The sequence below is a fragment of the Microbispora catharanthi genome, from assembly GCF_006334915.2.
Classification (GTDB): Bacteria; Actinomycetota; Actinomycetes; order Streptosporangiales; family Streptosporangiaceae; genus Microbispora; species Microbispora catharanthi.
Genome location: NZ_VDMA02000011.1, coordinates 1 through 57,671 on the forward strand (window position 1 = coordinate 1; position 57,671 = coordinate 57,671).

At 70.7% G+C, this 57,671-nt stretch carries 50 protein-coding genes, 1 tRNA gene and 1 rRNA gene (1 of these 52 running past the window's edge); 47 read left to right on the top strand and 5 right to left on the bottom strand.

The annotated features are described in order from the left end of the window. From rrf to FH610_RS21000, 21 genes are all read left to right on the top strand, one after another. Positions 1–106: ribosomal RNA gene (gene rrf, locus FH610_RS20900) — 5S ribosomal RNA — on the top strand; the annotation flags it as partial. Positions 107–863: 757 nt separating this feature from the next. Further along, positions 864–2,147 carry a bifunctional folylpolyglutamate synthase/dihydrofolate synthase gene (locus FH610_RS20905; RefSeq protein WP_139576427.1) on the top strand — a complete coding sequence of 428 codons (1,284 nt, stop codon included), beginning with the start codon at positions 864–866 and terminating at the stop codon, positions 2,145–2,147. Further along, entirely contained in the window at positions 2,144–2,494 is a 351-nt protein-coding gene (locus tag FH610_RS20910) for a DUF4233 domain-containing protein (RefSeq protein ID WP_240809098.1), read from the top strand. The genes FH610_RS20905 and FH610_RS20910 overlap by 4 nt, the downstream gene beginning before the upstream one ends. An 11-nt stretch (positions 2,495–2,505) precedes the next feature. Further along, positions 2,506–4,029 (top strand): hypothetical protein, encoded by a 1,524-nt coding sequence (locus FH610_RS20915; protein ID WP_139576224.1) that lies wholly within the window; start codon positions 2,506–2,508, stop codon positions 4,027–4,029. A gap of 275 nt (positions 4,030–4,304) precedes the next feature. Further along, positions 4,305–4,715, top strand: a complete 411-nt coding sequence (ndk, locus tag FH610_RS20920) for a nucleoside-diphosphate kinase (protein ID WP_030505860.1) — start codon at positions 4,305–4,307, stop codon at positions 4,713–4,715. A 219-nt stretch (positions 4,716–4,934) separates the two neighbouring features. After that, positions 4,935–5,966, top strand: coding sequence for a rod shape-determining protein (locus FH610_RS20925; protein ID WP_139576225.1), 1,032 nt, complete (start codon positions 4,935–4,937; stop codon positions 5,964–5,966). Positions 5,967–5,974: 8 nt separating this feature from the next. After that, entirely contained in the window at positions 5,975–7,246 is a 1,272-nt protein-coding gene (gene mreC, locus FH610_RS45265) for a rod shape-determining protein MreC (protein WP_139576226.1), read from the top strand. Positions 7,247–7,249: 3 nt separating this feature from the next. After that, complete coding sequence (mreD, locus tag FH610_RS20935; RefSeq protein ID WP_139576227.1) at positions 7,250–7,768, top strand: rod shape-determining protein MreD; 519 nt, start codon at positions 7,250–7,252, stop codon at positions 7,766–7,768. Beyond that, complete coding sequence (gene mrdA / locus FH610_RS20940) at positions 7,765–9,819, top strand: penicillin-binding protein 2 (RefSeq protein WP_139576228.1); 2,055 nt, start codon at positions 7,765–7,767, stop codon at positions 9,817–9,819. The genes mreD and mrdA overlap by 4 nt, the downstream gene beginning before the upstream one ends. A 12-nt stretch (positions 9,820–9,831) precedes the next feature. Further along, positions 9,832–11,004 carry a rod shape-determining protein RodA gene (rodA, locus tag FH610_RS20945; protein ID WP_139576229.1) on the top strand — a complete coding sequence of 391 codons (1,173 nt, stop codon included), beginning with the start codon at positions 9,832–9,834 and terminating at the stop codon, positions 11,002–11,004. A gap of 128 nt (positions 11,005–11,132) precedes the next feature. Beyond that, entirely contained in the window at positions 11,133–11,381 is a 249-nt protein-coding gene (locus FH610_RS20950; RefSeq protein ID WP_139576230.1) for a hypothetical protein, read from the top strand. A 54-nt stretch (positions 11,382–11,435) separates the two neighbouring features. After that, positions 11,436–12,896, top strand: coding sequence for an NsdA family TPR-like regulatory protein (locus FH610_RS20955; protein ID WP_139576231.1), 1,461 nt, complete (start codon positions 11,436–11,438; stop codon positions 12,894–12,896). 76 nt (positions 12,897–12,972) lie between these two features. Then, on the top strand, positions 12,973–13,854 hold the full coding sequence (locus tag FH610_RS20960) for a phosphotransferase enzyme family protein (RefSeq protein WP_161628041.1): 882 nt from the start codon (positions 12,973–12,975) through the stop codon (positions 13,852–13,854). A 49-nt stretch (positions 13,855–13,903) separates the two neighbouring features. Continuing rightward, positions 13,904–15,826, top strand: a complete 1,923-nt coding sequence (locus FH610_RS20965) for a TIGR03960 family B12-binding radical SAM protein (protein ID WP_139576233.1) — start codon at positions 13,904–13,906, stop codon at positions 15,824–15,826. Between the two features lie 109 nt (positions 15,827–15,935). Beyond that, complete coding sequence (locus tag FH610_RS20970) at positions 15,936–16,652, top strand: TIGR03936 family radical SAM-associated protein (RefSeq protein ID WP_205825934.1); 717 nt, start codon at positions 15,936–15,938, stop codon at positions 16,650–16,652. A 133-nt stretch (positions 16,653–16,785) separates the two neighbouring features. Next, positions 16,786–19,680 (top strand): Rne/Rng family ribonuclease, encoded by a 2,895-nt coding sequence (locus tag FH610_RS20975; protein WP_240809099.1) that lies wholly within the window; start codon positions 16,786–16,788, stop codon positions 19,678–19,680. 187 nt (positions 19,681–19,867) lie between these two features. After that, the gene (gene rplU, locus FH610_RS20980; RefSeq protein WP_030505848.1) at positions 19,868–20,182 is read left to right on the top strand and encodes a 50S ribosomal protein L21; all 315 of its coding nucleotides are present in this window, start codon (positions 19,868–19,870) and stop codon (positions 20,180–20,182) included. 45 nt (positions 20,183–20,227) lie between these two features. Next, on the top strand, positions 20,228–20,485 hold the full coding sequence (gene rpmA, locus FH610_RS20985) for a 50S ribosomal protein L27 (RefSeq protein WP_030505847.1): 258 nt from the start codon (positions 20,228–20,230) through the stop codon (positions 20,483–20,485). 96 nt (positions 20,486–20,581) lie between these two features. Then, the gene (gene obgE / locus FH610_RS20990; protein ID WP_139576236.1) at positions 20,582–21,931 is read left to right on the top strand and encodes a GTPase ObgE; all 1,350 of its coding nucleotides are present in this window, start codon (positions 20,582–20,584) and stop codon (positions 21,929–21,931) included. A gap of 25 nt (positions 21,932–21,956) precedes the next feature. Next, on the top strand, positions 21,957–23,087 hold the full coding sequence (gene proB, locus FH610_RS20995; RefSeq protein WP_240809100.1) for a glutamate 5-kinase: 1,131 nt from the start codon (positions 21,957–21,959) through the stop codon (positions 23,085–23,087). Positions 23,088–23,101: 14 nt separating this feature from the next. Then, on the top strand, positions 23,102–24,358 hold the full coding sequence (locus FH610_RS21000; RefSeq protein WP_139576237.1) for a glutamate-5-semialdehyde dehydrogenase: 1,257 nt from the start codon (positions 23,102–23,104) through the stop codon (positions 24,356–24,358). Positions 24,359–24,361: 3 nt separating this feature from the next. On the opposite strand, the gene FH610_RS21005 is transcribed toward FH610_RS21000, so the two are convergent. Further along, positions 24,362–25,036, bottom strand: coding sequence for a LuxR C-terminal-related transcriptional regulator (locus tag FH610_RS21005; protein WP_161628042.1), 675 nt, complete (start codon positions 25,034–25,036; stop codon positions 24,362–24,364). A 165-nt stretch (positions 25,037–25,201) separates the two neighbouring features. Between FH610_RS21005 and FH610_RS21010 the strand changes: the two genes are divergently transcribed. After that, entirely contained in the window at positions 25,202–26,788 is a 1,587-nt protein-coding gene (locus tag FH610_RS21010) for a serine/threonine-protein kinase (protein WP_139576239.1), read from the top strand. Between the two features lie 64 nt (positions 26,789–26,852). On the opposite strand, the gene FH610_RS21015 is transcribed toward FH610_RS21010, so the two are convergent. Then, entirely contained in the window at positions 26,853–27,863 is a 1,011-nt protein-coding gene (locus FH610_RS21015; RefSeq protein ID WP_396781339.1) for a M48 family metallopeptidase, read from the bottom strand. Between the two features lie 113 nt (positions 27,864–27,976). On the opposite strand from FH610_RS21015, the gene nadD reads away from it, so the two are divergent. After that, entirely contained in the window at positions 27,977–28,588 is a 612-nt protein-coding gene (gene nadD, locus FH610_RS21020) for a nicotinate-nucleotide adenylyltransferase (RefSeq protein ID WP_139576241.1), read from the top strand. Here the strand turns inward: nadD and FH610_RS21025 are convergent. Further along, positions 28,551–29,747 carry an MFS transporter gene (locus tag FH610_RS21025; protein WP_139576242.1) on the bottom strand — a complete coding sequence of 399 codons (1,197 nt, stop codon included), beginning with the start codon at positions 29,745–29,747 and terminating at the stop codon, positions 28,551–28,553. The two genes, nadD and FH610_RS21025, sit on opposite strands and share 38 nt — an antisense overlap. A gap of 70 nt (positions 29,748–29,817) precedes the next feature. Here FH610_RS21025 and FH610_RS21030 point away from each other — a divergent pair, with 70 nt between their 5' ends. The 5 genes from FH610_RS21030 (at position 29,818) to FH610_RS21050 (ending at position 32,009) form a co-directional block, all read left to right on the top strand. Next, positions 29,818–30,339 (top strand): ArsR/SmtB family transcription factor, encoded by a 522-nt coding sequence (locus FH610_RS21030; protein ID WP_139576243.1) that lies wholly within the window; start codon positions 29,818–29,820, stop codon positions 30,337–30,339. Between the two features lie 131 nt (positions 30,340–30,470). Further along, positions 30,471–30,875 (top strand): ribosome silencing factor, encoded by a 405-nt coding sequence (gene rsfS, locus FH610_RS21035; protein WP_139576244.1) that lies wholly within the window; start codon positions 30,471–30,473, stop codon positions 30,873–30,875. A 25-nt stretch (positions 30,876–30,900) separates the two neighbouring features. Beyond that, entirely contained in the window at positions 30,901–31,536 is a 636-nt protein-coding gene (locus FH610_RS21040) for a histidine phosphatase family protein (protein WP_139576245.1), read from the top strand. 91 nt (positions 31,537–31,627) lie between these two features. Next, positions 31,628–31,700, top strand: a tRNA-Ala gene (locus tag FH610_RS21045). Between the two features lie 72 nt (positions 31,701–31,772). Next, positions 31,773–32,009 (top strand): hypothetical protein, encoded by a 237-nt coding sequence (locus FH610_RS21050; protein ID WP_139576246.1) that lies wholly within the window; start codon positions 31,773–31,775, stop codon positions 32,007–32,009. 16 nt (positions 32,010–32,025) lie between these two features. Here the strand turns inward: FH610_RS21050 and FH610_RS21055 are convergent, their stop codons facing one another. After that, entirely contained in the window at positions 32,026–33,411 is a 1,386-nt protein-coding gene (locus FH610_RS21055) for a Dyp-type peroxidase (protein WP_139576247.1), read from the bottom strand. Between the two features lie 145 nt (positions 33,412–33,556). Here FH610_RS21055 and FH610_RS21060 point away from each other — a divergent pair, with 145 nt between their 5' ends. From FH610_RS21060 to FH610_RS21095, 8 genes are all read left to right on the top strand, one after another. Beyond that, on the top strand, positions 33,557–34,651 hold the full coding sequence (locus tag FH610_RS21060) for a carboxylate-amine ligase (protein WP_139576248.1): 1,095 nt from the start codon (positions 33,557–33,559) through the stop codon (positions 34,649–34,651). A 75-nt stretch (positions 34,652–34,726) separates the two neighbouring features. Further along, positions 34,727–35,080 carry a hypothetical protein gene (locus FH610_RS21065; protein ID WP_139576249.1) on the top strand — a complete coding sequence of 118 codons (354 nt, stop codon included), beginning with the start codon at positions 34,727–34,729 and terminating at the stop codon, positions 35,078–35,080. Continuing rightward, positions 35,077–35,463 carry a hypothetical protein gene (locus tag FH610_RS21070; RefSeq protein ID WP_139576250.1) on the top strand — a complete coding sequence of 129 codons (387 nt, stop codon included), beginning with the start codon at positions 35,077–35,079 and terminating at the stop codon, positions 35,461–35,463. Before FH610_RS21065 ends, FH610_RS21070 begins: the two co-directional genes overlap by 4 nt. A 155-nt stretch (positions 35,464–35,618) precedes the next feature. Next, positions 35,619–36,980 carry a CynX/NimT family MFS transporter gene (locus tag FH610_RS21075; RefSeq protein WP_240809101.1) on the top strand — a complete coding sequence of 454 codons (1,362 nt, stop codon included), beginning with the start codon at positions 35,619–35,621 and terminating at the stop codon, positions 36,978–36,980. Positions 36,981–37,053: 73 nt separating this feature from the next. After that, entirely contained in the window at positions 37,054–37,716 is a 663-nt protein-coding gene (locus FH610_RS21080) for an SRPBCC family protein (RefSeq protein WP_139576251.1), read from the top strand. Positions 37,717–37,876: 160 nt separating this feature from the next. Further along, positions 37,877–38,668 carry a dienelactone hydrolase family protein gene (locus FH610_RS21085; RefSeq protein WP_240809102.1) on the top strand — a complete coding sequence of 264 codons (792 nt, stop codon included), beginning with the start codon at positions 37,877–37,879 and terminating at the stop codon, positions 38,666–38,668. A gap of 220 nt (positions 38,669–38,888) precedes the next feature. Next, positions 38,889–39,749 carry a DMT family transporter gene (locus FH610_RS21090; RefSeq protein WP_139576253.1) on the top strand — a complete coding sequence of 287 codons (861 nt, stop codon included), beginning with the start codon at positions 38,889–38,891 and terminating at the stop codon, positions 39,747–39,749. Positions 39,750–39,910: 161 nt separating this feature from the next. Next, on the top strand, positions 39,911–40,963 hold the full coding sequence (locus FH610_RS21095; protein ID WP_420813731.1) for a LacI family DNA-binding transcriptional regulator: 1,053 nt from the start codon (positions 39,911–39,913) through the stop codon (positions 40,961–40,963). Between the two features lie 237 nt (positions 40,964–41,200). Here the strand turns inward: FH610_RS21095 and FH610_RS21100 are convergent, their stop codons facing one another. After that, on the bottom strand, positions 41,201–44,986 hold the full coding sequence (locus tag FH610_RS21100) for an alpha-L-arabinofuranosidase C-terminal domain-containing protein (RefSeq protein ID WP_161628043.1): 3,786 nt from the start codon (positions 44,984–44,986) through the stop codon (positions 41,201–41,203). Positions 44,987–45,240: 254 nt separating this feature from the next. Between FH610_RS21100 and FH610_RS21105 the strand changes: the two genes are divergently transcribed. The 11 genes from FH610_RS21105 to araA all read left to right on the top strand — a co-directional run. Beyond that, positions 45,241–46,227 (top strand): LacI family DNA-binding transcriptional regulator, encoded by a 987-nt coding sequence (locus tag FH610_RS21105; protein WP_139576432.1) that lies wholly within the window; start codon positions 45,241–45,243, stop codon positions 46,225–46,227. Positions 46,228–46,301: 74 nt separating this feature from the next. Next, complete coding sequence (locus FH610_RS21110; RefSeq protein WP_205825935.1) at positions 46,302–47,297, top strand: ABC transporter substrate-binding protein; 996 nt, start codon at positions 46,302–46,304, stop codon at positions 47,295–47,297. Between the two features lie 75 nt (positions 47,298–47,372). Beyond that, on the top strand, positions 47,373–48,881 hold the full coding sequence (locus FH610_RS21115) for a sugar ABC transporter ATP-binding protein (RefSeq protein ID WP_139576255.1): 1,509 nt from the start codon (positions 47,373–47,375) through the stop codon (positions 48,879–48,881). Further along, a complete protein-coding gene (locus tag FH610_RS21120; protein ID WP_139576256.1) occupies positions 48,878–49,924 on the top strand; it encodes an ABC transporter permease in 1,047 nt (348 codons plus the stop codon). The genes FH610_RS21115 and FH610_RS21120 overlap by 4 nt, the downstream gene beginning before the upstream one ends. Then, a complete protein-coding gene (gene yjfF, locus FH610_RS21125; protein WP_139576257.1) occupies positions 49,921–50,922 on the top strand; it encodes a galactofuranose ABC transporter, permease protein YjfF in 1,002 nt (333 codons plus the stop codon). Before FH610_RS21120 ends, yjfF begins: the two co-directional genes overlap by 4 nt. Before the next feature lie 72 nt (positions 50,923–50,994). Next, positions 50,995–52,113 (top strand): multiple monosaccharide ABC transporter substrate-binding protein, encoded by a 1,119-nt coding sequence (gene chvE / locus FH610_RS21130; RefSeq protein WP_139576258.1) that lies wholly within the window; start codon positions 50,995–50,997, stop codon positions 52,111–52,113. 50 nt (positions 52,114–52,163) lie between these two features. Next, positions 52,164–53,693, top strand: coding sequence for a multiple monosaccharide ABC transporter ATP-binding protein (gene mmsA, locus FH610_RS21135; RefSeq protein ID WP_139576259.1), 1,530 nt, complete (start codon positions 52,164–52,166; stop codon positions 53,691–53,693). Positions 53,694–53,698: 5 nt separating this feature from the next. After that, positions 53,699–54,958 carry a multiple monosaccharide ABC transporter permease gene (gene mmsB, locus FH610_RS21140; RefSeq protein ID WP_205825937.1) on the top strand — a complete coding sequence of 420 codons (1,260 nt, stop codon included), beginning with the start codon at positions 53,699–53,701 and terminating at the stop codon, positions 54,956–54,958. 106 nt (positions 54,959–55,064) lie between these two features. Further along, complete coding sequence (gene araB, locus FH610_RS21145) at positions 55,065–56,714, top strand: ribulokinase (RefSeq protein ID WP_139576260.1); 1,650 nt, start codon at positions 55,065–55,067, stop codon at positions 56,712–56,714. Continuing rightward, complete coding sequence (locus FH610_RS21150) at positions 56,711–57,370, top strand: L-ribulose-5-phosphate 4-epimerase (protein ID WP_139576261.1); 660 nt, start codon at positions 56,711–56,713, stop codon at positions 57,368–57,370. The genes araB and FH610_RS21150 overlap by 4 nt, the downstream gene beginning before the upstream one ends. After that, on the top strand, positions 57,367–57,671 hold the start of the coding sequence (gene araA / locus FH610_RS21155) for an L-arabinose isomerase (RefSeq protein ID WP_139576262.1). It continues 1,177 nt past the right edge of the window; the window shows 305 of its 1,482 coding nt (coding positions 1–305); its start codon is at positions 57,367–57,369; its stop codon lies beyond the right edge, outside the window. The genes FH610_RS21150 and araA overlap by 4 nt, the downstream gene beginning before the upstream one ends.

Sequence of the window (57,671 nt, forward strand, 5' to 3'; positions counted from 1 at the left end):
TAGCGGCAGGGAAACACCCGGTTACATTCCGAACCCGGAAGTTAAGCCTGTCAGCGCCGATGGTACTGCACCGGGGACGGTGTGGGAGAGTAGGACACCGCCGGACAATCTTTGTGGAGGGCCACCCCTGTTGGGGTGGCCCTTCCGCATTTCCCGGGGGTTTCCCCCTGGGCGCCGGCGTGGAAGCGTCGGCTTGTGCGGGTGCCACGGACGGCATGCGCGTGGTGTGATGGTGGTCTGGTGGGGTGCCCCGGTTGTGGTTGGCCGGGGTTTTCGCATGTCCAGGGGTTGCCAGCCGGCACCGATCCGGAACGCCGTCGGGAACGCCGTGGGGAATCCCCTGGGGATTGTGGTGCGGGGGCCGTACTCCAGTGGCGCGAACAACCCGGGGGAGCCGACTTGGCCGGGGGCGCAAGCAGCGGCCCGGGAGGAGCGGAGCGGGCGGGAGGGAGGACCGCAGCGAAGGCCCAGCGGAGCGGGCTTCGCGAGGACCGGACCTCCCGACCGGCGCAGTGACGTCCCAACCCCACCCCACCCGACCCCAACCTCACCGCCCCAACTTCACCGATGCCAACTTCACCGATGCCAACTTCACCGACTCAACCCACCCGGCCACCACGCCCCACCACTCCCGCCGCGAGCGCGCGACGTCCCAACCCGCCCGGTCAAGGCCCTCACGCCCGGAGACTTCTCGTCCCACCGCAATCACGCCGCACACAATCACGCCCCACCGCGACACGTCGTCTGCCCGTGCGACCACCACGTGCTCGTATCACCCGCACCGCGTACCACCTCGTGAAGGGTTGGCCAGGAGTTCCCGTACGCTGAGGGTCGTGGAATATCGAGCCGTCGAGCAAGCGATCATGGCACGGGGAGTGGAGTGGGATTTCAGCCCCACTCTTGACCGGATCACCGCGCTGATGGAGATCCTCGGCGACCCCCAGCACTCGTACAAGGTCGTTCATATCGCGGGCACCAACGGGAAGACGAGCACCGCGCGCATGGTCGAGGCTCTGCTGCGCGAGCGTAACCTGCGGGTGGGCCGTTACACGAGCCCTCATCTGCAGTCGATGCGCGAGCGCATCTCGATCGACGGCGAGCCCCTGTCGGAGGAGCGGTTCGTCGAGGTGTACCAGGACATCGCCCCCTACCTCGAGATGATCGACGCGAGGGTGGGCAAGCTGAGTTTCTTCGAGGTGCTGACGGCGATGGCGTTCGCCGCGTTCGCGGACGCTCCGGTGGACGTCGCCGTGGTCGAGACCGGCATGGGCGGCACCTGGGACGCGACGAACGTCGCCGACGGAACGGTCGCCGTCATCACGCCCATTGCGCTCGATCACACGGACTATCTCGGTCCGGACATCGCGACGATCGCCGGTGAGAAGGCCGGCATCATCAAGCCGAAGGCGACGGCCATGCTGGCACAGCAGGCGCTGCCGGCCGCCGAGGTGCTGATGCGGCGCGCGGCCGAGGTCGGTGCGGTGGTCGCCCGCGAAGGGCTGGAGTTCGGGGTGCTGCATCGCGAGCTCGCCATGGGCGGCCAGATGCTGCAGCTCAGGGGCTTGAAAGGCGTATACGAGGACGTGTTCCTGCCGTTGTACGGCGCGCACCAGGCGGGCAACGCCGCGGGCGCCCTGGCCGCCGTGGAGGCGCTGACGGCCGGCGACGACCCGCTGGGTGACGAGGTCGTACGGCAGGCCTTCGCCCAGGTGAGCAGCCCCGGGCGGCTGGAGATCGTACGGCGGGGCCCGACCGTCCTGATCGACGCGGCGCACAATCCCGCGGGCATGGAGGCCACGGTCGAGGCCCTGACCGAGGCGTTCGGGTTCACCCGGCTCGTCGCCGTGATGGCCGTGATGGCGGACAAGGACGTGGACACGATTTTGGACCTGCTGGAACCGGTGGCCGAGGAGATCGTGGTCACCCGCAACTCCTCTCCCCGCTCGCTGAGCCCGGACGACCTCGCGGCCCGGGCGGAGGCCGTCTTCGGCCAGGATCGCGTCCACATCGAGGACCGGCTCGACGACGCCATCGACAGGGGCATCGCGCTGGCCGACCAGGGCGACGAGCTCGGCTCCGGCGTCCTCATCACCGGTTCGGTTGTGACCGCGGGCGACGCGCGCATCCTCTTCAAGGCCGCCAAGTGAACAGCGTCGTGTTCGAGGTGACCCCCGGCATGCGCCGGCTCTGCGCGACCGTCCTCGGGATGCAGGCGATCGTCGTCGCGCTCATCAGCCCGGTCGCGATCACCATCAACCACGTGTCCACACCGCTCGCGCTGACCGTCGGACTCGGGCTGGCCGTCCTGTGCGTGATCGTCGCCGGCATGCTGAAGCGCCCGTATGCGTACATTGCGGGCACTTTGCTTGAAATCCTGACAATCGCCACAGGATTCCTGGTCCCGCTCATGTTCTTCCTCGGGGTGATCTTCGCCGCCCTGTGGATAACGGCCATCTTCGTCGCTCGCCGTGTCGAAGGGACGACGAAGCGCTAAAGTCGGCAACCATGGCCGTCCCTCCCGTACCGCAGGCACGGACCGCCGTGCCGGTCCGTGCCGTGCGCGTCCCTCTGCTGGTCGACGTCGTCATCGGGCTGCTCACCCTGGTGGCCCTTCCTCTCGCGCTCGTCGCCATCCCGAACACGATCTCCGTCGTGGCGGCGCTGCTGCCGCCGGGCGTGTCGCAGGTCGACATGATCCGCGCGCACGGCCTGGCGCTGCCCGCCATGCTGGTGACTGTGCCGCTCGCCGCGGTCGCGGTGCGCAGGTTCCGCGCGGCGCCGATCCTCGTGGCGGGGCTCACGCTGCTCGCCCTCGCCGACGTCGCCGGGGGGTACACCGACACCGTCGCGCTCGTCGGCGTGCTGCGGGTGCTCCACGGGATCGGCGCGGGCATGCTCGTGCCGGCCACTCTGGTCGCGGTCGCCGAGCGTCCCCGGCACCGGGTGCTGCTGCCGATCTGGGCGGGCGCGCTCGCCGCCTCGCTGCTGTCGGCCCAGGCCCTCGCCCTGTGGGCGATCCGCGACGTGTCCTCCTGGAAGGTGACCCTCCAGCCGTACCCGCTGCTCACCGGGGTGGCGCTGGCCCTCGCCGCGGCATACCTGGTGCTTTGGATGATCTCCGGCGACGGCGCGACGCGGGCCGAGGGGGAGATCCTGCCCGCGGGCCGGCCGACGTCGGTGGAGCGCGGGCGGCTCGCGCTGGCCATCGTGCCCGCCGCGGCCATCGCGGTGCTGGGCGTCGGGATCACCTTCGACTGGCCGCCGCGCCTGGTCGTCGTCGCCGCGGCGGTCGTGGTGGTGGCGATGCTGGCCCTCGCGGCGCTCGGCACGTTCGAGGGGCCCGGCGGCCGTACGCTCGCCTTCGTCAACGTCGCGGTGGGGCTGGTGGTGCTGCCGACCGCCGCGCAGATGACCTACATCGAGCTCGGCGGCCCTCTGGGCGGTCCCGGCCTCAAGGGCCTGTGGGTGCCGTTCCTGGTGGCCGCGGTGACCGCGCTCGTGGGCGCCGTCCTCACGGGGCGGGCACCCGAGGCGCTCGCGGCCCGGATGACGGTCCTCGGTCTCGCGGCCGTCGTCGCGGGGCTGGCCGCGATCAGGCTGCTGGTCCCGGCGCCGTCGGGCACGCCGCTGGTGGTGCCGTTCGTCCTGCTGGCCGCCGGGTCGGCGGTGGCGTTGGTCGGCGCCTTCCGCACGGCGGGCCTCGGATCGGCGATGCTGGGGCTGTCGCTGTGCTTCCCGGCCGTGCTCGCGGGCTTCCTGCTCGGCACCGGCATCCAGGTGAACCGGCTGCGCGACGCCGCGGAGACCGCGCAGGGCGATGGGAACGCCCTGGTCGACGGGTTCATCGACGCGCTGCACATATGGGCGCTCGTCGGTGGGTTCGTCGTGGTCGGAGTGATCGTGCTTTCCTCCGTCCTGACCCGCCGGGCCGCCGCCGCGTCGGCGGACGGTGAGGTGGTGATCCCCGCGCCGACCCCCTCGCCGGAGGAGGACGACAGCGTCCCCAGGGACGCCGGCCCCACACACTGACACCGCGCCGCACATCGACACCGCCGCGCACACCGCCGTGCACAGGGACGCCGTCCCGGACGCTCCGCTCCGGCAGCCACAGATCCGCCGCCACAGACCCGGCGCCACAGACCCGGCGACAACCGGACTCGTCCGATCGGAGCGGCGTTCCCGGACCGGTAAGCTGCCGTTGCGTCGGAGCTTCCCAGCCGAAGCTCCCCAGGCGCTGACGAGTGGGCCCGCGATCCGCCGGGCCACCGTGTACGGCGAGTCAAACGACCTTAGGAGAAAAGACCGTGTCCGAGCGTACGCTTGTCCTGATCAAGCCCGACGGGGTCCGTCGCGGCCTCATCGGGGACGTCATCGGCCGCATCGAGCGCAAGGGCCTCAAGATCGTGGCGATGGACCTGCGCACGCTCGACGCCGAGACGGCCAAGGCCCACTACGCCGAGCACTCCGAGCGTCCGTTCTTCGGCGAGCTGGTGGAGTTCATCACCGGCGGCCCGCTGGTCGCGATGGTGCTCGAGGGCCCCCGGGCCGTCGAGGCGTTCCGCGCCCTGGCCGGCCTGACCGACCCGGTGAAGTCCGCACCCGGCACCATCCGTGGCGACCACGCCCTGGAGATCGGTGAGAACGTCGTCCACGGCTCCGATTCGCCGGAGTCCGCCGCCCGGGAAATCAAGATTTTCTTTCCGGACCGTTTCTAGTCCTTGCCACACGAGAGGCCCCGGTTTAAACCGGGGCCTCTCGTGTTTTTCCAGGTGGTGACCGAGCTTAGGTCGGGGGACAGCGGTTTTTCCGGGGGCTTGAGAGCTCGATGTGCCCAGTCATGAGCACGTGCCGTTACGATTCGAATGCGATGCGTCATCCCGCACTCCCGCTGAACCCGGTAACCGCTAACCACCTGAAGGAAGGCTTCCTTCCGCATGGGCAGCAAGCTGACATTCCTGGGCCGTGACATGGCTGTCGACCTTGGCACGGCGAACACTCTCGTCTACGTCCGAGGGCGCGGCATCGTCCTGAACGAGCCGTCCGTCGTCGCCATCAACGTCACGACAGGAAAGATCGTGGCAGTTGGGATAGAAGCGAAGCGGATGATCGGGCGGACGCCCGGAAACATCGTCGCGATCCGTCCCCTGAGGGACGGTGTCATCGCGGATTTCGATGTGACCGAGCGAATGCTGCGGTATTTCATCCAGAAGATCCACAAACGGCGGCACTTCGTGCGCCCGCGCATCATCGTGGCCGTGCCGAGTGGCATCACCGCTGTGGAGCAACGCGCTGTGAAGGAAGCGGGCTACCAGGCCGGGGCCCGCCGCGTGTACATCATCGAGGAACCGATGGCGGCCGCGATCGGAGCCGGCCTGCCGGTCCACGAGCCGACCGGGAACATGGTCGTCGACATCGGCGGCGGCACCACCGAGGTGGCCATCATCTCGATGGGCGGCATTGTGACCAGCCAGTCGATCCGCGTCGGGGGCGACGAACTCGACCAGGCGGTCATCGCCTTCACCAAGAAGGAGTACTCGCTGATGCTGGGCGAGCGCACGGCGGAGGAGGTCAAGATCGCCGTCGGGTCCGCCTGCGTCACGGGCGAGGACTTCCACGCCGAGGTGCGCGGCCGCGACCTGGTCAGCGGCCTGCCGAAAACGGTCGTCATCAGCGCCGAGGAGATCCGCCGGTCGATCGCCGAGCCGGTCAACGCGATCGTCGACGCGGTGAAGTCGACGCTGGACAAGTGCCCGCCGGAGCTCTCCGGTGACCTCATGGACCGGGGGATCGCCGTGACCGGTGGCGGCGCCCTGTTGCGCGGCATGGTCGACCGATTGCGCGAGGAGACCGGCATGCCGGTCCACCTGGCCGAGAACGCGCTCGACTCGGTCGCGCTCGGCTCCGGGCGATGCGTGGAGGACTTTGAAGCCCTCCAGCAGGTGCTCGTGCCGGAGCCCCGCAACTAAGGAGCGTCATGAGAGACACCCGCCGCGCCCGTCTCATGCTCGGACTCCTCCTCGCCGTGGCGCTGATCCTCATCACGGTGGATCACCGGGCCGGGAACAACCACGTCCTCGGCCCGGTGCGCGACTTCGCGGGCGCCGTGTTCGGGAAAGTCGAGCGCGTCGGCGCCGCCGTCACGCGGCCGATCACCGGATTCGTCGGCATGCTGCGCGACGCGCCCTCCGCGCAGCGCGCCATCGCCGACCTGCGCAAGGAGAACGCGCGGCTACGGGACGAGGTGTCGGCGCAGCGGCTCGACAAGGGGCGGGCCGAGAAGCTGGACCGCATGCTCGGGCTGGCGGGGCTCGGCCGCTACCGCATCGTGCCGGCCCAGGTCGTCGCGCGGCGTACGGTGGCAGGTTTCGAGGACACGATCGAGATCGACGCCGGCACCGGCGACGGGATCCGGCCCGACATGACGGTGCTCAGCGATGCCGGGCTGGTCGGCCGCGTCGTCCAGACAGGCCCGGCCGGCTCGACGGTGGCCCTGCTGACCGACCCGGCTCTATCGGCCGGGGCCAGGCTGGAGGGTGGCAACGAGCTGGGTGTCGTGAGCGGCCTCGGCGAGGCGGGCGGCGGCGGCAACCTCGTCAGGTTCCGCCTGCTCGACTCCACCGTGCCGATCGGCGTGGGCCGCCGGATCGTCTCGTTCGGTTCTCAGCAGAGCAAGCCGTACGTGCCGGGAGTGCCGATCGGCGTGGTCGAGCGGGTGGACAACACGCCGGGTGATGTGACCAGGACGGCCTACGCGCGGCCCTTCACCGACTTCTCCTCGCTGGATGTCGTCGGCGTGGTGGTCGCGGCGCCGAAGCGTGATCCGCGCGACGCGGTGCTGCCGCCGAAGCCGCCGCCGCCGAAGCCGCCGCGCGAGGACCAGCGGCGCGGCGACGACGGCCGCGGACAGGGGCGCGCCTCGCTGGAGGCCGAGTGGGGGCTCGGCGACCGGGGCCGCGCCGCGGGCGACGAGTCGCGGGCCACGACCGAGCGGCAGACGCGCGAGGCCCGGCCCGAGGCCGCGCGGGAGCGGCGCGGCCGGCACGGCACGCAGGCCGTGGACGGGGAGCAGTACACCCAAGACCAGTACACCCAAGCCCAAGACCAGTACACCCGGGAGCAGCACGCCCAGGAGCAGCACGCCCAGGAGCCGCCCGCCGCCCGTGAACGGCCCGCCGCCGACGAGCCGCGCAACGCGCCTCGGCAGCACGACGGCGCCGCGGACGACGGCCGCGGTGGGAGGAACTGACCGATGGCCCGCAACCTCCTCGCCGCGTTGCTGCTCTTCGTTGCTCTGGTGCTCCAGGTCAGCGTGGTCAACCGGCTGTTGTTCTCCTGGGCGCCCGACCTGGTGCTGTTGACGGTCGCCGCGCTCGCCACCAGGCGCGGGCCCGTGCCGGGTGCGGTGATCGGCTTCTGCGGAGGGCTCGCCTACGACCTGCTGCCCCCCTCCAACCACACGCTGGGCCAGTACGCGCTGGTGCTGTGCGCCCTCGGCTACGCGGCCGGGCGTGTGGGAGAGCGGGTGCCGCTGCCCGCGGTGGCGGCGTGCGCCGTGGTCGCGCCCGGCATGCTGGCGGGTCTGGGCGCGCTGATCGGCGCCCCGGGGGTCACCTGGCCGGTGCTGGCCACGGCATGGCCCCGGGCCGCGATCTGCAATCTCGTGGCCGCTCCGCTGGTGCTCTGGGCGGTCAAGGTCACGCACGGCGGCCACCGCAGGCGCGCCGGTGGTGGCGAGCTCGTGCCGAGTTGGAGACGGGGGACGGCATGACACGTTTGCGCGGACGCCTGCTCGTCCTGCAGGTGCTGGTCATCGCCATGATCGTGGTGCTCGTCGTCCGGCTGTGGCAGGTCCAGGTGGTGCAGGGGTCGCGGTTCGTCACCGTCGCGACGGAGACGCGCACCCGAGAGGTGCGGGTCCCCGCCCTGCGGGGGGCGATCCTCGACTCCTCCGGGCGCCCGCTCGTGCGCAACCGCACGACGCTGGTGGTCTCCGTGGACCGCGGCCGGCTGGAGCGGATGCCGGACGGCGGCGACGCCGTACTGCGCCGGCTGTCCACTGTGCTGAAGGTGCCGCTGTCGAAGCTGAAGCAGGAGATCCGGGCGTGCGGCCCCGGCATCAGCCGCCCGTGCTGGCCCGGCTCGCCGTACACGCCGATCCCGGTCGCCAACAACGTCAACCCGCGGGCGGCGCTGCAGATCCTCGAACGCCAGGAGGACTTCCCCGGCGTCACGGCCGACATCCAGGCGATCCGCGACTATCCCAACGGCAAGGACGCCGCCCAGCTCCTCGGCTACCTGCAGCCGGTGACGCAGAGCGAGCTGGAAAAGCGCGAGGGTCTCAAGGCCAACTACTCGGGCGTCGACCTCACCGGCCGCGACGGACTGGAGCGCACCTACGACTCCGCCCTGCGCGGCACGCCCGGCCTGCGCAACGTCCAGGTCGACCGGATGGGCAAGGTCATCGCGGTCAACCAGCAGTCCGACGCGGCCCCCGGCGACATCCTGGTGACCAGCATCGACGCCAACGTGCAGCGCGTCGTCGAGAAGTCGCTCGACCAGGCCATGCGGGAGGTGCCGAACTCGGACGGCGCCGCCGGCGTGGTGCTCGACGTCAAGACCGGCCGCGTGATCGCGATGGCCAGCCGGCCGACGTACGACCCCAGGGTCTGGACCGGCGGCATCGCGGAGAAGGACTATCGGCGACTGCTGTCGGACAAGTCGGGCAAGCCGCTGGTGTCGCGGGCGATCGCCGGCGAGTACGCCCCGGGTTCGACCTTCAAGATCAGCTCGGCGTCGGCGATGGTCGCCGACGGAGAGCCCCTGCACGGGACCTACCAGTGCCCGAGTTCCTACAACGTCGAGGGCCGGTCCTACCCGAACGCGGGCGGCATGAGCCTGGGCGCGATCTCGCTGCACGAGGCGCTGGTCAAGTCGTGCGACACCGTGTTCTACAAGGCCGGCTACGAAGAGTGGCTGCGCGACGGCGGCAAGACGCCCAAGGCCAAGGTCAAGGAGCCGATGCCGACCATGGCCAAGGCCTACGGCTTCGGCAAGCGCACCGGCATCGACCTGCCCGGCGAGTCCGCGGGCCGCATTCCGACCCGGGCGTGGAAGCTCGACCTGTACAACTCCACCAAGTCGGAGATGTGCAAGCGGGCCAAGATCGGCTACCCGGATATGAAGGACCAGAGCCGGGCCGCGTTCGCCAAGCGCCTGGCCAACGAGAACTGCCTGGAGGGCATGATCTTCCACGCCTACGAGGCGGTCAACCTCTCGATCGGCCAGGGCGACGTCCTGGTCACCCCCCTCCAGCTCGCTCGGGCGTACGCGGCGCTGCTGGGCGACGGCAACGTGCGCAGCCCGCGTGTCGGCTGGGCGCTGATGCGTCCGGACGGCACCCTTAAGCAGGAGATCCCGGTCCCGATCGTGGGGCACCTGCCGGTCAACGACGAGACCCGCACCTACATCCGCAAGGCGCTCAGCGAGGTGCCCTCGGACGGCACGGCCGCGGGCGCGTTCCGCGGGTTCCCGATGAACATCGTCAAGGTCGGCGGCAAGACCGGTACGGCGGAGGTCTACGGCAAGGAGGACACGTCGTGGTTCGCGTCCTTCGCGCCCGCGGGCAATCCGCGGCTGGTCACCGTGGTCATGGTGGCGCAGGGCGGCTTCGGCGCCTCGACCGCCGCGCCCGCCGTGCGGCGCATCTGGGAGGGGATCTTCGGCCTCGGCAAGGGGGACGACGGCAAGCCGCTCAAGCCGGCGCTTCCGGACGGCAAACCGGTGACGCGGCTGCCGGCCATCAGCCGCGAAACGCAGTGAGGCGGACCTGCCATGACTGAAGCCATCGGGGTACGGCGGAGGTCGTTCGCGAGCCGCGTGGTCGGCCGGGGATCGGTCGTCTGGCGGATGGACTGGCTGCTGTTCGGCGCGGTGGTCGCGCTCAGCGCGGTCGGCACGCTGCTGGTGTGGTCGGCCACCCGGACGTGGTCGTCGATCGAGCCGACGGGCATGGCCAAGAAGCACGTGCTCAACCTGCTCATCGGCCTGGCCCTCTACAGCGCGGTCGCGGTCACCGACTACCGCTGGCTGCGCACGTACGCGCCGGTCCTGTACGGCATCGCCGTCATCGGGCTGATCCTGGTCATCAGCCCGATGGGATCGACGATCAACGGCCACCACTCGTGGATCCTGCTGGGCGGGGGCTTCGCCCTGCAGCCGGCCGAGCTGATGAAGCCGGCGCTGGTGGTGATGCTGGCGCGGCTGCTGGCCCCGACGTCCGAGAAGGGGAAGAAGAAGGACCGGCCGAGGGCCTCCGGTCTCGCGCTGTCCGTCGCGGCGGCGGGCGCGGCGGCGGCGCTGGTCATGCTGCAGCCCGACCTCGGCACCACGATGGTGCTGATGGCGACGACCGGCGCGATGATCGTCTTCGCCGGGATACGCAAGCGCTGGGTGGGGGCCGGGGTGCTGCTCGCGGCCCTCGCGGCGATGGCGGTGTGGTCGCTGGGGCTGCTCAAGCCTTATCAGGTGGCGCGGTTCACCGCGCTCATCGATCCGTCGAGCGACCCGCGCGGCGTGGGCTACAACAGCACGCAGGCGCTGGTGGCGATCGGGTCGGGAGAGGTGTTCGGCAAGGGCCTGTTCCACGGCGGCCAGACCACAGGACGCTTCGTGCCCGAGCAGCACACCGACTTCATCTTCACCGTCGCGGGCGAGGAGCTCGGCTTCGTCGGGTCGGTCACCGTGGTCGCCCTGCTCGGCGTGGTGCTGCTGCGCGGCGTGCGGATCGCCCGGATGTGCGGCGACCGGTTCAGCGCGCTCGTCTCCGGCGGCATCATCGCGTGGCTGGCCTTCCAGACGCTCGTCAACGTCGGCATGACCATCGGCATCATGCCGATCACCGGCGTGCCGCTGCCGTTCGTCTCCTACGGCGGCACGGCGACGTTCGCGAACATGACGGCGGTGGCCATCCTGCAGGCGATCCATCTCAGGTCGCGGCCCGTGTGACCTGTGCCGCCCCATGAGAGCCGTCCGCAGGGTGGCGGACCCCGGCTCTCACTGGTGTCCGCTCCTCGCGGCGAACATCATGGGAACAGAACAGGTTCGGGGGTTGAACGAACCATTACGGAGGAACCGTGACTCCGGACGACGAGGTGCGGGAGCGTGAGCGCGCCCTTGACCTGCTGCGCAGGGCCTTCCCCGACTACCGGATCGTGTACGGCGGCGGACGATGGGCCGCCGCGGCCGCGGGCGACCCGCCGACGGTGTGGTTCGCCCAGACGCCGGCCAGCCTGTGCGGTCAGCTGTTCACAGCCCAGTTGCGCCGCGGCGGGACGGTCGTTCCTCTCCGGCTGGAGGAGAGCGACTCGCAGTGCGCGAGGTGACCGGTTCGTGACATGTAGGGCGTTAGCGTGCGGGTGTCACCACTGGGAGAGCCGATGACGACACCCTCACGCGGCGGGGACCGGTCCGCCATCCAGATCGCCGGCGGCATCCGCGAGCGCACCCTCGCCGCTCTCGGAGAGCCGCCGACGACCGCGGTCTTCCACCAGATCGCCGACGAGATCCACCTCTGCTGCCCGCAGCTGACCCGTTTCAAATGCCTGCGTCTGGCGTACGGGTGGACGGTCGAGGAGGCGATCGAACGCTTCCACGCGATGTGCGACCGCGAGCAGATCAAGCGCAGGGGCCTGAGCGAGCGGTCCTGGCGGGAGTGGGAGGCCGGGGCCCGACCCGACCGCGACTACACCGACCTGCTGTGCCGCCTGTTCGAGACGGGCCCGGTGCAGCTCGGGTTCGCCCGGGACTACACGCCCCCGGAGATGCGCCGCCCCGCGGCGTGGCGGCGCCCCGCCGCGCCCGACCTGATCAGCGCCGCCGCGCAGGAGGCGAGCGAGCACGCCGAGCGGGTCGAGACGAGCGAGATCGGCGACAGCACGCTGGAACGGCTGCGCACGCAGGTGATCTGGCTGTCCCGGCGGTACGTCTGGGAGGCGCCGCTGCCGCTGTTCGTGGAGATGCGGGCGCTGCAGGAGCAGACCCGCCGGGCCCTGGAGCGGCACGTCCACCCGGGCCAGGCCGGTGAGCTGTACTTCCTGGCGGGGACGCTGTGCGGGCTGATGGCCAACGCGAGCATGGACATGGGCCGGCGCGTGCCCGCCGACACCCTCGCCCGCGCGGCGTGGACGTACGGCAGGATCGCCGGCCACCGCTCGCTCATGGGCTGGGCCCGCGGAATGCAGGCGTCGGTCGCGCTGTGGGACCGGCGGTATGAGGACGCGGCGGGCTACGCCGAGGACGGCCTCACCCAGCTGCCGCGGGGTCAGGGCGGCGCGCGGCTGCACATGCTGCGCGCGCGGGCGGGGGCGATGCTGGGCTGGACCCGTGAGGCCGAAGACGACCTGCTCAAGGCGGCGGACGCCCGCGAGTCGGGCGCCGGGGACGAACTGCACGACGGGTTCGCCGGGGAGTTCTCCTTCCGGCCCGCCAAGCACGCCTACTACACGGCGGTCACGCACCTGCACCTCGGCCAGCCCGCCCGGGCGATCGAGCAGGCCCGCACCGCGCTCGACCTGTACGAGCGGGAGGACCGGCAGAACAGGTCGTACGGCTGTGAGGCGATGGCCGGGGCCCACCTCGCGGTCGCGCACCTGATGGAGGACGACCCAGGCGGGGCCGAGCAGGCCCTGACCCCGCTGCTGGCCCTGCCGCCCGAGCGCAGGATCGACAGTCTCGCCGAGACCCTGCAATCCACCCGGACGATGGTGCGCGGCGCTCTCGCCGAGCGGCTGGAGTCGTTCTGCGCGACCGGCCTGCCGCAGTCGGCCGCCCGGGCGCTGCCCGAGGCACTGTCCGAAGCAGTGCCCGAGGCACCGCGCGGTGAGGGGGACATGCGATGAGCGAGCGGAGCGAGCGAATCAATAGACACAGCGCCTTTCGCGCATGCGACTCCGAGCCGCTGGGCGAGGAGGTGGCATGAGCATTTCCACCGTCGCCGGCACTCCCCCCGCGCTCGCCGAGGCGTGCCGCCAGGCGGGGCTCAGCGCCGACGGCGCCCGGCTGCTGCGCAGTTTCGCCAACACGGTGTACCACCTGCCGGGGGAGAGGGTCGTCGTCCGCCTCGCGGAGGCCGGCACCCCCGGCAAGTACGACCGCCTGGTCACCTCGCTCAAGGTCACCCGCTGGCTGCACGAGCAGGGCTTCCCCGTCACGCTGCCGCTCGACGTGCGCCAGCCGCTGGCCGTCGAGGGCTGCCTGGCGACCTTCTGGCACTACGAGGACGGCGCGGACGACGGCGATCCGGTTCCGCTCGGCCTGTTGCTGCGGTGGCTGCACTCCCTGCCGCCGGTCCCGTTCGCGCTGCCGACCTACGACCCCTTCGGCCGCGTGCGGCGGGCCGTACGGGCCAGTCTCGTGCTGGACGGCGAGGAGCGGGAGTGGCTGCTGGGCCGGTGCGCGGCGCTGGAGGAGGCGTACTACGAGCGGGTCGAGTTCGTCCTGCCGTACGGGCTGGTCCACGGGGACGCGCACCGGGGCAACCTGATCCGCACCGCGGACCGGATCCTGCTGTGCGACTGGGACTCGGCCAGCGCGGGGCCGCGCGAGATCGACCTGGTGCCCACCCTGCAGGGCGCCAGGTTCGGGCTGTCGGACGCGCAGCGCGACGGCTTCGCCCACGCGTACGGGTGCGACATCAGGGACTGGCCGGGCTATCCGGTGCTCCGCGACATCAGGGAGCTGCAGACGCTGACGGCCGTGCTGCGTATCGGGCACCGGGACGCCGCGGCGCACGCCGAACTGCGCCACCGCCTGGCCTCGCTGCGCGCGGGCGACGACCGGATCTGGCACCCCTTCTGAGGACGGAAGATCCGCAGGGGCCACTCCCCGGAGCCGATACCCTGGATGCATGTCTGTCGAGTCGTTGTTTCCCCGCCTGGAGCCGCTGCTGCCCAAGGTGCAGAAGCCGATCCAGTACGTCGGGGGCGAGCTGAACTCGACGGTCAAGGACTGGGACGAGGCGACCGTCCGGTGGGCCCTGATGTACCCGGACGCCTACGAGGTCGGCCTGCCCAACCAGGGGGTGCAGATCCTCTACGAGATCCTCAACGAGCTGCCCGAAACGCTGGCGGAGCGCACCTACGCGGTGTGGCCCGACCTCGAGGCGCTCATGCGATCCGAGGGCGTCCCGCAGTTCACCGTGGACGGGCACCGGCCGGTTCGCGCGTTCGACGTCCTCGGGGTGTCGTTCGCCACCGAACTCGGCTACACGAACCTCCTCACCGCGCTCGATCTGGCGGGGATCCCGCTGGAGGCGGCGGACCGCACCGACGAGGATCCGATCGTGCTGGCGGGCGGCCACGCCGCGTTCAACCCGGAGCCGATCGCCGACTTCCTCGACGCGGCCGTGCTCGGCGACGGCGAGCAGATCGCCATCGCGATCTCCGAGGTGCTGCGCGAGTGGAAGGCCGAGGGCTCGCCCGGCGGCCGCGACGAGCTGCTGATGCGCCTCGCCTCCACGGGCGGGGTGTACGTCCCGAAGTTCTATGACGTCGAGTACCACCCGGACGGCCGCATCATGCGCGTCGTCCCCAACCGCGACGGCGTGCCGACGCGCGTGTTCAAGCACACGGTCATGGACCTCGACGAATGGCCGTACCCGAAGAAACCGCTGGTCCCGCTCGCCGAGACCGTGCACGAGCGGTTCAGCGTCGAGATCTTCCGGGGTTGCACCCGGGGCTGCCGCTTCTGCCAGGCGGGGATGATCACCCGTCCGGTCCGGGAGCGGTCGATCACCACGATCGGCGACATGGTCGAGGCGGGGATCAGGGAGTCCGGCTTCAGCGAGGTCGGGCTGCTGTCGCTGTCCAGCGCGGACCACTCCGAGATCGCCGAAGTCACGAGGGGTCTCGCGGACCGCTACGAGGGCAGCCAGGTCGGTCTGTCCCTGCCGTCCACCAGGGTCGACGCGTTCAACATCGACCTGGCGAACGAGCTGTCCCGGAACGGCCGCCGTTCCGGTCTCACGTTCGCGCCGGAGGGCGGATCCGAGCGGATGCGCAAGGTGATCAACAAGATGGTCACCGAGGAGGACCTCATCCGCACGGTCACCACCGCCTACTCCAACGGCTGGCGGCAGGTGAAGCTCTACTTCATGTGCGGGCTCCCGACCGAGGAGGACGAGGACGTCCTCGGCATCGCCGACCTGGCCAAGAAGGTCATCAAGGCGGGCCGCGAGGTGACGGGCTCGCGCGACATCCGCTGCACCGTCTCCATCGGCGGGTTCGTGCCCAAGCCGCACACCCCGTTCCAGTGGGCCGCCCAGTGCGACCACGAGACGGTGGACCGCCGGCTGCGCACGCTGCGCGACGCCCTGCGCTCCGACAAGGAGTACGGCAGGGCCATCGGCTACCGCTACCACGACGGCAAGCCGTCGATCGTGGAGGGGCTGCTGTCGCGGGGCGACCGCCGGGTGGGCAGGGTCATCCGGGCCGTCTGGGAGGACGGCGGCCGTTTCGACGGCTGGAGCGAGCACTTCTCGTTCGAACGGTGGATGGCCGCGGCCGAGCGTGCCTTCGCCGACGAGCCGGTCGACGTGGACTGGTACACGACGCGCGATCGGGACGAGCACGAGGTGCTTCCCTGGGACCACCTCGACGCCGGCCTCGACCGCGAGTGGCTGTGGCAGGACTGGCAGGACGCGCTCAACACGGTCGAGGTCGAGGACTGCCGCTGGACGCCCTGCTACGACTGCGGCGTCTGCCCCACGATGGGGACGGAGATCCAGATCGGCCCGACGGGCAGGAAACTGCTGCCACTCACCGTGATCTGACGCTCACGGCCTATTCTGAAAGACGATCGACCGAAAGCGGAAGGACGACGGAACTCTGAAACCCGTTCCCGACGGGCCCGCGCCCGAACCCACCGTGCAGCGCCTTCGCGTGCGCTATGCCAAGCGGGGCCGCCTGCGCTTCACCAGCCACCGCGACATCTCCCGCGCCGTCGAAAGGGCGGTGCGGCGAGCCGGTATTCCGGTGGCCTACAGCGCCGGCTTCAGCCCCCACCCGAAGATCTCCTACGCCGGCGCCGCCCCCACCGGAGTGGCGAGCGAGGCCGAGTACCTCGAGATCGGGGTGAACCGGCCGTGCGACCCGCGGCGGGTTCGCGACGACCTCGACGCCTCGCTGCCGCCGGGGCTGGACGTGCTCGATGTGGTGGAGGCGCGGGACGGGAATCTCGCCGACCGGCTGGAGGGCTCGATGTGGGAGCTGCGGCTCCCCGGGGCCGATCCGGCCGAGGCCGAGCGGGCGGTGAAGGAGTTCCTCGCGGCCGACCTGGTGGAGGTCGAACGTCTGACCAAGAAGGGAATGCGGCGGTTCGACGCCCGCCAGGCGGTGCGTTCGCTGGCCGTCGTGGAGGGGCCGGGAATTACGGCAGGTCAGGAGACCGTTCAACCGTGTGTCATACTTCGTATGGTTGTTCGGCACGAAACACCTGCCGTCCGGCCCGATGACGCGCTCATGGGTCTGCGTCTCGTGGCAGGCTTCGCGCCGCCGTCACCCGCAGCGGTGACCAGGCTGGCGCAGGGGCCGCTCGACGCGATGACCGGTGAGCCCGCCGACCCGTTCGCCTTCGACCGGGCAGGCGGAGACCGATAAGACTTGCCGCCGAGGCGCCGACAGGAAGCCCGGCGGACCGCGAGAGACGAGAGCCTCCGCGCGGCGCGGCAACGTGCCCGGAGGCTGACGGGAGAGCGCCCGCATGCTCGACAACGAGCCCACTGACGGGGCTATGAGCCTTGACGGTGACACGACAACAGAAGAACGCGGCCAGGCCGGGGAAGACATGGTCTCCTCCGGTCCGTCCGGCGTGTCCACGACCCCGCGCCGCCGGTCGGCGAGCCGCCCGGCCGGGCCCCCGCCCGAGCCGGACGACCTGCCGCCGCCGGTGACCACGGTGGCCGCGGCCAACAAGCCGAAGGCCGCGGAGAGCACTGAGCCGAAGGCCCCGGAGAGCACTGAGCCGAAGGCCGCGGAAAGCGCTGCGCCGGAAGCGGCCGAGCCGACCGCGGTGACCCCCGCGCAGGAGGAGCCTGTCGCGAAGGAGCGGCCCAAGCGCGTCACCCGCCGCCGCACGAAGACCGCCGAGGAGCCGGTTGCCGAGGAGCCGCCGGCCGCCGGGGAGCCGGTGCCGGTTGCGGCGGAGACGGTGACGACCACAGCGGAGCCGGTGCCGGCCGCGGACGACGAGCCGGCCGCGCCCACGCGGCGTCGCCGGACCCGCAAGAGGACCGACGAGACCGAGCCGTCCCCGCAGCCGGAGCAGGCCGAGGAGACGGTGCAGGCCGTGCAGGCCGAGGAGCCCGCCGCGCCGAAGCGCCGCCGCCGCGCCCGCGCCGGAGAGCCGGAGCAGGAACGATCCAGGGCGATGAGCGCCGCCGAGGCGGAGGTCGCCGCCGCGCTGCGGCTCAACCTCCCCGACGAGGAGCCGCTGGACGACGAGCCGCTCGACATCGAGGACGTCGACATCGAAGACGTCGAGGTCGAGGAGGACGGCGGGCGGCCGGACGTGGTGGCCGACCCCTTCGGTCTGTCCACACGGCAGCCTTCCGTGCCCTCGGTGACCTTCCAGGCGCCGTCGGCGCTGTTCCAGCCGCTCTTCCAGGCCCCCGACCCGTTCGCGGTGCCCGTGCAGAGGCCCGCGTCGCCCGCGGCCGAGCCGGCGCCGGCGGAGGACGAGGAGGCGGAGGAGCCGGAGGAGACGGCCGAATCCGGCGAGGACGAGTCCGAGGGCGAGGGCGGCGCCCGCAGGCGCCGCCGCCGCCGGGGCGGACGCGGACGCGGTGCCCGCGCCAGGGACGCCGAGGACGGCGAGGAGCAGGACGGCGAGGGCGAGGAGCCGCAGGCCGCGTCGGCCGAGGAGGACGACCGCGAGCAGGCCGACGACGACTCCGAGGGCCAGGCCGGCACCCGGCGCCGTCGCCGTCGTCGCCGCCGGGGCACCGAGGAGGCCGAGCTGGCCCCCGACGACCCGCCGAACACCGTCGTCCGCATCCGGGCGCCCCGCGCCACCAGGTCCACCTCGGTGGACGAGGTCCAGGGCGTACGGGGATCGACCCGGCTGGAGGCCAAGAAGCAGCGCCGCCGTGAGGGCCGCGAGCTGGGCCGCCGCCGACCCCCGATCATCACCGAGTCGGAGTTCCTGGCCCGGCGCGAGTCGGTCGAGCGGATCATGGTCGTGCGCCGCCAGGGCGGCCGCACCCAGATCGCGGTGCTCGAGGACGGCATCCTCGTCGAGCACTACGTCGACCGGGAGTCCAGCCAGTCGTACGTCGGCAACGTCTACCTCGGCAAGGTCCAGAACGTGCTGCCCTCGATGGAGGCGGCGTTCGTGGACATCGGCAAGGGCCGCAACGCCGTGCTGTACGCCGGCGAGGTGAACTTCGACACCGCGGGGCTGGAGGGCCAGCCCAAGCGGATCGAGGCGGCGCTGAAGTCCGGGCAGTCGGTGCTCGTCCAGGTCACCAAGGACCCGATCGGCCACAAGGGCGCCCGGCTGACCTCCCAGATCAGCCTCCCCGGCCGCTACCTGGTCTACGTGCCGGACGGCTCGATGACCGGGATCAGCCGCAAGCTGCCCGACAAGGAGCGGACCCGGCTCAAGCAGATCCTGCGCAAGGTCATGCCGGAGAACGCGGGCGTCATCGTGCGCACCGCCGCGGAGGGCGCCTCGGAGGAGGAGCTCAGCCGCGACGTCGCCCGGCTGTCGGCCCAGTGGGAGAACATCCAGCGCAAGGCCAAGTCGGCCAGCCCGCCGGAACTGCTGTCCGGCGAGCCCGACCTGACCATCCGGGTGGTCCGCGACGTCTTCAACGAGGACTTCAGCTCTCTGGTCGTCGAGGGCGACGAGGCGTGGACGACGGTGGACGAGTACGTCCGCTACGTCGCCCCGCACCTGGCCGAGCGGCTGTCGAAGTGGGATGAGGAGACCGACGCGTTCTCCGCCTACCGCATCGACGAGCAGATCGCCAAGGCGATGGAGCGCAAGGTGTGGCTGCCGTCCGGCGGCTCGCTGGTGATCGACAGGACCGAGGCGATGACGGTCGTCGACGTCAACACCGGTAAGTTCACCGGGCAGGGCGGCAACCTCGAGGAGACCGTCACCCGCAACAACCTGGAGGCGGCCGAGGAGATCGTCCGCCAGCTCAGGCTGCGGGACATCGGCGGCATCATCGTGATCGACTTCATCGACATGGTCTTGGAGAGCAACCGCGACCTGGTGCTCCGGCGGCTGCTGGAGTGCCTGGCGCGCGACCGGACCAAGCACCAGGTGGCCGAGGTCACCTCGCTGGGCCTGGTGCAGATGACGCGCAAGCGGGTCGGTCAGGGCCTGCTGGAGGCGTTCTCCACGCCGTGCGACTGCTGCCACGGGCGCGGGATCATCGTGTCGACCGAACCGGTCGAGGCGAAGCCCGAGCCGCGCGGCACGCAGGGCAAGATGGCCATCGAGAAGGCGGTGGCCGAGAAGATGGCGGCGGGCGAGGGCTCCGTCGCCGCGGCGGCGGGCTCGGTGCGCGAGAGCGTCACCGACGCCATCGACGCCGATTCCACAGACTCAGACGAGGGCGACGGCTCCGCGTCGTCTTCCCGGGGACGGCGACGTTCCCGCAGGAAGACGGCGGAGTAACGACTTCGTCACCCGGCGGTCCGCTCGGTTCGACCTGGGTGCCGGATATCCGGTACCCTGGTCATCCGGTGCGCCTGGTGTCGGCGTGCCTGGCTTCGCGCGCCTGCCCGGATCGCCGGTCGTGTATCGACAGCAGCTGGATGCGGGGCGCGGCATCTCAGCATTTAGCCAGTAGAAGGGTTCCGCGGTGTACGCGATCGTTCGTTGCGGCGGCAGGCAGCAGAAGGTCTCCGTCGGGGACGTCCTCGAGGTGGACAAGGTCGCCGGTGAGGTTGGCTCCTCGGTGTCGCTGCCGGCGGTGCTCGTCGTCAACGACGGCGATGTCACCACCGACGCTGCCACGCTTTCCCGGTTCCAGGTGACCGCCGAGATCCTCGGCGAGACCAAGGGACCGAAGATCCGGATTCTGAAGTACAAGAACAAGACCGGATACAAGAAGCGCCAGGGTCACCGCCAGCGGTACACCCAGGTCAAGGTCACCGGCATCAACCCCGGACAGTAGTCTCCCGGGGGACGACCCCCGCTTACCCCCGAAAGGGAGTGAATCATGGCACACAAGAAGGGCGCCTCGTCCACCCGGAACGGCCGTGACTCGAACGCTCAGCGCCTTGGTGTGAAGCGTTTCGGCGGTCAGCTGGTGAACGCGGGCGAGATCATCGTCCGCCAGCGCGGCACGCACTTCCACCCCGGCGACAACGTCGGCCGTGGTGGCGACGACACGCTGTTCGCCCTGGCCACGGGCCGGGTGCAGTTCGGCACCAAGCGCGGTCGCCGCGCGGTGAGCATCGTCCCGGCCGCGGAGTAGATCCGCCCCGGACACCGACAAGCAGCGCGATGAGGCGGATCGAGCATTCGGTCCGCCTCATTCGTTTTTCCGTACAGCAGTTAGGGGGAGCGGCTGATGGCCGACTTCGTGGACCACGTCGTCCTGCACATCAAGGCGGGTGACGGGGGCAACGGCTGCGCCTCCATCCACCGGGAGAAGTTCAAGCCGCTCGGCGGGCCCGACGGCGGCAACGGCGGACGCGGCGGCGACGTCATCCTGGAGGTGGATCCCAACACCGCCACCCTGCTGGAGTACCACCACCGGCCGCACCGCCGCGCGGGCAACGGCAAGCAGGGCATGGGCTCCAATCGGGACGGCGCCAACGGCGAGGACATCGTCCTGCCGGTGCCCAACGGCACGGTCGTGAAGGACGCCACGACCGGCGAGGTGCTGGTCGACCTGGTCGGCGCCGGGACCCGCTACGTCGCCGCGCAGGGCGGCTTCGGCGGCCTCGGCAACGCCGCGCTGGCCAACGCCAAGCGCAAGGCCCCCGGTTTCGCGCTGCTCGGCGAGCCGGGTGACGAGGCCGAGATCGTGCTCGAACTCAAGACCGTCGCCGACGTAGCGCTGGTCGGGTTCCCCAACGCGGGCAAGTCGTCCCTGATCGCGGCGCTCTCCGCGGCCCGCCCCAAGATCGCCGACTATCCGTTCACGACGCTCATCCCCAACCTCGGCGTGGTGACGGCGGGCGAGACGGTCTTCACGGTCGCCGACGTGCCGGGGCTCATCCCGGGGGCGTCCGAGGGCCGGGGCCTCGGTCACGAGTTCCTGCGGCACGTCGAGCGCTGCTCGACGATCGTGCACGTGCTCGACTGCGCGACGATCGAGCCGGGGCGCGACCCGGTCACCGACTTCGAGGTGATCGAGGCCGAGCTGGCGGCGTACGGCTCGCTGCAGGACCGGCCGCGGCTGGTCGCGCTGAACAAGGTGGACGTCCCCGACGGCCGGGACCTGGCCGACATCGTCACGCCCATGCTGGAGGAGCGGGGACTGCGCGTCTTCGAGATCTCCGCGGCCAGCCACGAGGGCCTGCGGCCCCTGGCGTACGCGGTGGGGGAGATGGTGGCGGCGGCGCGGGCGCAGGCCCCGGTGGAGGAGCCCACGCGGCTGGTCATCCGGCCCAGGCAGCTCGGCGAGACCGGGTTCGCCGTACGCCGGATCGACGAGAACCGCTTCCAGGTGAACGGCGAGAAGCCCGAGCGGTGGATCCGCCAGACCGACTTCTCCAACGACGAGGCCGTCGGCTACCTGGCCGACCGGCTCGAACGGCTCGGCGTCGAGGAGGCGCTGATCAAGGCCGGCGCGACGGCCGGCGCCGAGGTGATCATCGGTCCGATGGAGGGCGGCTACGTCTTCGACTGGCAGCCGTCGCAGGCTACGGAGGCGACGATGGGCCCGCGTGGCACCGACGCGAGGCTCGGCTGATCGGGGGGCCGGAGTGGGAGATGGCGTGACAGGCAGGGAGCGGATCCGCGAGGCCGCGCGGCTGGTGGTCAAGGTGGGGTCGTCGTCGCTGACGACGTCCCGGGGCACGATCGACGTCGACCGGGTGGACGCGCTGGTCGACGTGCTGGCGGCCCGGCGCACGGCCGGCACGCAGATCGTGCTCGTGTCGTCCGGCGCGATCGCCGCCGGACTCGGGCCGTTAGGGCTGCGCGACCGGCCCAAGGACCTGGCCACCCAGCAGGCGGCCGCCTCGGTCGGGCAGGGCGTGCTGGTCGCCCGCTACACCTCGTCCTTCGCCAGGTATGGCCTGCGCGTGGGGCAGGTGCTGCTGACGGCCGACGACATGATGCGCCGCTCGCACCACCGCAACGCCCAGCGGACGCTGGCCCGGCTGCTCGAGCTCGGCATCGTCCCCGTGGTCAACGAGAACGACACGGTGGCCACCGACGAGATCCGGTTCGGCGACAACGACCGGCTCGCGGCGCTGGTGGCCCACCTCACGCACGCCGACGGCATGGTGCTGCTGTCGGACGTCGACGCCTTGTACGACGGCGACCCGCGCAAGGACGGCGCCCAGCGGATCGCCGAGGTCCGGGGGCCTGAGGACCTGGAGGGCGTCGAGCTGGGCAGCTCCGGCCGGGTCGGCACCGGCGGCATGATCACCAAGGTGGAGGCGGCCCGCATCGCCACCGGGGCGGGCGTCCCGGTCGTGCTCACGGCGGCGGCGCACGCGGCGCAGGCGCTCGCCGGTGCCGACATCGGCACCTGCTTCCACCCGGGAGGCCGCCACCCCGGCACCCGGCTGCTGTGGCTGGCCCACGCGACGACCGGCCGGGGCCGCCTGCACCTGGACACGGGCGCGGTCGAGGCCGTGGTCGATCGGCGCAAGTCGCTGCTGCCCGCGGGCGTCGTGAAGGTCGAGGGCGACTTCGCCGCGGGCGACCCGGTCGACCTGTGTGCGCCGTCGGGCGCCGTCGTCGCCCGCGGTCTGGTCAACTACGACGCGGGGGAGGTCCCCGACCTGCTCGGCCGCTCCACCCGGGAGCTGGCCAGCACACTCGGCCCGGAGTACGAGCGCGAGCTGATCCACCGGGACGACATCGTGATATTGGAGCCTGTCCACCACCACAAGTGACGGAGCGCGAGGCAATGTCTGAGGCAGAGGAATTTCTGAAGGTCGCGCGGGCGGCGAGGGACGCCGCGACGGTGCTCGCGCCGATGCCGCGCGCGCCGAAGGACGCGGCGCTGCGCGCCGTGGCCGACGCCCTGGAGGCGGCCACGGACGAGATCGTCGCGGCCAACGCCGCGGACGTGGACCGGGCCAGGGAGAACGGCACCTCCGAAGCGATGATCGACCGGCTGCGGCTCGACGCGGGCCGGATCGCCAAGATCGCGGCGGCCGTCCGCCAGGTGGCCGACCTGCCCGACCCGGTCGGCGAGGTCGTGCGCGGCGGCACGCTGCCCAACGGCCTGGAGCTGCGTCAGGTGCGGGTGCCCCTCGGCGTCATCGGCATCATCTACGAGGGCCGGCCCAACGTGACCGTGGACGCGGCCGCGCTCTGCCTCAAGAGCGGCAACGGCGTGCTGCTGCGGGGGTCGTCCAGCGCGTACTCCTCCAACGCCGCGCTGGTGCGGGTCATGCAGGAGGCGCTGGCGGCGACCGAGGTGCCGGCGGACGCCGTGCAGCTCGTGCCGGGCCAGACCCGCGAGTCGGTCAAGCACCTGATGCGCGCCCGCGGGCTGGTGGACGTGCTGATCCCGCGCGGCGGCGCCTCGCTGATCAACAGCGTGGTCGAGGAGTCGACCGTGCCGGTGATCGAGACAGGGGTGGGCAACTGCCACGTGTACGTGGACGCCGACGCCGACATCGACACCGCCCTGAAGATCCTGGTGAACGCCAAGGCACAGCGGCCCTCGGTGTGCAACGCGGCCGAGACGCTCCTCGTGCACGCCGCCGTCGCCGACGAGTTCGTCCCCAAGGCGCTGACGGCGCTGAAGGACGCGGGGGTGACCGTCCACGGGGACGAGCGCGTGCGGGCCTACGGCGCCGACGTCGTGGCCGCCACCGAGGAGGACTTCACCACGGAGTACCTCTCGCTCGACATCGCCGCCGCCGTCGTCGACTCGCTGGACGACGCGGTCGCGCACATCCGCAGGTATGGCTCGGCCCACACCGACGCCATCGTGACCCGCTCCCAGCAGGCCGCCCGCAGGTTCGTGGCGACCGTGGACTCGGCGGCGGTCGCGGTGAACGCCTCGACCCGGTTCACCGACGGCGGGGAGTTCGGCTTCGGGGCGGAGATCGGCATCTCCACCCAGAAGCTGCACGCCCGGGGCCCCATGGGGCTGCCGGAGCTCACCTCCACCAAGTGGATCTACACCGGCGAGGGCCACGTACGGGTGTGACCGTCAGACGCGGGTGAGCACGGGACGCGAGCCGAGGCCCGCGTCCCTGGCCCGCAGGGCCGCGTCCACCCGGCTGGGCGCGGCCAGCTTCGTCAGCACGTTGCTCACGTGGTTGCGCACGGTCTTGGTGGCCAGGCACAGCTCGCGGGCGATCTCGGCGTTGGACCTGCCGTCGGCCAGCCGCTCCAGGATCTCGTGCTCCCGCTGGGTGAGGCCGGGGAACGGGCTGCGGGCCTGCGGCGTGGTGAGACGGTCGAGGAGCCGGGGCGCCAGCCCGCCGCCGAAGACCACCTGCCCGAGCGCCACGGACCGGACCGCCGCCGCGATCTCCGCGGGCCCCGATCCCTTCAGCAGGTAGCCGTGCGCGCCGGCGCGCAGCGCGCTCGTGAAGCCCGTCTCGCCGTCGTCGGCGCCCAGCGCGAGCATCCGTACGGCGGGGCAGCGGCGGCGCAGGGAGCCGAGCGCGCCCAGCATCGCCAGGTCGGCCAGCAGCACCTGCGGCGACAGCCGTACGCACAGGCGCAGGGCGTCGAGGTCGTCGCAGGCGGTGCCGACGACGGAGATGCCGGCCGCCTGTGCGGCTTCCTGCTTCAGGGCAGACCGGATCCCCTCGACGTACAGTGGGTGATCGTCGGCGACCACGACGGTGATCGCGCCGGAGGAGTCAGTCATCGTCATCTGTCTTCGTCTCGCCGGTGTCAGCGCGGGCCGGCGGTCCGGCCGCATTGTCGATGAACAGACTGCCCTGGTGTGCTTGTGGGCCGGTTGGCATCGGCTTATGTGCGATTGGAACGGCGCGCCTCCGCCTATTCGGGCTGCCGGGCCGCTATGGTTGGCGCTCCTATGGCTGGACGTCTCGGGCGGGTCGGCCCCTACGCGCTGCTGGAGCGGCTGGGCCGGGGTGGCATGGGTGAGGTGTACCTCGCCGTCGGCCGCCGGGGCGACCGCGTCGCGGTGAAGATGCTCCGCGACCCCATCGAGAACGATCCCGACGCCCGATTAAGGCTCGAACGCGAGGTGCGGGCGCTGCGCCGGGTCGAGAGCCCGTACGTCGCCCAGGTGCTCGACGCCGACCTGTCCGGCGACCGGCCGTACCTCGTCATGGAGTACATCGAGGGGGAGAACCTCCTCGACGGCGTACGGCGTGGCGGGCCGCTGCCGGAGTCCCGGCTCATCACGCTGGCGCAGGGCCTCGCGGCGGCTCTGGCGATCATCCACGCGGGCGGGGTCGTGCATCGCGACGTCAAGCCGGCCAACGTCCTGCTGGGCGAGGACGGGCCGGTGCTGATCGACTTCGGCATCGCCCAGGTGCTCGACGCGACGCGGGTCACGGTGACCGGTACGTTCCTCGGCACGCCCGGCTACTGCGCTCCCGAGGTCTTCGCGGACGAGACCGTGGGGGAGCCCGCCGACATCCACGGCTGGGCCGCCACGGTGGCGTTCGCCGCCACCGGACGGCCGACCTTCGGCCGGGGCACCGCCGAGTCCCAGATGTACGCGGTGCTGAACGGCAAGGCCGACCTGGTGGGGGTGCCGGCCGCCCTGCTGCCGCTCGTCCGCGCCGCCCTGCATCGCGACCCCGCCCGCCGCCCGACCGCCGCGTTGCTGGCCGACCGCCTGTCCCGGCTCGCGCGGGCCGCCGGGGAGGCGTCCGTCGCCGAGACCGCCACGCGTACGCCCGCGGAGGCGGCCCGGGCGCGTGCCGCGGCCGACGCGAAGCCGGTGACCAGGAAGGCCGTCAAGACGGAGGACAAGCCGGTCAGGAAGGGCGCCGAGACGACGACGCGGGAACCGGCGACGGCGGCCGAGCGGGCCGCCCGGCGCGGCGGCCCCGGCTCCGCCGCTCGCCCCCGGCGGGTGAGGGCGGCCACGGCCCTCACCACCGCACCGGAGGGGGCGGAAGGGGCGCTCGGCATCCCGACCGGGAACGCGGCCCTGGTCCTGGTCGCGCTGCTCGCCGTTCCGTGCGTGGTGGCGTCGGTGGTCTACCCGCTCGCCACCTTCGCGATCACGGCGGCCCTCGCGGTGGTGATCAGAGCCGTGTGGACCAGCCACTGGCTCGTGCGGAGCCGCAAACCCGGCCGTGCCCGCGCCTGCCTGCGCGCGCTGGCGTTCCCGCTCACGCTGGCCGGTTCGCTGCTGTCTGCCGTCGCGTGGCCGGGGCTGCCCGCCGCCGCGGCGGCGTTCGCGGCGCTGTGGGTGGGCTCCGGGGGACGCCTGGAGCCCGAGTGGTGGTCTCAGCCGGTGCCCGTCACGATCGCCGGCGTGGCGTTCGGCGTCGTCAGTGGCGCGATCAACGGGCGGGAGATCGAGCGCGCGGGAGCGGCCATCCCCGGCCTGCGGCGGGAGGGCCTGCGCGCGCTCGCCGTCCTGGGCGGCTTCGTCGCGCTCTGCGCCGCAGCCGTCCGCGCCGTGGCCTTCTTCTTCTAGCGCTGCCGGGCTGACCCGGTGCTCAATCCTGCCGGCTCAATTCTGGCGGCCCAGTTCTGGCGGCTCAGTTCTCGCGCCGGGCGAAACGGTTGAAGATGCGCTCGCCGGCGTTGACCGCGCCCTCGGCGACGTCGCGCAGCACGCCGATGAAGGGGTCCTGCGACTGCGCCCACGACTCGCGGTAGGAGTTGGCCGCCGCCTTGATCTCTTCGGTGATGCTGGCGTTCGCGTCGTCCTCGCGGCGCGGGTAGGTGCCGCCGATGATCCGGTCGTACTCTCCGCTGCGACGCCAGCGGTCGAGTTCGGCGACGCGGGTCACCGCGAACGGGTGGGTCGTGCCGAGCATGTTGAGGACCTTGAGCAGGCCGTCGCGCACGTCGCCCGCGGTGTCGTACTCCCTGGCCTGGTCGAGGAACGCCTCGATGTTCATCTCGTGCAGGCGGGAGCCGCCGGCGAGCTTCATGAGCGCCCGCAGCGCGGCGTCGGGGTCCTGTCCGGCGAGCAGGCCGCCGCGGTCGGCGGACATCTCCGCCTTGCGCTGCCATTCCTCCAGGGCGGCGACGATGACCCGCAGACCGATGTAGCCGAGCGGAATCCAGGCCACCCGGGTGGCCAGGCGGGTCAGGATCGCGAGCATCGTGCCGTAGACGGCGTGGCCCGACAGGATGTGCGAGGTCTCGTGGCCGATGACGAAGCGCAGCTCCTCGTCGTCCATGAGGTCGAGCAGCCCCGTCGAGACGATGATGAACGGCTCGTCGAAACCGATCGCCATCGCGTACGCCTTCGGGTCCTGCTGCACGTAGATCTCGGGGATGCGGTGCAGGTCGAGGATGTAGGCGCTGTCGCGGCCCATGTCGTGCAGGGCGCGGAACTGGGTGTCGGTCGTGCGCACCGCGGAGGCCAGGAACATCAGGCGGAGCCGGCGCTCGCTGAACAGGCCGGACGTGCGCTTGAGCACCGCGTCGAATCCGGAGAGCGAACGCATCGCGACGAGCGCGGAACGGTCGGCGGGGTGTTCGTAGGCTCGCGAGCTGATGCCGGGCAGCTGCACGCGATTGCGATCGGGAGTGGTCATGTTCCGCATGCTATGTCTCACGGGCCGGACGCGCGCGGACGTCGGGGGAGCCCTGGCCGTCACGGGAGGGCCGGTTTCCGGTGTGGTCCGATAGGCGCGTTATCGTCCGTTTCATGCGTAACGGGACGGCGATCCGGCGACTGGGCGTGATGGGCGGGACCTTCGACCCGATCCACCACGGCCACCTGGTGGCGGCCAGCGAGGTGGCCCACCACTTCAACCTGGACGAGGTGGTGTTCGTCCCGACCGGCCGGCCATGGCAGAAGGCCGAGCAGAACGTGTCCTCGTCCGAGGACCGCTACCTGATGACGGTGATCGCCACCGCGTCGAACCCCCGCTTCTCGGTCAGCCGGGTGGACATCGACCGGCCCGGCCCCACATACACGATCGACACGCTTCGTGACATCGCCGCCGCGTACGGCCCGGACGTGGAGCTGTACTTCATCACCGGCGCCGACGCGCTCGCGCAGATCCTGGGCTGGCGCGACGTCGACGAGCTTTTCACCATCGCGCACTTCGTCGGCTGCACGCGGCCCGGCCACACGCTCCAGGACCCCGGCCTGCCCGCGGGCAAGGTCAGCCTGATCGAGATCCCGGCCCTGGCGATCTCCTCCTCCGAGTGCCGCGACCGGGTGGCCGCCGGGGAGCCCATCTGGTATCTGGTCCCCGACGGCATCGTGCAGTACATCAACAAGCGCGGCCTCTACCACGACCCGGAAAGCTGACCCCCACGCCCGCGGCGAGCACGCCGGCGAGCGCCGCCGCGTACAGCACCGGACGGTAGGAGGCCAGGGCGAGGAGCCCGGCGCCGAGCGCCATCCCCACTGCGGTCGGGACGAACAGCACGGTGTTGGCGGTCGCGGACACGGTGGCCAGCAGGTCGTGCGGCACGATCCGCTGTACGGCGGTGAAGGCGGCGACCAGCACCCAGGGCAGCCCCAGCCCCGACAGCAGGCTCGCCGCCGTCACGACGGGCTCCCAGGGGACGGCGCGCAGTGCCACCGAGGCGGCGAAGAGGAGCCCTCCGGCGGTGGACAGCCGCGCCTCGCCGGTCCGGCGCAGCAGCGGCCCCGCGATCAGGCCGCCGAGGACCGTGCCGCCGCCCTGGACCGCGGACAGCACGCCGGTGAAGCCCGGCTCCCGGTGCAGACCGTGGTCGACCACGGCGAAGACGACCGCGCCGTTGACGCCGGAGACCAGCATCAGCGCCGCCCCGGACAGCGTGAGGCGGCGCAGGAGCGGGTCGCGGAGCAGGAAGCGCGCCCCCTCCGCCGTCCGGGCCGCCCAGCCGCGCGCCACGCGGGCGGGCCGTGCGGAGCCGGCCGGGAGGCGCAGCGTGCCGAGCAGCCAGGCGCCGGCCGCGAAGGTGGCCGCGTCGAGCGCGACCACCGCGTCGCCGCCCGCGGCGGCGAACAGCCCGGCGCCCAGCAGGGGCGCGGCGAGGCGGGTGCCCTCCGACGCGCTCATGCGCAGCCCGTTGACCTCGGCCAGCATCGCCTCCGGCACGGCGGCGGGCAGGACGGCCGCCTCCGCCGCGTCGAGCACGACGAAGCTCACGCCGTACAGCAGGAGCACCGCGAACAGCAGCCAGACCTGCGCGGGGGAGCGGACCAGGAAGAGCAGGCAGAGCGCCGCCCCCATCACGACGTTGGTCCAGACGAGCACGGGCCGGGCGCCGAGGACGTCGACCGCCGCGCCGAGCGCGGGCCCGGCCGCCGTCGGCGCCCAGAAGCAGAACGCGGTGAGGCCGGCGAGGCTGTCGGAGCCGGTCAGCGACTTCACCCAGATGCCCGCGACCAGGGACATGGCCGTGGTGCCGAAACCGGAGACCGCGACGGCGCTCAGGTAACGGCGGGCGTTGCGGTCGGCGAGGGCGGCTCTCATGCCGGGGATCTTTGCGGCAGCCAACCCCCAAGTCAATGCTTGGGGGTTGTGATGGTGTTAACTTTCCGCCATGGCGGAGGCGGATCCCAGGCTCAGGGCACTCGCGCATCCGGTGCGGCTGCGCATGCTCTCGCTGATGTGGGGCGCGCCCATGTCGGCGGCCGAGTTGTCCCGCGAACTGGGCATCTCACACGCCCTCGCCAGCCATCACCTGCGCTGCCTGGACGACGCCGGGCTGGCCGAGCTGGCCGACGTACGAGTCAGGCGCGGCGGCCGGGAGCGCCGCTACCGGGCGGCGGGGGGCACGCCGCTGACCGAGCAGCGGGACGGCTTCCCGCTGCTGGCCGAGGCGCTGGCGCGGTCGCTGCGCGAGCGGGCCGGGCGGCGGCGCGCGGGCGAGGAGGGGGTGACGGCCGACGCCGAGCTGTGGGTCGAGCCCGAGCTGTGGCACGACGTCCGCAGCAGGATTTTCGCCGCGATCGTCGACCTGCACGAGGGCGCCGCGACCCCCCGTACGCCAGGGACGATCCCGGTCGGCGCCACTGTCGCCGCCTTTCCCCTGACGGAATCCACGGGCTCTGAAGGACGTTGAACTCCTGATCCCGGGCATAACACCGGAATCGACAGGGTGTGCCGGTAGGGTCTCCCCGGGAAAGCCGGTTGTACGGGACACGCGGACTGTGCACCCTGGAAGAACCCGTCAACGGAGGACAGAACCGAATCGTGACAGCATCCGAGAGATCGATCCAGCTCGTGCGGGTGGCGGCCGAGGCCGCCGCCGAGAAGCTGGCCGACGACATCATCGCCTATGACGTGAGCGACCAGCTCGTCATCACCGACGCCTTCCTTCTCTGCTCCGCGTCCAACGACCGGCAGGTCCGCGCGGTCGTCGACGAGATCGAGGAGCGCATGCGCGTGGAGGCCGACGCCAAGCCCGTACGCCGTGAGGGCGAGCGGGAGGGCCGCTGGGTCCTGCTCGACTACCTCGACATCGTGGTGCACGTGCAGCACGAGGAGGACCGCAACTTCTACGCGCTGGAGCGCCTGTGGAAGGACTGCCCGTCCATCGAGCTGCCGGAGAGCGTCAAGCGGGTCGCCGAGCAGCGCGGGCACGGAGCGGCCCGGTGACGAACGCCATCATCGGGGCGGCGCGATGAGCCGTCGCGTCGTCTGCCTGCGGCACGGGCAGACGCTCTGGAACGTCGAGAAGCGCTTCCAGGGGCACACCGACATCGCATTGGACGAGACCGGCATCGCGCAGGCGGCCCGGGCGGCCTCTCTGCTCGCGGCCCTGCGGCCGACCATGCTCGTCTCCTCGGACCTGCGGCGCGCGTACGACACGGCCTCGGCCCTCGGCCGGCTCACCAGCCTCGACGTGGCCGTGGACAAGGACCTGCGCGAGCGCGGCGGCGGCGAGTGGGAGGGCCTGACCCGCGACGAGATCAGGGCGGGCTGGCCGGTCGAGTACGAGGCGTGGGAGGCCCCGGGCGGCGAGGACGTGGCGCACGTCGCCGACCGCGTGGCCGACGCCGTCGGGCGCTGGGCGTCCCGCCTCGACGAGGACGGCCTGCTGGTGGTCGCCTCGCACGGGGCCGCGCTGCGGCTCGGCATCTGTCGTCTGCTCGGGCTGCCGCAGGAGCTGTGGTCGGCGCTCGGCAGCCTGGGCAACTGCTCGTGGTCGGTGCTGGAGGAGGGCCGCCGCGGCTGGCGCCTGCTGGAGCACAACGCGGGGACGCTCCCCGAGCCGATCAGCAGCGACGACAGCCCCGCCGCCACCGCCGACGGCTGAGACGCGTGAGGCCGGTGACGATTAGGTAAACGGATGGGCATACCTATATGCTCTCCGAGCGCCGCGCCGGGAACACCCGGGGCGGTGGCAAGGGGCTATAGCGCAGCTGGTAGCGCACCTCCATGGCATGGAGGGGGTCTGGGGTTCGAGTCCCCATAGCTCCACCCACACGGCTGGAACCTTCACGCGCGTCTCTCGCATGACCTACGGCCCCGCTCAGGGCCGCGGCGCGGACGTTGACCGCCACCAGGATCACCTGGGACAGGGCATCAGCACCGCGAACCCGCACCCGGCGATCCACTACCACTCGGGCGCCCAAGGGCGACTTCCAGGCGCCGTCGGCCCGGGGGACCTGGCCGGCCTTCTGGCTGACCGGGGTCGACCAGATGGAGGGCTCGTCCGGCTCTCCGGGCCCGAGCGCGAGCACCTACTACCGGGCCCGGAACGTCTACGTCGGCCGCTCCCGTGCCTGACGCGGGCGTCGGAGGATCACAGGCTCTTGAGGTAGGCGAGCGACGGCATGAAGAAGTACTCGCCGCCCTTCATCGTCACGGTCTGGGGGACCTGGCGCTGGGGGGCGCTGAGCTTCGCGCTGCCCCACGCCGTCGGGTAGCGCACCTTGACGTCCCGCTTGCCCTGGCCGATCACGGGGTCGTGGCCGGTGTCCCCGGCCGGGAAATCGGCGTTGTCGGCCCAGGTCTGCTGGGTGAACTCGAACTGGCCCTGCAGGCTGGAGTTGAACGCCATGAACAGCAGGCCCACCCCGCCGGTCGGCCGGGTCGTCGCGGGCGCGTCGTCCCACGGCTTGTCGGTGCGCCTGCCGTACGTCTGGCCGCGCCGGGCCATCATCACGCCGAGTGCGCGCTCCAGGCCGCCGTCCCGCGAGTCGCGGGGGTTGGCCTTGCGGATGTGCGCGCTGACCGGGCACTTGGCCCCGGGGTCGTCGCGGTAGCTGAAGTCGTTCTGCACCGGGTGGCCCTCGGAGCTCGGCTTGCCGTGCAGCCGCAGCGGGGTGCCGTTGCGGAACCGGCCCACCAGCATCGCGCCCGCGAGCGGCCGGTCGTCCCCCTTCAGGCCGAGCGCGTCGGCGAGAGTCTCCTCGGCCTCGCGGAACGCGCGGACGTTCTGCTCCAGCTTGCGCAGGACGAGATAGCTGCCGAAGTGCCGGCTCGGGTGGGGAGCGAGGGGGTCGGGGACGAGCACGTGGCTCAGCGGGAAGAACGGGTTCCAGTTGGTGCCGGACTCGGCGGCCACCTGGTCGGCGAGGAACAGCGGCTGGCTGCGGCCGTCCACGTAGCCGAAGTGCTCGATGCCCCGGCCCTGGGCGTCGCGCAGGCCCTCGCCCTTCTCCTCGCCGACGATCTTCGCGGTCTTCGGCAGCAGCGCGAGGACGCGCTCGCGGGTGGCGGCAACCGGTTCGGGCGTGGCGTCGCCGATCAGCACGATCGCGTGGATCTCCTCCTGGTAGTGCTTCTCCCAGGCGCCGACCGCCGGATCGCTCAACGTGTCCTTGCGCCGTTTCATCCCCGACTTGAACGCGTTGTCGGTGAATTTGCTGGTGGAGTCACCCAGTTTCAGATAGCCGATTTTGCTGATTCCGACGCCCACGTACGGCGTGCCGGGTTTCTTGGCGCGGTTGAAGTCGCGGACCTCCTCCAGGTGCTTCCTGGCCGATTTCATGAGCGGCACGAGGGAGCGCAGGAAGCGTCTGCCGTCCGGGCCGTCGCCGAAGTGCACGAGCAGCAGGGACATGTTTTCCCGTACGTGCGCCTGCAGGATGTTCGGCTGCAGGTTGTCGAGCATCGCCTTGGTGTCGGCGTCGAGTTTCGCCGAGTCCCATGCGAGCGGTTTGCCGTTGGACAGGTCGACTGGCATGTCGAATCCTTCCCCGTAGTGGAAATGTCGGACCCCCACCGATATGAGTCATCATCCACGGAAAAGGTTCGGGGCGCTCCGACTTTGCCCGGACGAGAACGGACCAGGTCAGGCCTATTCCGCACCATCGGGGTAGTGACCGGTCATGACGAAGAGACGGCCTGTCGGCGTTGAAGAGGAGTTCCTTGTCGTCGATCTCGAGACCCGGCGGCTGACGCCGCTGGCGGAGTCGATGCTGGAGCGGCTGCCGGACGAGGGGTTCGCGGCCGAACTGCAGCGTTCGGTGGTGGAGACCAACAGCACCCCTATGGAGGACCTGGGCGACGTGCGGGCCGAGATCGTGCGGCTGCGCCAGGCGCTCGTGTCGGCCGGTGAGCCGCTGGGGGTGGGCGTGATCGCCTCCGGCACGACCCCGATCACCGGCATCGAGGGCTACACGTTCACCCCGGGGGAGCGCTACGAGTACCTGTCGGAGTCCTACCGGTTCCTCGCCCAGGAGCAGCTCATCTGCGGGGCGCAGGTGCACGTGGAGATCGACGACAGGGACGTGGCCGTGCTCGCCGCCCAGCGCGTGGAGGCGTGGCTCCCCCCGCTTCTCGCGCTCAGCGCCAGCTCGCCCTACTGGATGGACGAGGACAGCGGGTATGCCAGCAGCCGGGCGCTGACCTGGCAGCGCTGGCCGACGGCGGGTCCGCTCGGCCCGTTCGCCGACGCCGCCGAGTATGACAGGACGGCCGAGGACCTGGTCGCCTCCGGCGTCATCGAGGACCGGGGCATGGTCTACTTCGACCTGCGGTTGAGCGCCCACGTGCCGACGGTGGAGATGCGCATCTGCGACTCCTGCCCGCTCGCGGACGACGTGGTGCTGCTCGCCGGTCTCTTCCGCGCCCTCATGACGAGGGAGACGGAGGCCGTGGAGCGGGGCGAGCCGCCGGTCGGCGAGCAGCGCCTGGCGCTGCTGCGGGCCGCCAACTGGCGGGCCGCCCGCGACGGGCTCGAGGGCGACCTGCTGTCACCGGTGACGAGCAGGCCCGAGCCGGCCCCGCGGCTCATCACCGGGATGCTCGAGGAACTGCGGCCGACCCTGGAGGAGCTGGGCGACTGGGAGATCGTCTCGGAGCTCGCCGACGCGGCGCTGCGCCGGGGCAGCTCCGCCTCGCGCCAGCGGGGGGCGTACGCGGTCAACGGGAAGCCGGAGGACGCGGTCGACCTGCTGCTCGCGGAGACCCGGCAGCGTTAGGAGGCCGTGCGGCAGGGCGGGCGTGCGGGCCGATACCCTACTGGCCATGTCTGCGATCCCCGCCCTGAGCGCGGCATGAACGGCGCCTATTCGGGCTGGCTGATCGGCGCCGCCCTGCTGCTGGCGCTTGTCGGCGTCGTCACCGCCGTACGGGATCGGCCGATGGGGCCGGTGCTGCTGGTCGGGCTGGGACTGTTGGAGCTCGCCGTGCTCGCGCAGGCGGGCTTCGCGCTGGCCGGGCTCGGCCACGTGGTGGACAAGGCGACCTTCATCGGCTACCTGGCGGGCACCGTGGTGATCCCGCCCGCCGCCATGTGGTGGGGCCGGGCGGAGCGTACGCGCTGGGGCCCGGGGGTCATCGCCGTGGCCGCCTTCACCGTGGCCGTCATGACCGGGCGGCTGCTGCAGATCTGGAACGCCGGCGCATGAGTGCCCCTTCCGGCACAGGGCCGGGACGCGTGCTCGTGGCCGTGTACGGGATCTTCGCGCTGGCCGCGACCTCCCGCGCCGCCGTGCAGATCGCCACGAGGTTCGCCGAGGCGCCGCTGGCGTACGTGCTGTCGGCGTTCGCCGGAGTGGTCTACATCGTGCTCACGGTGGCGCTGGCCCGGGGCGCACGGCGCGTCGCGGTCGCCGCCTGCCTGGTCGAGCTGGCCGGGGTGCTGGTCGTCGGCACGCTGAGCCTGGCGGACCCCGCCGCGTTTCCGCAGGCCACCGTGTGGTCGGGGTATGGCAGCGGGTATGGGTACGTGCCGCTCGCGCTGCCCGTGATCGGCCTCCTGTGGCTGCTTCGCGGCGTCCGGCGTTCGTAACGAGTTCTCCGAAGCTGGAACAAATGAGAGCGATGAGGGCTTTGGTATGGTGTCAATCGTAGGATGACCCGATGAGGGGAGATGTTGCGGCGATGAGTGCCGTCGTGACGCGGAGGGGCGTGCTCCGAGCACCATGGAGAGCACAAGGCGGATCGATGGCGTGGTTGATCGCCGGGGGCATCGCCCTCGCCGCGCTGAACCTGCGCACCGCGGTGACCAGCGTGGGGACCGTCCTCGACCAGGTGAGCGCGGGATTGGGCCTGTCGGGGGCGATGACGGGGCTCCTCACCACGCTGCCGGTGATGAGCTTCGCTCTGTTCGGCGCCCTGACGCCGGCCATGTCCCGCAGGATGGGGGAGCACCGGCTGCTGCTGGCCGCGATCGTCCTGCTCGCGGCGGGGCAGGCCGCGCGCTCCCTCGTCGACTCGGCCGTGCCGTTCATGGCCGCGAGCGCGGTCGCGCTGGCAGGCGGCGCGGTCGGCAACGTCGTCATCCCCGCGCTGATCAAGAGGCACTTCCCCCGGCGGGCGGGTGCGATGACCACCGTCTACTCGACGGCGCTCGCGGCCGGGACGATGGTCGCCGCCGCCGCGACCGTTCCCGTGCAGCAGGCGGCGGGAGGCAACTGGCATGTGGCACTCGGGGTGTGGGCGGCCCTGGCCGCCGTGGCCGCGATTCCGTGGCTCGCGCTCAGGCGCGGTGAGCCGGAGCGGCGCGACACATCCGCGAGGGCCGGAGCCGACGGCCTCCTGCGCAGCAGGCTCGCCTGGGCCGTGGCCGGATACTTCGGCTCGCAGTCGCTCATCGCGTACGTGATGTTCGGCTGGCTGCCGCTGCTGCTGCGGGACAACGGCTACACCGCCGGGCAGGCCGGCCTGGTCCTCGCCGTGTTCACCGGGCTCGGGATCCCCGTCTCCATGGCGGTGCCCGCCCTGGCGGCCCGGCTGTCCGGACAGCGCCCGCTGGTGATCGCCTTCGCCGTCCTCTACGCGGCCGGCTTCGCGGGCCTGCTCACCGGGCAGGCGCTGTGGGCGTGGTCGATCCTCGTGGCCGTCGGCGGGGGCACGTTCCCGCTCGCGCTGGCGCTGCTCGCCATGCGGACCCGCACGGCGACGGGCACCGCCGCGCTGTCGGCCTTCGGGCAGAGCGCCGGGTATCTCATCGCGGGCGCCGGACCGATCACGTTCGGCCTGCTCCACCAGGTGAGCGGTGGGTGGGTGCTGCCGTTCGGGCTGCTGTTCGCCGCGCTCGCCGTACAGGTGGTGACCGGCTGGTACGCGGCGGCCGACCGCACCCTGGAAGACGAGACGTCGTCCGTGCCCACTGGGCGGCGGGACGACCACGTCTCGCGGGGCGTGCGCGACCTCGTCGCGGGACGGGCGCGCCGGTCGGCCGAGAAGGCGCGGCACGCGCGGTCGGGCGACGGGGGCAAGGCGGCCCGGCCGCGCCTGACCCGCCCGGCCGGACGGCACGGTGCGGGCCGGGGAGACGAGCGCCGCAGGTCGGCCACCCGCTGAGGCCGCGCACCCGGGTTTACCTCCTCCTCTCAGGGCAGGCGTAGTGCAGTAGCCCACGAGAGAAGGAGGAGGCATGAGCTCGATCGAACAGTCCGTCGACGTGAATGTCCCGATCCGCACCGCGTACAACCAGTGGACGCAGTTCGAGAGCTTCCCGGAGTTCATGGAGGGCGTGGAGTCGGTCAAGCAGATCGGCGACACGCGCACCGACTGGGTCGTCGAGATCGCGGGCGTCCGCCGTGAGTTCGAGGCGGAGATCACCGAGCAGCACCCCGACGAGCGGGTGGCCTGGCGCTCGGTGGACACGCCGCGGCAGGCCGGCGTCGTCACCTTCCACCGCATCGACGACACCACGACCCGGGTCACGCTGCAGATGGAGTACGACCCCGAGGGCTTCCTGGAGAAGGCGGCGGACGCCCTGCAGATCGTCCGCATGCGCGTCAAGGGCGACCTGGAGCGTTTCAAGACGTTCATCGAGTCGCGCGGCGGCGAGACCGGCGGCTGGCGCGGTGAGGTCCCCGGTCCGCACCAGCAGGGCGGCACGGGCACCGGCGGCTTCGGCACGGGTTACGACATCGGCGAGCCGATGCCGCCCCGGACCGTGAACCCCGAGTATCCGCGCGAGACGCCGCTGCCGCCGCCCGGCACCGGCCCGATCCCGCCCGCTCCCGGCACGGGTCCCGTCCCCGGCACCGGCCCGGTGCCGCCGCGCGACACGCCCGGTCCGGTGATCTGATCAGGCACCACGCGAATAGGCCCGTCTCTCGTAAATCGAGAGACGGGCCTATTCGTTATATGTGAGTGATCGGAAATTTATTTAGCCCTGATATGATGGAAAAACCTTGTTATAGCCTCTCGGGCGTATCTCATCGCATCAACCGAAAGGGATGTCGCCCGTGTGCTACGAGCCCGACGCCGTGCCGCCCGTCCACGGTTCTCCGATCACGACCGTCACGTCCGAACGCCTTGTGCTGACCTCGGCCGACGGCGCGAACTTCGCGGCTCATCTGGCCCGCCCCGGCCGCGCGTCCGGTCCTGCGGTGCTCGTCCTGCCGGACAACCGGGGCTTGTCGGGATTCTATGAACGCCTCACTGAACGGCTCGCCGAGCAGGGGCACATCGCGCTCGCCATCGACTATTTCGGGCGTACGGCCGGGACCGACCCGCGGACCGAGGATTTCCCCTTCATGGAGCACCTGGGCAAGGCGCACAAGGACGGGCTGTTCGCCGACATCGCCGCCGGCGCCGCACACCTGCGGGCCGAAAGCGACGAGGAAATCGTCTCCCTCGGCTTCTGTTTCGGCGGCAGGCTCGCGTTCATGACGGCCCGGCCGGCCTTCGGGCTCGCCGGCACCATCGGCCTGTACGGATATCCGGACGTGCTGTTCGGCAACCCCGGCCCCACCCAGATGGCGGGCGAGCTGCGCGGACCGATCCTGGGATTGTTCGGCGGCGCGGACGAGGGTATCTCCCCCGAGGTGGTGAGCGCGTTCGGCGAGGCGCTGGAAGGCGCGGGGGTGGCGCACGAGTTCGTCACCTATCCGGGAGCGCCGCACAGCTTCTTCGAGCTGGGCCGCCCGGAGTTGGCCGAGACCTGCGCCGACGCCTGGTCGCGCATCCTCGGCTTCCTGAAGCGGACAGCCCGAGGCGACCTGACCTCGCCTCGGGCTGCCACGATGCAAGACTAAGCCTTCCGGCTCCCGCCGCGCGCACCGGCACCCCCGAAAGTGCCTAAATGGTGATGCGGCCGAACGCGCGGGCACGTTACGGTGCCCGCGTGACATTGATCGTCTCTCCGCCGCCCGCTCGCTAGCGGGCGGCGCCATCCGGTGAGCCGGGCCTGGGCGGCCCGGCCGGTGGCCCCTGCCCGCCTGCGGCAATCGGGCCCACCTCACTGGAGAGACATCGATGAACCATGCTCCAGCCCTGTCCGTACGGCAGGGTCTCGTCTACGTGTCCACCGCCGCGGTCGCCTGGGGAACCGGGGGAGCGGCGGGGGCGCTGCTGCACGGCGCGGGACAGTTGAGTCCCGTCGCCGTGTCGTTCTGGCGCTTCGCCTGCGGCGCGGCGCTCCTGCTCGCCGTCGCGCGCAGCCGCCCCTCCTGGCGGGCGGTGCTGCTCGTCGGCCCGGCGATGGCGGTGTGCCAGGCGGCCTACTTCGCGGCCATCGCCGAGGCCGGGGTCGCGGTCGCCACGATGATCACGATGGGCGCCGCTCCGCTCCTGGTGGCGGTCGGTGGCCGGGTCTTCCTGGGCGAGCCGCTGGGCCGTACCGGCCTCGGATGCGCGGCGCTCGCCGTCGCCGGTCTGGCCATGCTCACGGGAGGCGCGCAGACGGTCACCCCGGCGGGCGCCGGCTACTCGCTGCTGTCGGCGGCGGCCTACTCCCTCGTCACCCTCACGACCCGCCGGATGCCCGCCGACGGCGTGGCCGTATGGGGGTTCGCCGGGGGCGCGGCCTGCCTGCTCCCACTCGCCGCCGCCGGAGGGCTGCTGCCCGCCGGGCACACCGTGACCAACGTGCTGCTGCTCGGCTACCTGGCGGCCGTGCCGACGGCGCTCGCGTACGGGCTGTTCTTCGCGGGGCTGCGCGTCGTCGGCGGCACCACGGCGGCGGTCCTCTCCCTGCTCGAACCGCTGGTCGCCGCCGTCATCGGCGTCGTGCTGCTGGGGGAGCGCCTGTCCGCCGTACAGGTGGGCGGGGCGATCGTGCTTCTGTGCGCCCTCGCCTGGCTCGCCAGGGGGGAACTTCGCGGCGTCCCGCGCTAACTCAGGGGCCGGAAGGCCTGTTAGCGATACCATGAGCTGGGGGCAGTGCGCGTACGCGGTCACCAGGCGAAACGTTCCTCACAGGGCTCGTGACGCGACAGTGGTCACCACGGTATTGACACGGCTTGCTGTTATCGCAAACACTCGGGAACCTGATCAGAATGAGCGGGGCGCGGCGGATGACGAAGGTCCGGCCTGGAGAGAGCCCGACCGAACGCCCGAAGGCGGCGGTCATGGAGGACGTCGCGGAGCTGGCAGGAGTGTCGGCGATGACGGTGTCGAGAGTGCTGAACGCTCCGGAGAAGGTGCGCCCGGAGACCCGGGCGCGCGTTCTCGCGGCGGTCCGCGAGCTCGACTACCGGCCCAATTCGGCGGCGCGGGTCCTGGTGACCGGCCGCTCGGGGGTGCTGGGGGTCGTCTGCTTCGACACCACCCTGTACGGCCCGGCCTCCACGTTGTTCGGCATCGAGCAGGCGGCCAGGGACAGCGACTACCTGGTCAGCATCGCCAGCCTGCCCGCGCTCAACCGCACCTGGATCACCAGGGGAATCGACCGCCTGCGGTCCCAGTCGGTGGACGGCGTCATCGTCGTCGCGCCGCACGAGTCGGCCGCCGAGGGGCTCCGGCACCTTCCCCCGGGCCTCCCGGCGGTCGACGTCGGCGGAGGAACCGATCTGCCGGTGCCGGTGGCGGCGGTGGACCAGTACGCCGGCGCCGCCCGTGCCACCCGCCACCTGCTCAGTCTCGGTCACCGCACCGTCTGGCACCTGTCGGGCCCGCCCAACTGGATCGACGCGAGCGGCCGGGTGGCCGGCTGGCGGTCGGTGCTGGAGGCGGAGGGCAGGGAGGTTCCCGAGCCGCTGGTCGGCGACTGGACCGCTCACTCCGGCTACGAGATCGGCAAGCGGCTCGCCCGCGAGCCCGACGTGACGGCGATCTTCGTGGCCAACGACCACATGGCGATGGGCGTGCTGCGAGCCCTGCGGGAGGCTGGCCGGCGGGTCCCCGAGGACGTGAGCGTCGTCGGGTTCGACGACGTCCCCGAGGCGGCCTACTTCTGGCCGCCCCTGACCACCGTACGGCAGAACTTCGGCGAGGTCGGCCGGCAGGCGTTCCAGCTCCTGCTCGACCGCATCTTCGGGGTGGACGGCGAGGCCAGGCGCATGGTGGAGCCCGAACTCGTGGTGAGGGAGAGCACCGGCGTCAGCCCCTGAAAAGCTTCCGCCCCGCTCGCGAGCGAGCCGGGCGGAAGACCGCGTCCCGCCGGTCTAGGCCCCCGGCGGGACGCGTGGAACAACCGTCCCCGTGCGGACCGTCCCATGGGCGGCCTGTCGGCTGCGCTGCCCGCTTCGGTGATCGGACACAGGTGAGAGCGGCGGCAGGCGTGTCCACGCCTGCCGCCGCTCGCGAGGAGCCGCCCGGGGCGATGGCGCACCCCGGACGGCCGTTTGCTACGGCTTCACCTCCAGCGTCACCATGGTGGCCGACGGCCGGAAGCGGGCGTCGCCGGAGTAGGAGACGGTGAGCTCGTGTGTGCCGGCCGGCAGGTCGAGGCCGAGCTCGGTCTTGCCCTGGCCGCCGGGGTTGAGCGTCCCGTCGCCGAGGATCGTCGCGCCCTCGGACACGGTCACCTCACCGGTCGCGCCCTCCGGGTCCACGCTGTAGTGGACCTGGACCTTCTTGCCCTGCTTCACCTGCTCGGGCGACGCGTGGGCGGTGACGGTGGTGCCGGCCCGGGTGTCCTTGCCGAGGCGGATGAACGTCACCGAGTGGGCCGGGAAGTCGTAGGTGAAGGCGGAGGAGAATCCGCTCACCTCCCGCTCGACCGGAGAGATCTTCGTGGGCTCGGCGAGCGAGTTCACGGCGGCCGGGTCGCCGGTCAGCGAGGTGACGATGGCCTTCGGCGCGATCGCGGCGGTGCCGAGGTCGACCGTGCTGCGCACGGCGGTGTCCTGGACGTTGACGGCCTTGATCACCACGTCGCCGCTGTCGCTGTCCTTCGAGACCACCTGGTAGAGCGGTTCGACGGCGGCGTTGTCGGTGAAGTCGTTGATCTTCTGGCCGTCCAGCCAGGTGGTGATGTGGCGACCGGAGACCTGGATCTTGATTGTGTAGTCGCGACCGGTCTGGACCGTGGTGCTCGACGTCGCGATCGACGACTTGGAGCCGTTCGTCGCCTTCTCGACGGCCGACTGGGTGTTGTTCCAGCCGCCGATGTTCCACCAGTAGAAGTTGCCGGTGTCCTTCGCGCCGAACATCACCAGGAAGCCCTCGGCTCCGCCGGTCTTGCGTGCCGTGACCTCCAGCGTGTAGTCGGACCAGTCCGTCGAGCCGGCCGTGGAGCGGGCGTCGGCCACGTTGGCCGTCTGGACGTACGCGCCGTCCTGCGCCGCCCACGTTCCCTGGCCGGGAGTCCACTTGCCCGTGCCGTTCGAGAAGTCGTCGTCGAACAGGACCGTGCCGTCGGCCCCGGTGACCTTGACGTCGTCGTAGCGGACCTGGGTGTTCCAGGAGCCGAGGCCGATGGCGCCCTTGATGTCGTCGGCCGGCAGCGGGCTCGCCTTGTACGTGCTCGGCAGCACGGTGTCGCCCACGTTGCGGGAGAACAGGCGCTGCACGTAGTAGCTGGGGGAGCCGTACACCTGGTCGTTGTCGAACCAGATGAGGTCCGGCGTCCAGTTGACGTAGTCGACGTTGGACAGCAGCGGCGCGTACGACGCCAGCTCGACGACGTCGGAGTTGCGCTCGATGCCGGTCAGGTACGACGCCTCGGTCAGCGCGTTCCAGTACGTGCTGCCCTTCGAGGCGTACTCGCCGACGAACACGTGCGGGCCGCTGCGGTCGTAGGTGTCGTAGCGGTGGTTGTTGGCCAGGAACCAGCTCGGGTCGTTGTAGTAGTGCTCGTCGACCAGGTCGGCCTTCTGGTCACGCGCGAACTGCCACATGCGATCGAACCAGCTGCCCTGGGACGTCTGGCCGGCGTTCGAGAGGATCTTGATGTTCGGGTACTCGGCCCGGATCGCGCTCGCGAACTTGGGGAAGTTCGTGAAGAACTCGGTGTAGATCTCCTCGTTGCCGAGGCCGATGTACTTCAGGTCGAACGGCTTGGGGTGGCCCATGGCGGCCCGCTTGGCACCCCAGGTGGAGTCGGCGGGACCGTTGGCGAACTCGATGAGGTCGAGCGTGTCCTGGACCCACCGCTGGAGCTTGGCCTCGTCGGTCAGCGGCCGGTTCTCGTTGCAGCCGTTGACGCCCACCGACAGCACCGGCAGCGGCTCGGCGCCGATGTCCTCGGCGAACTGGAAGTACTCGTAGTAGCCGATGCCGTACGTCTGGTTGTAGCCCCAGAAGTTGAAGTTGGTCGGCCGCTCCTCGACCGGGCCGAGCGTCTCCTTCCACTGGTAGATGCGGCGCCGGTCCTGGTTGAGCGAGTACGGGTCGTAGGTGCCGACGTTGGTCACGCAGCCGCCGGGGAAGCGCAGGAAGCGCGGCTTGAGCGCGGCGATCGTCTCGGCGATGTCCTTGCGCATGCCGTTCTGACGGCCCTTGAAGGTGTCCTCGGGGAACAGCGAGATCATGTCGAGGTCGGCCCGGCCGCTGCCGCCGGCCAGCACGACCAGGCGCCCCGCGTCGGTGGTCTCGCTCGCGGTGATCGTCGCGGTGTACTTCTTCCAGTCGGCCGACTGGGCGTCGATCGTGGCCGTGCCGTACACCTTGGAGCCGTCGGCGCTCTCGATGGACGCGGTGATCGGGCCGCCGCTGGTGCGCCGGGCGAACAGCGACAGGTCGTAGGTCTTGCCGGCCTGGACCGCGACGCCCTTGTTGAAGCCGGCGTTGCTCACGCCGAAACCGGTGCCCGGGCTGGTGATGTCCAGCCGCAGGAAGTTGCGGTTGTCACTGTTCAGCGGCCGGTCGCCGGACACCGCGGCCGTGCCGGCCGCGCCGCCGCGCTCGACCTTGGTCCACGCGGTCAGGCCGTTGTAGTTCCGGTTGTCCACCGAGTTGAACTCGAAGGACCGGTTCTGCACGAGCTCGGCGTACAGGCCGCCGTCGGCCGCGTGGTTGATGTCCTCGTAGAAGATGCCGTACAGGTTGGGGCTGACCTTGGTGCCGGCGGCGGTGGTGTCCACCTTGAGCTCGCCGACGTCCTTGGCGTACCCCTCGACCTGGAACTTCGTCCCCTGTGTTGTTGTCGTCTGGGTTGTTGTGGTCTGGCTCGTGGCGACGAGTCTGCCGTCGCTGACCGCGACTCGCCTGTCCCCGGCCGACAGGTACACCTTGCCTCCGCCGGCGTCGCGGAGCTGGAACGCTCCAGCCGTCGAGCCGAGGCGCAGCGTGGAGTCGTCGGCGACCCCCAGGTAGCCCTTGCCGTTCAGGTCCTTGAGCGCGACCGTGCCGTCGCCCTTGTCCTCGGCGGTGACCGCGAGGCTCGTCATGCCCGGGGCGTCGGAGGCGATCAACTGCCCGTCCTTGGCCGCCGACAGGTAGGGCGCGGAGCCGGCCGCCCGCAGCGTGAACGGGCCGGACGGGACGATCGCCTTGCCCTCGGCCGCCTTGACCGCGAAGTAGTCGAAGTCGGCCGCGATCGGCGTGCCGTTCTGCGCGGACAGCGCGAACAGGCCGACCTGCCTGACGTCCAGCGCGGCGGTGACCTTGGACGCCTGCACCCAGGCGGAGCCGTCCCAGTAGGACGAGGTGAACTCGTTGCCCGACCTCGTCAGCTTGAGGATCTCGCCCGTGGATCCGGAGCGGCTCGCGAAGGCCGCGGTGAAGGCCGCCTTCACCTCGGTGTCGGTCTCGATGACGTTGCCCCCGGACGAGCCGACGTGCGCGAGACCGGCGCGGACGTAGTTGTCCCAGTCCTGCCAGGCGAAGATGCCGGCGCTCTGGTAGTCGAGCGCGACCGGGGCGCTGAACTTCGTGACGACCTCGAAGTCCCCGGCGGGGACGTCCATGAGGAAGATGTTCTTGGCCGAGTTGTCGGTCTGGTAGGTGTCGCCCTTCAACGAGTGGATGCGGAGGCTGCCGGGCTGCTCGCCGAGGGACCACTGGGTGTTGTCGGGGTTGAGGACCTGCCAGTCGGGACCGAGCGCGGCGGCGTCGAACTGGTCGACGGACGCGCCGGCGGGGATCGGGTCGGCGGTTTCGGCCTGAGCCGGCGTGGTGGAGAGCATGCCGCCCACCACACCGCTCACCATGGCCGCCGATAAGGCCAGTGACCAGGCCTTTCTGCTCATTCGGGGGGCTCCTCCGGTTTCTGTTAGCGTTAACATCACGGGATGGTCGCGAAGTGAGCGCTAACAAGCTGGATTCGGCCACCAGTTAAGGGCCATGCGGCATGTCCGTCAATAGGAGGTTAACGCGATGTTTCGGTGTGACCGGACCGTAATCGGCCACCACCTTGACGGGGGGTCGTGTTAACGCTCACAGTCTTCCCAAGCAGTTGAGAGGAGCGCCAGTGGGACCCAACGTCGACCGCCGCCCGCCCGTCATGGCCGACGTGGCCAGGCTGGCCGGAGTGTCGCACCAGACGGTCTCGCGGGTGCTCAACGACCATCCGAACGTCCGCGCCGAGACCCGCACCCGGGTCATGCGGGCCATCGACCAGCTCGGTTACCGCCGCAACCTCGTCGCCCGGGCTCTGGTCACCAAGCACTCGCGCACGCTGGGCGTGGTCAGCTTCGACACGACGCTGTACGGCCCGGCAAGCACGGTATACGGAATCGAGCAGGCGGCGAGGGACGCGGGCTACTTCGTGAGCATCGTGAGCCTGCGGACCATCGACAGGGCCGGCGTGAACGACGCGATCGGCTACCTCGCCGAGCAGGGCGTGGACGGCATCGTCGTCGTCGCCCCGCAGCGGTCGGCGGCCCGGGCGCTCGACGACCTGCCGGCGGGCATGCCCGCCGTGGCCGTCGAGGGCTGGCACCAGGGCGACGTCTCCGTGGTCAGCGTCGACCAGGTCGAGGGCGCCAGGCTGGCGACCTCGCACCTGCTCGAGCTGGGGCACGAGACCGTCTGGCACATCAGCGGCCCGGCGGACTGGCTGGAGGCCGAGGGCCGGATCGACGGCTGGCGCGCGGTTCTGACCGCCGCGGGGCGGCCCGTCCCCGGCATGCTGACCGGTGACTGGAGCCCCCGATCGGGCTACCGGGCCGGCAAGGAGCTCGCCGCCATGGCCGGCGACGTCACCGCGGTGTTCGTCGCCAACGACCAGATGGCGCTCGGCCTCCTGCGCGCGTTCACGGAGGAGGGGGTGAAGGTCCCCGAGCAGATCAGCATCGTGGGCTTCGACGACATCCCTGAGTCGGAGTTCTTCTCCCCGCCGCTCACCACCATCAGACAGGACTTCGGGGCCGTAGGCAGGCGCAGCATCGACGTGCTGCTCCGGCAGATCGAGTCGGGCGAGGGGCTGCCTCATGAGCGTCTCGTCGTGCCTCCCCAGTTCGTGCTCAGGGGAAGCACAGCCGCGCGCTAGCCGTACGGAATCACATTCGATGATCAGCGCTGTGCCCTAGGTGTTAGCGCTAACAGGTAGAAAGGATCCCCCCAGTGTTGAAGAGGATCTCGGCACTGATCCTGGCCGGTGCCACGGCCCTGACGATGGCCGGTTGCAGCAGCAGTGACAGCGGCGGCAGCGGCGGTTCGTCCGGCGGTGGCGCCGACGACGGAAAGCTCGTCATGGGCTTCGCCCAGGTCGGCGCGGAAAGCGGCTGGCGCACCGCCAACACCAAGGACATTCAGGAGTCGGCCAAGACGGCCGGCGTCGAGCTGAAGTTCTCCGACGCGCAGCAGAAGCAGGAGAACCAGATCAAGGCCATCCGCTCCTACATCCAGCAGAAGGTCGACGTGATCGCCTTCTCGCCGGTCGTGGAGTCGGGCTGGGACACCGTCCTCAAGGAGGCGCAGAACGCGAAGATCCCGGTCATCCTCACCGACCGGGCCGTGGACTCCAAGGACACCAGCCTGTACAAGACCTTCCTCGGCTCCGACTTCGTCGAGGAGGGCAAGAAGGCCGGTCAGTGGCTGGTCGACCAGTACAAGGACAGCAAGGACGACGTGAACATCGTCCAGCTGGAGGGCACCACCGGCTCCGCGCCCGCCAACGACCGCAAGGCCGGCTTCCAGCAGGTCATCTCGGCCGACCCGAAGTTCAAGGTGATCGCCTCGCAGAGCGGCGACTTCACCCGGGCCAAGGGCAAGGAGGTCATGGAGGCCTTCCTGAAGTCCAACCCCAAGATCGACGTGCTGTACGCGCACAACGACGACATGGGCCTCGGCGCCATCGAGGCGATCGAGGGCGCGGGCAAGGTCCCGGGCAAGGACATCAAGATCATCACGGTTGACGCGGTCCACGACGGCATGCAGGCCCTCGCCGACGGCAAGATCAACTACATCGTCGAGTGCTCCCCGCTGCTCGGCACCCAGCTCATGGACCTCGCCAAGAAGGTCGTCAAGGGCGAGCAGGTGCCCCAGCGGGTGGTCACCGAGGAGACCACCTTCACCCAGGAGCAGGCCAAGGAGGCCCTGCCCAACCGCAAGTACTGATCGGTTCCTGGCCGCCCCCGTAACGGGGGCGGCCTCACCCGCGACGACGAGTTACGAGGATGAGAGGGGCGCCGCATGGCCGCACCCGCGCCGATCCTGCGGATGAGCGGGATCGGCAAGCAGTTCCCCGGCGTGAAGGCACTGGACGGCGTCGACTTCCGGCTGTTGCCGGGCGAGGTTCACGCGCTGATGGGGGAGAACGGCGCCGGCAAGTCCACCTTGATCAAGGTGCTTACCGGCGTCTACGACATCGACGCCGGCGAGATCGAGCTGGAGGGCCGGCCGGTCGCCTTCTCCAGCCCCCTCGCCGCGCAGCAGGCGGGCATCAGCACCGTCTACCAGGAGGTCAACCTCTGCACGAACCTGTCGGTGGCGGAGAACATCTTCATCGGGCGTGAGCCCCGCCGGCTCGGCCGCATCCAATGGAAGGCGATGCGCCGCCGGGCCGAGGAGATCCTCGCCCGGCTCGACCTCGACATCGACGTGTCGGCGCCCCTGTCGTCGTACTCGCTGGCGCTCCAGCAGATGGTCGCGATCGCGCGGGCGGTCGACATCGACGCGAAGGTTCTCATCCTCGACGAGCCCACCTCCAGCCTGGACGCCGGGGAGGTCGCCCAGCTCTTCACGGTGATGCGCAGGCTCAAGGAGCAGGGCATCGCGATCCTGTTCGTCTCGCACTTCCTCGACCAGATCTACGAGATCTCCGACCGGATGACGATCCTGCGCAACGGCACGCTCGTGGGGGAGTATCTCACCAGCGAGCTGAGCCAGGTCGAGCTGATCGGCAAGATGATCGGCCGCGAGCTGGCCGACCTCGAGAAGCTGGAGGAACGCCCGCCGGCCGGCGAGGGTGCGCCGCTGGTCCAGGCCGAGGAGCTGGGCCGCACCGGCGCCATCCAGCCGTTCACGCTCACCATCCACGAGGGCGAGGTCGTCGGCCTGGCCGGGCTGCTCGGCTCGGGCCGTACGGAGATCGCCCGGCTGCTGTTCGGCGCCGACCACGCGGGCACCGGCTCGCTGAAGATCGACGGCGAGCAGGTCAGCCTGCGCACGCCGCGCTCGGCCGTCGCCCGCAAGCTCGCCTTCTGCTCCGAGAACCGGCGCGCCGAGGGCCTCATCCCCGACCTGACGGTCCGGGAGAATCTCATCCTCGCCCTGCAGGCCTCCCGCGGCTGGACCAGGCCGATCCCCCGGCGCAAGCAGGACGAGCTGGTCGACAAGTACATCGCCGCGCTGAACATCCGCCCGGCCAACCCCGACCAGCTCATCAAGAACCTCAGCGGCGGCAACCAGCAGAAGGTGCTGCTGGCCCGCTGGCTCATCCTGGAGCCCCGCCTGCTCATCCTCGACGAGCCCACCCGCGGCATCGACGTCGGCGCCAAGACCGAGATCCAGCGCCTCGTCGCCGAGCTGTCGGACGGCGGGATGGCCGTGCTGTTCATCTCCGCCGAGCTGGAGGAGGTGTTGCGGCTCAGCCACAAGGTCGGCGTGCTCCGCGACCGCAAGCTGGTCGCCCAGATGGACAACGAGGGGCTGACGACCGACACCCTGACGGAGACGATCGCGAGCGGAGCCCGATCATGAGCCGGATCCTGAAGCATCGCCTGTTCTGGCCCCTGGTCATCCTGGTCGCGTTGCTGGCACTGAACCTCATCTTCACGGACAACTTCTTCAAGATCCAGATGAAGGAGGGGCACCTCTACGGCAGCCTGATCGACATCGTCCGGTTCGGCGCGCCGCTGATCCTGGTGTCGCTCGGCATGACGCTGGTCATCGCCACCAGCGGCATCGACCTGTCGGTCGGCTCGGTCGTGGCGATCGCCGGCGCGCTGGCCTGCCTGCGCATCAGCGGCCTGTCCGACCAGAACTCGGTGGGCGGCGTGCTCGGGGCCGTGGGCCTCGCGCTGGTGCTGTCGGTGGTCCTCGGCGCGTGGAACGGCTTCCTCGTCGCGGGCATCGGCATCCAGCCGATCATCGCGACGCTGATCCTGATGGTCGCCGGGCGCGGCCTGGCCCAGCTCATCACCGACGGCCAGATCACCACGGTCAACAGCTCGCCGTACAAGCTGATCGGCGGCGGCTACTGGCTGACGCTGCCGTTCGGGATCATCATCGTGGCGGTCGTGCTCGCGCTCACCGCGTTCCTCACCCGGCGCCTGGCGCTCGGCCTGCTCATCGAGTCGGTCGGCGGCAACGCCGAGGCGAGCCGCCTGGCCGGCATCAGCGCCCGCGGCGTGCTCATGACGGTGTACGCGTTCTGCGGGCTGTGCGCCGGCATCGCGGGCCTGATGATCAGCTCGAACGTCTCCAGCGCCGACGGCAACAACGCCGGTCTGTGGATCGAGCTGGACGCGATCCTCGCCGTCGTCATCGGCGGCACCCCGCTGTCCGGCGGCCGGTTCTCGCTGAGCGGCACCGTGCTGGGCGCCCTCATCATCCAGACGCTGACCACCACGATCTACTCGATCGGCGTTCCGCCGGAGACGACGCTGCTGTTCAAGGCGCTCGTGGTGACGATCGTCTGCCTGATCCAGTCCCCGGCCTTCCGCACGAAGGTGTTCCACCGCCGCAGGCGCCCGATGACGGCGCGTCCGGCGGCCGAAGAGAAGGTGAGGGTCTCGGCATGACGAGCATCGCCGGCCTGCGGGACCTCCGCCGTCGCACGGTCCCGCCGAAGTACATTCCGGTCCTGGTGACCGCGGGCCTGTTCCTGGCCATGTTCGTGGCGGGCGGCATCCGCTACGAGAACTTCGCCACCGGGCAGATCATCCTCAACGTCTTCATCGACAACGCGTTCCTGCTGGTCGTCGCGGTCGGCATGACGTTCGTGATCCTCACCGGCGGCATCGACCTGTCGGTCGGTTCGGTGGTCGCGCTCGCCACGATGTTGAGCGCGAGCCTGCTGAAGGACGGCTGGCCGGCGTACGCGGTCATGGCCCTGGTGCTGGTGATCGGCGCGGTGCTGGGCCTGGCCATGGGCGCCATCATCCACTACTTCGAGATCCAGCCGTTCATCGTCACGCTGGCCGGGATGTTCCTGGCCCGCGGCCTGTGCTACACGATCAGCACCGAGTCGATCCCGATCGAGAACCCGACTTTCACCGACATCGCCCAGACGCGGATCAACCTCGGCGGCGACCTGTCGGTCTCCCCGAGCGCGGTGATCGCGGTGGTGGTCGTGCTGATCGCGGCGTACGTGCTGCACTACACCCGGCTCGGCCGAAACGTCTACGCGACCGGCGGCAGCGAGCAGTCGGCCCTGCTCATGGGTCTCCCGGTGGCCCGTACGAAGATCGCGGTCTACACGATCAGCGGGTTCTGCTCGGCCCTCGGCGGCCTGCTGTTCGCCTTCTACTCGCTGTCGGGCTACGGACTGAGCGCCGTGGGCATGGAGCTGGACGCGATTGCCGCGGTCGTCATCGGCGGTACGCTGCTGACCGGCGGGAGCGGCTTCCTACTCGGCACCGTGCTCGGCGTGCTCGTGCTGGGGCTGATTCAGACGATCATCAGCTTCGAGGGCACGCTCAGCTCCTGGTGGACCAGGATCTTCATTGGTCTGCTGCTCTTCGTCTTCATCCTCCTGCAGCGCGTGTTCTCGGGTGGATCGCGCCGCCGAACTCCTTGACGTGAAAAACGTCCCAGTCCCTTCTACCGGCCGCATCGAGCTGTGCGGCGACCCCCAACCAAGGAGATGCATATGAGGTTGCTACGAATCGGGGGCGTGGTGTCCGCCATCGCGCTCGCCGCGACAATGACGGCCTGCGGCTCCAGCCAGAAGACGGTGGACACCGAGGCGTCCGCGTCCTCCGGGGCCGGCACCGCCGGCGCCCTGATCGGCGTCACCATGCCCACGAAGTCGTCGGAGCGCTGGATCCACGACGGCGACAACGTGAAGCAGCAGCTTGAGGCCCTCGGCTACAAGGTCGACCTCCAGTACGCCGAGAACGACATCCCCACCCAGGTCAACCAGATCGAGAACCAGATCACCAAGGGCGCCAAGCTCCTGATCATCGCCTCGATCGACGGCACCGCGATCACCTCCCAGCTCCAGGAGGCCGCGGACAACAAGATCCCGGTCATCGCCTACGACCGGCTCATCCGCAACAGCCCGAACGTCGACTACTACGCCACCTTCGACAACTTCAAGGTCGGCGTGCAGCAGGCGACCTCGCTGCTGAAGGGCCTCGGCGTCGACAGCGGCAAGAAGGGCCCGTTCAACGTCGAGCTGTTCGGCGGCTCGCCCGACGACAACAACGCCACCTTCTTCTGGAACGGCGCGATGTCGGTGCTCAAGCCGAAGATCGACGACGGCACGCTGAAGGTCAAGAGCGGCCAGACCGACTTCAAGCAGGCCGCCATCCTGCGGTGGGACCCCGCCACGGCGCAGAAGCGCATGGAGGACATCCTCACCAAGACCTACACCGGTGACGCCAAGGTCGACGGCGTGCTCTCGCCGTACGACGGCCTGTCCATCGGCATCCTGTCGGCGCTCAAGAGCTCCGGCTACGGCACCAGCGGGCAGCCGTACCCGGTCGTGACCGGCCAGGACGCCGAGCTGGCGTCGGTCAAGTCGATCGTCGCCGGTGAGCAGTACTCCACCATCTTCAAGGACACCCGCAAGCTCGCGGAGCAGACCGTGAAGATGGCGGACGCGGTGCTGAAGGGTCAGAAGCCCGAGGTGAACAACGAGAAGGACTACGACAACGGCAACAAGGTCGTCCCGTCGTACCTGCTCGACCCGGTGGTCGTCGACAAGGACAACTACAAGGATGTCATCGTCGGCAGCGGCTACTACACCGAGGACCAGCTCAAGTAGGGATTCGGGCCCGGGGAGCAGTCCCCGGGCCCTCCCTGAGCGGGGGGCACATGACCGAGCACATCTTGCGAATGAGCGGGATCACCAAGACATTCCCCGGAGTGACGGCCCTGCAGGACGTCAACCTGGCGGTACGGCGGGGTGAGATCCACGCTATCTGCGGCGAGAACGGCGCCGGCAAGTCGACGCTGATGAAGGTGCTGTCCGGGGTCTATCCCCACGGCCAGTACGACGGCGAGATCACCTTCGAGGGCAGACGCTGCGAGTTCGGCGGCATCCGCGACAGCGAGCACGCCGGCATCGTCATCATCCACCAGGAGCTGGCGCTGTGCCCGCAGCTGTCGATCGCGGAGAACATCTACCTCGGCAACGAGCGGGCGACGCGTGGCGTCATCGACTGGAACCGAACCAACTACGAGGCCGGCGAGCTGTTGAGGCGGGTCGGCCTGCGCGAGAACCCCACGACGACGGTCTCCGACATCGGCGTGGGCAAGCAGCAGCTCGTGGAGATCGCCAAGGCGCTGTCGAAGGAGGTCAAGCTCCTCATCCTCGACGAGCCGACCGCGGCGCTCAACGACGAGGACTCGGCCCACCTGCTCGACCTGCTGCGCGGGCTCAGGGACGAGGGCATCACGTGCGTGATCATCTCGCACAAGCTCAACGAGGTCACGGCGATCGCCGACTCCGTCACGATCCTCCGTGACGGGCGCACGATCGAGACGCTGGACATGGCCGTCGACCGCGTGACCGAGGACCGCATCATCTCCGGGATGGTCGGCCGCGCCCTCGACAACCGCTTCCCGCCGCGCACGCCCGCGATCGGCGAGGAGGCCTTCCGGATCGAGGACTGGACGGTCTACAGCCCCAGCCAGCCCGGCAGGAAGGTGGTCGACGGGGCCTCGCTCATGCTGCGGCGTGGTGAGATCGTGGGCCTGGCCGGGCTGATGGGCGCCGGGCGCACCGAACTGGCGATGAGCGTGTTCGGGCGGACGTACGGCGTGCACATCTCCGGCAGGATCTTCAAGGGCGGCGAGCGGATCGAGCTGCGCACCGTGCAGGACGCGATCAAGCACGGCGTCGCCTACGCCACCGAGGACCGCAAGAGGTACGGCCTCAACCTCATCGAGGACATCAAGCGCAACATCAGCGCGGCCTGGCTCAAGGGCCTGTCCAGGCGCGGCTGGGTGAACGAGTACGAGGAATACCGCGTCGCCCAGCAGTTCCGCGGGAGCATGAACATCAAGGCGCCCAGTGTGGACAGCGTCGTCGGCAAGCTGAGCGGCGGCAACCAGCAGAAGGTCGTGCTCTCCAAGTGGATCCTGACCGAGCCGGACGTGTTGATCCTCGACGAGCCGACCCGGGGCATCGACGTCGGCGCCAAGTACGAGATATACATGATCATCAACCGTCTGGCGGAGCAGGGCAAGGCCGTGCTGGTGATCTCGTCTGAGCTGCCCGAACTGCTCGGCCTCTGCGACCGCATCTATACGCTCTCGGAGGGGCGCGTCACCGGTGAGGTGCCGCGCGAGGAGGCCACGCAGGAACGCCTCATGTATCTCATGACCAAGGGACAGGAGTAGCTCGCATGAGCAGCATCACGCCCGCCGACGTCGAGGTCGGCGCCAAGGGCGGCGGGGGAGCGCCGGGGCGGCCGGGCCGGGTGTCGCTCGGCGGGCTGTCGGTCAACCTGCGCTCCAGCGGCATCTACATCGCCTTCGCACTGATCATCGTGTTGTTCTCGGTGCTGACCGACGGCGCACTGCTGCAGCCGCAGAACATTTCCAACATCATCGTCCAGAATTCCTACATCCTGATCCTGGCGATCGGGATGATCCTGGTCATCATCGCGGGGCACATCGACCTGTCGGTCGGCTCGGTGGTCGCGGTCACCGGCGCGTTGGCCGCGGTGCTCATGGTGAACATGGGCGTGCCCTGGCCGGCGGCCGTGCTGATCACGATCGTGGCCGGGGCCCTGATCGGGGCCTGGCAGGGGTACTGGATCGCGTACTTCGGCATCCCCGCCTTCATCGTCACGCTGGCCGGCATGCTGCTGTTCCGGGCGCTGACCCTCACCGTCCTGGGCAACCAGGGCATCGGCCCGTTCCCCGACCAGGTCCGCACACTGGCCAACGGCTTCACCGACGGCTGGCTGGGCAACGTCGGCCTCGGCCCGCTCGGCGGCGCCGACCTGTTCAGCCTGCTGGTCGGCATCGTCGCCATCGCCGGCATGGTCCTCGCGCAGTGGCGCACCCGGAGCGCCCGCAAGGGCTACGGGCAGGCGGTCGATCCCCTGGCGCTGTTCGCGCTGAAGATGGCGGCCGGAGCCGCGGTGATCCTCTTCCTCGTCGTGCAGCTCGCCCGCTTCAAGAACCTGCCGTGGGTGCTCGTGCTGCTGGCGGTGCTCGTGCTGGCGTACTCGCTGATGGCGAACCGCACGGTGTTCGGGCGGCAGATCTACGCCATCGGCGGCAACCTGCACGCGGCCGTGATGTCCGGCGTGAAGGTCAAGTCGGTGGTTTTCTGGATCTTCGTCAACATGGGGGTGCTGTCGGCGATCGCCGGTGTCATCTTCGCCGGCCGGCTCAACCAGGCGGGCCCCACCGCGGGCAACAGCTTCGAGCTGGACGCGATCGCCGCGGCCTTCATCGGCGGCGCGGCCGTGCAGGGCGGCGTGGGCAAGGTGGTCGGAGCGATCACCGGTGGTCTGATCATGGCGGTGATCAACAACGGCATGTCGCTGATCGGCTCGCCCAGTGAGCGGGTCATGCTCGTCAAGGGTGCCGTGCTGCTCGCCGCGGTGGCGTTCGACGTGTGGACCAAGCGCAGGGCCGGCACCGCGCGCTGACGCCCGCGGACATCGACAGAAACCGGTTTCGGGCCGCCGGCCGCATCGCCGGCCGGCGGCCCCCCGCTCCGGGCATGGGCGGCGCAAGAGCCTCTGGAGGTTGAGTGTGAACGTTAACAGTGACCGTTATGTGGTCGGTGTGGATTACGGCACGTTGTCCGGCCGCGCCGTGGTGGTCCGGGTGAGCGATGGCGCGGAGCTGGGCAGCGCCGTGCACGAGTACGCCCACCGGGTGATCGAGGACGCGTTACCGGGCTCCGGCGTCCGCCTCGGACCGGACTGGGCCCTGCAGTCGCCCGCGGACTGGATCGACGTGCTGCGGCACGCGGTGCCCAAGGCGCTGGCCGCCGCGCAGGTCCCGGCCGAGCAGGTGATCGGCATCGGCACGGACTTCACGGCCTGCACGATCCTGCCCGCCACCGCCGACGGCCACCCGCTGTGCGAGGAGTTCCCCGAGCGGCCGCACGCCTGGCCGAAGCTCTGGAAGCACCACGCGGCCCAGCCGCACGCCGACCGCATCAACGCGCTGGCCGCCGAGCGCGGCGAGGCGTGGCTGCCGCGGTACGGCGGCAAGATCTCCTCCGAGTGGGCCTTCGCCAAGGGCTTGCAGCTGCTGGAGGAGGACCCGGAGATGTACGACCGGGCCGACCGCTGGATCGAGGCCGCCGACTGGATCATCTGGCAGCTCACCGGGGTGGAGACCCGCAACGTCTGCACCGCCGGGTACAAGGCCGTCCACCAGGACGGCGCCTATCCCTCCGAGGACTTCCTGGCCGCGCTCAATCCCGCCTTCTCCGGTTTCACCCGGAAGCTCGGCCAGGAGCTCGCTCCGCTCGGCGGCCTCGCCGGCCACCTGACCGCGCGGGCCGCCGAGTGGACGGGCCTGCCCGAGGGGATCGCGGTGGCGGTCGGCAACGTCGACGCCCACGTCACCGCCGCGGCGGCCGACGCCGTGCGGCCGGGCCAGATGGTCGCCATCATGGGCACCTCCACCTGCCACGTCATGTGCTCCGACCAGCTCGCCGAGGTTCCCGGCATGTGCGGCGTGGTGCGCGACGGCATCGTCCCCGGACTGTGGGGCTACGAGGCGGGCCAGTCCGCCGTCGGCGACATCTTCGGCTGGTTCGTGGACAACTGCGTGCCCGCGTCGTACGCGGAACGGGCCGCCGAGGCGGGGCTCGGGCTGCACGAGTACCTCACCTCCCTCGCCGCCGAGCAGAAGGTCGGGCAGCACGGGCTGGTCGCCCTCGACTGGCACGGCGGCAACCGCTCGGTCCTGGTCGACCACACCCTCTCCGGCGTCGTCGTCGGCCAGACGCTCGCCACCCGGCCTGAGGACGTCTACCGGGCGCTCATCGAGGCCACCGCGTTCGGCGCCAGGACGATCGTGGAGACGTTCGAGGCGGCCGGGGTCCCGGTGGAGGAGTTCGTGGTCGCCGGCGGCCTGCTCAAGAACGGCTTCCTCATGCAGACGTACGCCGACGTGCTGCGCCGCCCGCTGTCGGTGATCGGCTCCGACCAGGGGCCGGCCCTCGGCTCGGCGATCCATGCGGCCGTCGCCGCGGGCGCCTATTCCGACATCACCGCCGCCGCGGCGGCCATGGGCAAGCGCCAGGCCGTCGCGTACGCGCCCGACGCCGAGCGGGCCGACGCCTACGACCGGCTGTACGCCGAGTACCGCAGGTTGCACGACCACTTCGCGGACGGCGGGATGCTCCACCGGCTCCGCGCTATCAGGAACGAGGCCAGTGCATGATCGATGAACTTCGCAGGGAAGTCTGCCGACTCCACGCCGAACTGGTGCGATACAACCTCGTCGCCTGGACGGCCGGCAATGTGTCGGGCAGGGTGCCGGGCGAGGACCTGTTCGTCATCAAGCCCAGTGGCGTGTCGTACGACGACCTGACCCCCGAGTCGATCGTGGTCTGCGACCTCGACGGCAACCTGGTCGAGGGCGACCTGTCTCCGTCCAGCGACACGGCGGCGCACGCCTACGTCTACCGGCACATGCCGGAGGTCAACGGCGTGGTGCACACCCACTCCACGTACGCCTCGGCGTGGGCGGCCCGCGGTGAGGCGATCCCGTGCGTGCTCACCGCGATGGCCGACGAGTTCGGCGGGGAGATCCCCCTCGGCCCGTTCGCGCTCATCGGCAACGACGACATCGGCAAGGGGATCGTCGCGACCCTGACCGGTCACCGCTCCCGTGCCGTGCTGATGCAGAATCACGGCGTGTTCACCATCGGCGAGTCGCCGAAGGCGGCGGTCAAGGCCGCCGTGATGTGCGAGGACGTCGCCCGCACCGTGCACGTCGCCCGGCAGCTCGGCGAGCCCCTGCCGATCGCGCAGGGCGACATCGACCGCTTGTACGACCGGTATCAGAACGTCTATGGACAGAGGAGTCACCTGTGAAGCTATGGTTCCTGACCGGTAGCCAGGGCCTGTATGGCGAGGACACGCTGCGGCAGGTGGCCGAGCAGTCCCAGCGCATCGCCGAGCAGCTGGGCGAGGCGCTGCCGTTCGAGCTCGAGTGGCGGCCCGTGCTCACCGACGCGGCGGCCATCCGCCGCGTGTGCCTTGAGGCCAACGGTGACGACGACTGCATCGGCCTGATCGCGTGGATGCACACGTTCTCCCCGGCCAAGATGTGGATCGCCGGCCTGGACGCGTTGCGCAAGCCGCTGCTGCACCTGCACACGCAGGCCAACGTGGA

Excerpts from the sequence above, each read along its gene's own strand:
- FH610_RS20955 (WP_139576231.1), top strand. The coding sequence starts at position 11,436 with ATGACGACACCCTCACGCGGCGGGGACCGGTCCGCCATCCAGATCGCC.
- FH610_RS21055 (WP_139576247.1), bottom strand. The coding sequence starts at position 33,411 with ATGCCAGTCGACCTGTCCAACGGCAAACCGCTCGCATGGGACTCGGCG.
- FH610_RS21115 (WP_139576255.1), top strand. The coding sequence starts at position 47,373 with ATGGCCGCACCCGCGCCGATCCTGCGGATGAGCGGGATCGGCAAGCAG.
- FH610_RS21070 (WP_139576250.1), top strand. The coding sequence starts at position 35,077 with ATGAGTGCCCCTTCCGGCACAGGGCCGGGACGCGTGCTCGTGGCCGTG.
- FH610_RS21090 (WP_139576253.1), top strand. The coding sequence starts at position 38,889 with ATGAACCATGCTCCAGCCCTGTCCGTACGGCAGGGTCTCGTCTACGTG.
- yjfF (WP_139576257.1), top strand. The coding sequence starts at position 49,921 with ATGACGAGCATCGCCGGCCTGCGGGACCTCCGCCGTCGCACGGTCCCG.
- FH610_RS20975 (WP_240809099.1), top strand. The coding sequence starts at position 16,786 with ATGAGCCTTGACGGTGACACGACAACAGAAGAACGCGGCCAGGCCGGG.
- mmsA (WP_139576259.1), top strand. The coding sequence starts at position 52,164 with ATGACCGAGCACATCTTGCGAATGAGCGGGATCACCAAGACATTCCCC.
- FH610_RS21075 (WP_240809101.1), top strand. The coding sequence starts at position 35,619 with ATGGCGTGGTTGATCGCCGGGGGCATCGCCCTCGCCGCGCTGAACCTG.
- FH610_RS21015 (WP_396781339.1), bottom strand. The coding sequence starts at position 27,863 with ATGACCACTCCCGATCGCAATCGCGTGCAGCTGCCCGGCATCAGCTCG.
- FH610_RS21150 (WP_139576261.1), top strand. The coding sequence starts at position 56,711 with ATGATCGATGAACTTCGCAGGGAAGTCTGCCGACTCCACGCCGAACTG.
- FH610_RS20915 (WP_139576224.1), top strand. The coding sequence starts at position 2,506 with ATGGCCGTCCCTCCCGTACCGCAGGCACGGACCGCCGTGCCGGTCCGT.
- FH610_RS21000 (WP_139576237.1), top strand. The coding sequence starts at position 23,102 with ATGTCTGAGGCAGAGGAATTTCTGAAGGTCGCGCGGGCGGCGAGGGAC.
- FH610_RS21040 (WP_139576245.1), top strand. The coding sequence starts at position 30,901 with ATGAGCCGTCGCGTCGTCTGCCTGCGGCACGGGCAGACGCTCTGGAAC.
- mreC (WP_139576226.1), top strand. The coding sequence starts at position 5,975 with ATGAGAGACACCCGCCGCGCCCGTCTCATGCTCGGACTCCTCCTCGCC.
- FH610_RS21030 (WP_139576243.1), top strand. The coding sequence starts at position 29,818 with ATGGCGGAGGCGGATCCCAGGCTCAGGGCACTCGCGCATCCGGTGCGG.
- obgE (WP_139576236.1), top strand. The coding sequence starts at position 20,582 with ATGGCCGACTTCGTGGACCACGTCGTCCTGCACATCAAGGCGGGTGAC.
- mreD (WP_139576227.1), top strand. The coding sequence starts at position 7,250 with ATGGCCCGCAACCTCCTCGCCGCGTTGCTGCTCTTCGTTGCTCTGGTG.
- FH610_RS21120 (WP_139576256.1), top strand. The coding sequence starts at position 48,878 with ATGAGCCGGATCCTGAAGCATCGCCTGTTCTGGCCCCTGGTCATCCTG.
- FH610_RS20960 (WP_161628041.1), top strand. The coding sequence starts at position 12,973 with ATGAGCATTTCCACCGTCGCCGGCACTCCCCCCGCGCTCGCCGAGGCG.
- FH610_RS20965 (WP_139576233.1), top strand. The coding sequence starts at position 13,904 with ATGTCTGTCGAGTCGTTGTTTCCCCGCCTGGAGCCGCTGCTGCCCAAG.
- mmsB (WP_205825937.1), top strand. The coding sequence starts at position 53,699 with ATGAGCAGCATCACGCCCGCCGACGTCGAGGTCGGCGCCAAGGGCGGC.
- FH610_RS21060 (WP_139576248.1), top strand. The coding sequence starts at position 33,557 with ATGACGAAGAGACGGCCTGTCGGCGTTGAAGAGGAGTTCCTTGTCGTC.
- chvE (WP_139576258.1), top strand. The coding sequence starts at position 50,995 with ATGAGGTTGCTACGAATCGGGGGCGTGGTGTCCGCCATCGCGCTCGCC.
- FH610_RS21010 (WP_139576239.1), top strand. The coding sequence starts at position 25,202 with ATGGCTGGACGTCTCGGGCGGGTCGGCCCCTACGCGCTGCTGGAGCGG.
- mrdA (WP_139576228.1), top strand. The coding sequence starts at position 7,765 with ATGACACGTTTGCGCGGACGCCTGCTCGTCCTGCAGGTGCTGGTCATC.
- FH610_RS20925 (WP_139576225.1), top strand. The coding sequence starts at position 4,935 with ATGGGCAGCAAGCTGACATTCCTGGGCCGTGACATGGCTGTCGACCTT.
- FH610_RS21080 (WP_139576251.1), top strand. The coding sequence starts at position 37,054 with ATGAGCTCGATCGAACAGTCCGTCGACGTGAATGTCCCGATCCGCACC.
- rodA (WP_139576229.1), top strand. The coding sequence starts at position 9,832 with ATGACTGAAGCCATCGGGGTACGGCGGAGGTCGTTCGCGAGCCGCGTG.
- nadD (WP_139576241.1), top strand. The coding sequence starts at position 27,977 with ATGCGTAACGGGACGGCGATCCGGCGACTGGGCGTGATGGGCGGGACC.
- FH610_RS21005 (WP_161628042.1), bottom strand. The coding sequence starts at position 25,036 with ATGACGATGACTGACTCCTCCGGCGCGATCACCGTCGTGGTCGCCGAC.
- rpmA (WP_030505847.1), top strand. The coding sequence starts at position 20,228 with ATGGCACACAAGAAGGGCGCCTCGTCCACCCGGAACGGCCGTGACTCG.
- FH610_RS21025 (WP_139576242.1), bottom strand. The coding sequence starts at position 29,747 with ATGAGAGCCGCCCTCGCCGACCGCAACGCCCGCCGTTACCTGAGCGCC.
- FH610_RS21100 (WP_161628043.1), bottom strand. The coding sequence starts at position 44,986 with ATGAGCAGAAAGGCCTGGTCACTGGCCTTATCGGCGGCCATGGTGAGC.
- FH610_RS21095 (WP_420813731.1), top strand. The coding sequence starts at position 39,911 with ATGAGCGGGGCGCGGCGGATGACGAAGGTCCGGCCTGGAGAGAGCCCG.
- FH610_RS21105 (WP_139576432.1), top strand. The coding sequence starts at position 45,241 with ATGGCCGACGTGGCCAGGCTGGCCGGAGTGTCGCACCAGACGGTCTCG.
- FH610_RS20905 (WP_139576427.1), top strand. The coding sequence starts at position 864 with ATGGCACGGGGAGTGGAGTGGGATTTCAGCCCCACTCTTGACCGGATC.
- FH610_RS21065 (WP_139576249.1), top strand. The coding sequence starts at position 34,727 with ATGAACGGCGCCTATTCGGGCTGGCTGATCGGCGCCGCCCTGCTGCTG.